This window comes from Thalassolituus sp. UBA3500, assembly GCF_002377545.1.
Lineage (GTDB): Bacteria > Pseudomonadota > Gammaproteobacteria > Pseudomonadales > Oceanobacteraceae > Thalassolituus.
The window spans coordinates 1-46,940 of sequence record NZ_DFQB01000004.1 but is presented as its reverse complement, the minus strand read 5'-3'; the positions used below and the strand labels follow the sequence as shown (position 1 = coordinate 46,940).

At 51.9% G+C, this 46,940-nt stretch carries 37 protein-coding genes, 1 pseudogene and 2 riboswitches; of the genes and pseudogenes, 14 read left to right on the top strand and 24 right to left on the bottom strand.

What is annotated here, in order from left to right; all coding sequences use genetic code 11:
• The coding region (locus B2R29_RS01910) for a tandem-95 repeat protein (RefSeq protein WP_301179539.1) at positions 1 to 3,531 on the top strand (3,531 nt) is incomplete at its 5' end.
• Here the strand turns inward: B2R29_RS01910 and B2R29_RS01905 are convergent.
• Positions 3,512 to 4,270: a sulfite exporter TauE/SafE family protein gene (locus B2R29_RS01905; RefSeq protein WP_301179538.1), complete on the bottom strand. Its 759-nt coding sequence runs from the start codon at positions 4,268 to 4,270 to the stop codon at positions 3,512 to 3,514. The two genes, B2R29_RS01910 and B2R29_RS01905, sit on opposite strands and share 20 nt — an antisense overlap.
• 29 nt (positions 4,271 to 4,299) lie before the next feature.
• On the opposite strand from B2R29_RS01905, the gene B2R29_RS01900 reads away from it, so the two are divergent.
• Complete coding sequence (locus B2R29_RS01900) at positions 4,300 to 4,539, top strand: glutaredoxin family protein (protein ID WP_301179537.1); 240 nt, start codon at positions 4,300 to 4,302, stop codon at positions 4,537 to 4,539.
• On the opposite strand, the gene B2R29_RS01895 is transcribed toward B2R29_RS01900, so the two are convergent.
• Entirely contained in the window at positions 4,514 to 5,185 is a 672-nt protein-coding gene (locus tag B2R29_RS01895) for a riboflavin synthase subunit alpha (protein ID WP_301179536.1), read from the bottom strand. The genes B2R29_RS01900 and B2R29_RS01895 overlap by 26 nt on opposite strands.
• Positions 5,186 to 5,274: 89 nt before the next feature.
• Here B2R29_RS01895 and B2R29_RS01890 point away from each other — a divergent pair, with 89 nt between their 5' ends.
• On the top strand, positions 5,275 to 6,432 hold the full coding sequence (locus tag B2R29_RS01890) for a patatin-like phospholipase family protein (protein WP_301179535.1): 1,158 nt from the start codon (positions 5,275 to 5,277) through the stop codon (positions 6,430 to 6,432).
• Positions 6,432 to 7,127 carry a Sir2 family NAD+-dependent deacetylase gene (cobB, locus tag B2R29_RS01885; RefSeq protein WP_301179534.1) on the top strand — a complete coding sequence of 232 codons (696 nt, stop codon included), beginning with the start codon at positions 6,432 to 6,434 and terminating at the stop codon, positions 7,125 to 7,127. The genes B2R29_RS01890 and cobB overlap by 1 nt, the downstream gene beginning before the upstream one ends.
• Before the next feature lie 75 nt (positions 7,128 to 7,202).
• Here cobB and B2R29_RS01880 read toward each other — a convergent pair whose 3' ends face one another.
• The 3 genes from B2R29_RS01880 to rlmKL all read right to left on the bottom strand — a co-directional run bounded on the left by B2R29_RS01880 (position 7,203) and on the right by rlmKL (position 11,412).
• On the bottom strand, positions 7,203 to 8,426 hold the full coding sequence (locus B2R29_RS01880; protein WP_301179574.1) for an ammonium transporter: 1,224 nt from the start codon (positions 8,424 to 8,426) through the stop codon (positions 7,203 to 7,205).
• 303 nt (positions 8,427 to 8,729) lie between these two features.
• Entirely contained in the window at positions 8,730 to 9,227 is a 498-nt protein-coding gene (locus B2R29_RS01875; protein ID WP_301179533.1) for a pyridoxamine 5'-phosphate oxidase family protein, read from the bottom strand.
• A 34-nt stretch (positions 9,228 to 9,261) separates the two neighbouring features.
• Positions 9,262 to 11,412 carry a bifunctional 23S rRNA (guanine(2069)-N(7))-methyltransferase RlmK/23S rRNA (guanine(2445)-N(2))-methyltransferase RlmL gene (gene rlmKL, locus B2R29_RS01870; RefSeq protein ID WP_301179532.1) on the bottom strand — a complete coding sequence of 717 codons (2,151 nt, stop codon included), beginning with the start codon at positions 11,410 to 11,412 and terminating at the stop codon, positions 9,262 to 9,264.
• 161 nt (positions 11,413 to 11,573) lie between these two features.
• On the opposite strand from rlmKL, the gene rmf reads away from it, so the two are divergent.
• The gene (gene rmf, locus B2R29_RS01865) at positions 11,574 to 11,768 is read left to right on the top strand and encodes a ribosome modulation factor (protein ID WP_068437823.1); all 195 of its coding nucleotides are present in this window, start codon (positions 11,574 to 11,576) and stop codon (positions 11,766 to 11,768) included.
• Between the two features lie 125 nt (positions 11,769 to 11,893).
• Here the strand turns inward: rmf and B2R29_RS01860 are convergent, their stop codons facing one another.
• The 4 genes from B2R29_RS01860 to B2R29_RS01845 form a co-directional block, all read right to left on the bottom strand.
• Positions 11,894 to 12,913 carry a quinone-dependent dihydroorotate dehydrogenase gene (locus B2R29_RS01860; RefSeq protein WP_301179531.1) on the bottom strand — a complete coding sequence of 340 codons (1,020 nt, stop codon included), beginning with the start codon at positions 12,911 to 12,913 and terminating at the stop codon, positions 11,894 to 11,896.
• An 89-nt stretch (positions 12,914 to 13,002) separates the two neighbouring features.
• The gene (locus B2R29_RS01855; RefSeq protein ID WP_245820026.1) at positions 13,003 to 13,227 is read right to left on the bottom strand and encodes a DUF2835 domain-containing protein; all 225 of its coding nucleotides are present in this window, start codon (positions 13,225 to 13,227) and stop codon (positions 13,003 to 13,005) included.
• Positions 13,224 to 14,321 carry a hypothetical protein gene (locus tag B2R29_RS01850; protein ID WP_301179530.1) on the bottom strand — a complete coding sequence of 366 codons (1,098 nt, stop codon included), beginning with the start codon at positions 14,319 to 14,321 and terminating at the stop codon, positions 13,224 to 13,226. The genes B2R29_RS01855 and B2R29_RS01850 overlap by 4 nt, the downstream gene beginning before the upstream one ends.
• A 60-nt stretch (positions 14,322 to 14,381) precedes the next feature.
• On the bottom strand, positions 14,382 to 19,205 hold the full coding sequence (locus B2R29_RS01845) for an NAD-glutamate dehydrogenase (RefSeq protein WP_301179529.1): 4,824 nt from the start codon (positions 19,203 to 19,205) through the stop codon (positions 14,382 to 14,384).
• 233 nt (positions 19,206 to 19,438) lie between these two features.
• On the opposite strand from B2R29_RS01845, the gene B2R29_RS01840 reads away from it, so the two are divergent.
• The 6 genes from B2R29_RS01840 to B2R29_RS01815 are packed head-to-tail and all read left to right on the top strand — an operon-like array spanning position 19,439 to position 26,491.
• A complete protein-coding gene (locus B2R29_RS01840) occupies positions 19,439 to 20,398 on the top strand; it encodes an AAA family ATPase (RefSeq protein ID WP_301179528.1) in 960 nt (319 codons plus the stop codon).
• Positions 20,398 to 21,330, top strand: coding sequence for a DUF58 domain-containing protein (locus tag B2R29_RS01835; protein ID WP_301179527.1), 933 nt, complete (start codon positions 20,398 to 20,400; stop codon positions 21,328 to 21,330). The genes B2R29_RS01840 and B2R29_RS01835 overlap by 1 nt, the downstream gene beginning before the upstream one ends.
• The gene (locus B2R29_RS01830; protein ID WP_301179526.1) at positions 21,327 to 21,845 is read left to right on the top strand and encodes a DUF4381 domain-containing protein; all 519 of its coding nucleotides are present in this window, start codon (positions 21,327 to 21,329) and stop codon (positions 21,843 to 21,845) included. The genes B2R29_RS01835 and B2R29_RS01830 overlap by 4 nt, the downstream gene beginning before the upstream one ends.
• Positions 21,838 to 22,821: a vWA domain-containing protein gene (locus B2R29_RS01825; protein WP_301179525.1), complete on the top strand. Its 984-nt coding sequence runs from the start codon at positions 21,838 to 21,840 to the stop codon at positions 22,819 to 22,821. Before B2R29_RS01830 ends, B2R29_RS01825 begins: the two co-directional genes overlap by 8 nt.
• Positions 22,818 to 24,794, top strand: coding sequence for a vWA domain-containing protein (locus tag B2R29_RS01820; RefSeq protein ID WP_301179524.1), 1,977 nt, complete (start codon positions 22,818 to 22,820; stop codon positions 24,792 to 24,794). Before B2R29_RS01825 ends, B2R29_RS01820 begins: the two co-directional genes overlap by 4 nt.
• Positions 24,788 to 26,491 (top strand): BatD family protein, encoded by a 1,704-nt coding sequence (locus B2R29_RS01815; RefSeq protein WP_301179523.1) that lies wholly within the window; start codon positions 24,788 to 24,790, stop codon positions 26,489 to 26,491. Before B2R29_RS01820 ends, B2R29_RS01815 begins: the two co-directional genes overlap by 7 nt.
• Before the next feature lie 28 nt (positions 26,492 to 26,519).
• On the opposite strand, the gene ligA is transcribed toward B2R29_RS01815, so the two are convergent.
• The 4 genes from ligA to B2R29_RS01795 all read right to left on the bottom strand — a co-directional run bounded on the left by ligA (position 26,520) and on the right by B2R29_RS01795 (position 34,488).
• On the bottom strand, positions 26,520 to 28,598 hold the full coding sequence (ligA, locus tag B2R29_RS01810) for an NAD-dependent DNA ligase LigA (protein WP_301179522.1): 2,079 nt from the start codon (positions 28,596 to 28,598) through the stop codon (positions 26,520 to 26,522).
• On the bottom strand, positions 28,595 to 29,917 hold the full coding sequence (locus tag B2R29_RS01805) for a cell division protein ZipA C-terminal FtsZ-binding domain-containing protein (protein WP_301179521.1): 1,323 nt from the start codon (positions 29,915 to 29,917) through the stop codon (positions 28,595 to 28,597). Before B2R29_RS01805 ends, ligA begins: the two co-directional genes overlap by 4 nt.
• A gap of 266 nt (positions 29,918 to 30,183) precedes the next feature.
• On the bottom strand, positions 30,184 to 33,693 hold the full coding sequence (smc, locus tag B2R29_RS01800; RefSeq protein WP_301179520.1) for a chromosome segregation protein SMC: 3,510 nt from the start codon (positions 33,691 to 33,693) through the stop codon (positions 30,184 to 30,186).
• Positions 33,694 to 33,813: 120 nt separating this feature from the next.
• Positions 33,814 to 34,488, bottom strand: a complete 675-nt coding sequence (locus tag B2R29_RS01795; protein WP_301179519.1) for a GntR family transcriptional regulator — start codon at positions 34,486 to 34,488, stop codon at positions 33,814 to 33,816.
• 175 nt (positions 34,489 to 34,663) lie between these two features.
• Here B2R29_RS01795 and B2R29_RS01790 point away from each other — a divergent pair, with 175 nt between their 5' ends.
• Both B2R29_RS01790 and B2R29_RS01785 read left to right on the top strand, forming a co-directional pair.
• A complete protein-coding gene (locus B2R29_RS01790; RefSeq protein WP_301179518.1) occupies positions 34,664 to 35,812 on the top strand; it encodes an alkane 1-monooxygenase in 1,149 nt (382 codons plus the stop codon).
• A gap of 136 nt (positions 35,813 to 35,948) precedes the next feature.
• Entirely contained in the window at positions 35,949 to 37,142 is a 1,194-nt protein-coding gene (locus tag B2R29_RS01785; protein WP_301179517.1) for a DUF3089 domain-containing protein, read from the top strand.
• A gap of 22 nt (positions 37,143 to 37,164) precedes the next feature.
• Here B2R29_RS01785 and B2R29_RS01780 read toward each other — a convergent pair whose 3' ends face one another.
• The 5 genes from B2R29_RS01780 to B2R29_RS01765 all read right to left on the bottom strand — a co-directional run bounded on the left by B2R29_RS01780 (position 37,165) and on the right by B2R29_RS01765 (position 40,937).
• The gene (locus B2R29_RS01780; RefSeq protein ID WP_301179516.1) at positions 37,165 to 37,935 is read right to left on the bottom strand and encodes a hypothetical protein; all 771 of its coding nucleotides are present in this window, start codon (positions 37,933 to 37,935) and stop codon (positions 37,165 to 37,167) included.
• A gap of 322 nt (positions 37,936 to 38,257) precedes the next feature.
• Positions 38,258 to 39,352 (bottom strand): endonuclease/exonuclease/phosphatase family protein, encoded by a 1,095-nt coding sequence (locus tag B2R29_RS01775; RefSeq protein ID WP_301179515.1) that lies wholly within the window; start codon positions 39,350 to 39,352, stop codon positions 38,258 to 38,260.
• A gap of 129 nt (positions 39,353 to 39,481) precedes the next feature.
• Positions 39,482 to 39,595, bottom strand: coding sequence for a contractile injection system tape measure protein (locus B2R29_RS16905; RefSeq protein WP_414716598.1), 114 nt, complete (start codon positions 39,593 to 39,595; stop codon positions 39,482 to 39,484).
• Between the two features lie 57 nt (positions 39,596 to 39,652).
• The gene (locus B2R29_RS01770; RefSeq protein WP_301179514.1) at positions 39,653 to 40,390 is read right to left on the bottom strand and encodes a dienelactone hydrolase family protein; all 738 of its coding nucleotides are present in this window, start codon (positions 40,388 to 40,390) and stop codon (positions 39,653 to 39,655) included.
• Between the two features lie 85 nt (positions 40,391 to 40,475).
• Positions 40,476 to 40,937, bottom strand: coding sequence for a carboxymuconolactone decarboxylase family protein (locus tag B2R29_RS01765; protein WP_301179513.1), 462 nt, complete (start codon positions 40,935 to 40,937; stop codon positions 40,476 to 40,478).
• 211 nt (positions 40,938 to 41,148) lie between these two features.
• Here B2R29_RS01765 and B2R29_RS01760 point away from each other — a divergent pair, with 211 nt between their 5' ends.
• Positions 41,149 to 41,352: a hypothetical protein gene (locus tag B2R29_RS01760; RefSeq protein WP_301179512.1), complete on the top strand. Its 204-nt coding sequence runs from the start codon at positions 41,149 to 41,151 to the stop codon at positions 41,350 to 41,352.
• A gap of 22 nt (positions 41,353 to 41,374) precedes the next feature.
• On the opposite strand, the gene B2R29_RS01755 is transcribed toward B2R29_RS01760, so the two are convergent.
• From B2R29_RS01755 to B2R29_RS01730, 6 genes and pseudogenes are all read right to left on the bottom strand, one after another.
• A complete protein-coding gene (locus B2R29_RS01755) occupies positions 41,375 to 41,995 on the bottom strand; it encodes a trimeric intracellular cation channel family protein (RefSeq protein WP_301179511.1) in 621 nt (206 codons plus the stop codon).
• A 23-nt stretch (positions 41,996 to 42,018) separates the two neighbouring features.
• A riboswitch (glycine riboswitch) is annotated at positions 42,019 to 42,123 on the bottom strand.
• Position 42,124: 1 nt separating this feature from the next.
• A riboswitch (glycine riboswitch) is annotated at positions 42,125 to 42,216 on the bottom strand.
• A gap of 56 nt (positions 42,217 to 42,272) precedes the next feature.
• Positions 42,273 to 42,698 carry a YqaA family protein gene (locus tag B2R29_RS01750; protein ID WP_301179510.1) on the bottom strand — a complete coding sequence of 142 codons (426 nt, stop codon included), beginning with the start codon at positions 42,696 to 42,698 and terminating at the stop codon, positions 42,273 to 42,275.
• Positions 42,695 to 43,282 carry a gamma-glutamyl-gamma-aminobutyrate hydrolase family protein gene (locus B2R29_RS01745; protein ID WP_301179509.1) on the bottom strand — a complete coding sequence of 196 codons (588 nt, stop codon included), beginning with the start codon at positions 43,280 to 43,282 and terminating at the stop codon, positions 42,695 to 42,697. Before B2R29_RS01745 ends, B2R29_RS01750 begins: the two co-directional genes overlap by 4 nt.
• An 81-nt stretch (positions 43,283 to 43,363) precedes the next feature.
• A complete protein-coding gene (locus tag B2R29_RS01740) occupies positions 43,364 to 45,283 on the bottom strand; it encodes an oleate hydratase (RefSeq protein ID WP_301179508.1) in 1,920 nt (639 codons plus the stop codon).
• Between the two features lie 737 nt (positions 45,284 to 46,020).
• Positions 46,021 to 46,647 (bottom strand): transposase, encoded by a 627-nt coding sequence (locus B2R29_RS01735; RefSeq protein WP_301179507.1) that lies wholly within the window; start codon positions 46,645 to 46,647, stop codon positions 46,021 to 46,023.
• Positions 46,648 to 46,940, bottom strand: a pseudogene (locus B2R29_RS01730) (hypothetical protein); the annotation flags it as partial.

Here is a 46,940-nt window from a genome sequence, read left to right as displayed (position 1 = left end):
GATGACAGTACTCTGCAGGTAGCTCCCGTGAATGTTTCCACCCGCCTTTTTGCGCTTCTGGCGATGACTCTTCCGTCTCTGGCCTCGGCAAGTGTCGTCATCGTCAATAACGACGGCGCCAACGAAGGGTTCAACGATCAGACGGTGGTCGCCGCCGTTGGTGGAAATACCGCAACCACTCTCGGGCAACAGCGCCTCAATGTCTTCCAGCGCGCGGCAGACATCCTCAATAACACGTTTGATATTGCTACCACGGTCAGAGTCGGTTCGTCATTCGACCCGCTTACCTGCAGCTCAAGTTTTGCGACCCTCGGGCAGGCCGGGCCTGCTGCTGTCGAGTTCGACTTTGCAACGCGCAGTATTACGCCCCATGCTCTGTACAACCAGCAGGTGGGCAGTGATGCTGATCCAGGTACGGTCGAGATCAATGCTCAGTTCAACTCATCGATCGATAACAACGACAATTGTCTGTTCAATACCAACTGGTATTACGGCTACGATGCCCCCAGCGGCAACGATAACTCCCTATTATCAGTCGTATTACACGAAATCATGCACGGAATGGGGTTCCTGACCTATCTACAGTCAGACGGATCAAGTGGCGCGGGCTGGAATACCGCCGGGGGATTTGTAGAAGGCTTCGACCCCTACACCTACAAGCTTAAAGACGCATCTACTGGCCAGATGCTGACCGATCAAGCTGCCGGCACCCGCTATAACGTCATGCGCAGTGGTACGAACCTTGTCTGGAGCGGAACTGAGGCCAATGCAGAGTCAGGCAACTACTCATCAGGGATCAATTCAGGTGAGGTACAGATGTACGCGCCAGGATCGTATGAGCCAGGCTCATCTGTTTCTCACTTCGATACCGCAATGACCCCCAATGAACTGATGGAACCTCAGTACACTGAGTTTCTGGATACGGCCGGTCTGGCTGAACAGCTGCTGGTCGACATCGGTTGGAGTTACAACGCTGCGAGTGCTCCCAATAGCCCACCGTCTCTCGGCGTTATTGGCAATCGCTCACTCAGTGAAGACGGCAGCCTGAACGTCGCCCTGTCAGCGACAGACGCAGATGGCGATTCACTGACCTATTCTCTGGGTGCTAACAGTGCGGCACTGGGTGCAAGCGTCAGTGGCACAACATTGAGTATTTCACCAACATCGAACTTCAATGGTTCAGGAACACTGACCATCAACGTCACTGACGGCGAAGACAGCGATTCAGAGACCATTACCGTCACGGTAACCCCTGTCAACGACACGCCAGTGCTTGCTGGAGTCGGCAATCAAACCGTCAACGAGGAGTCCAGCACATCTCTGACTCTGAGCGCTACAGACGTCGACGGAGATTCCCTGACCTACCAGCTTGATAGCGCCACAGCAGCGCTGGGCGTTTCTCTGAGCGGAACGTCTCTCAGTATCGATCCCGCCACAGACTTCACAGGGGCTGGCAGCGTCACGGTCAGCGTCTCGGATGGCAGCCTGAGTGACTCTGAAACCTTCACGGTGACAGTCAACAACATCAATGATGCGCCGGTGCTGTCGGCGGTTTTTGATCTGACAATTCCAGAAGACACTTCAACCACAGTCGCCCTGACGGCAACCGACATCGACGGGGACAGCCTGACGTACAGCATCACCAGCTCCTCAGCCGAACTGAATGCCACTGTTTCTGGCAATACCGTCAGTCTCGCACCTGATTCTGACTACAGTGGCACGGGCAATGTTTCTGTGCAGGTGAGCGACGGCGTACTGACCGACTCAGACACCTTTGCAGTCACCGTATCGGGAACTAACGATGCCCCTGTCCTGGCTTCCGTAGGCGCTCAGAGCCTCAACGAAGACGCGACTCTCAGCTTCAGCCTTTCTGCAACAGACGCTGATGGCGATTCCCTGACCTACTCAATCACCAGTGCCGATACCGAACTGGGAGCCAGCATCTCCGGAAACTCAGTCACGCTGACGCCTACGGCTAACTACTTCGGCAGTGGCAATCTGACGGTGAGCGTGTCCGACGGCAACCTGACAGATTCAGAAACCATTAGCGTTACCGTCAATAACCTCAATGATGCTCCAGCCATTAACAGCATCAGCGATAAAACCCTTGCGTGGGACAGCAGCCGGAATATCAGCCTCAGCGGCTCCGACGTGGATGGCGACAGCCTGACCTTCAGTGCCGTATCAGCTGATACTGGCGTCGCGACCGTCGCGATAAGTGGATCAACGCTGACAGTCACTGCAGCGACCGCCAACTCCGCGACCACAACGATTACGGTCACAGTGTCTGACGGCACCCTCAGCGCCGATACCAGCTTCTCAGTCGAGCTGACAGACCCATCGGCTGTTGCACCGATCACGCTCACACTCGGCGGTGTTTCTCTCAACGACAGTGAGACTTACGATGGCGGTCTGGGAGCAATTGCAGTCACCCCTGCCGGTGGCACAGGTAACTACACAACAGGTGTCTTCTTCGACGGCGTCGACCGCTCTGAACTGATCAGCAACGGCTCGCTCGTCATGCCAGATTCAGGGGCATTTGCGGGTGTCTATACGCTCGACGTCAGTGACGGCAGTGGCAACACAGCGACCTTCTACATTGAGCGCCCGCTTCGCCTGACCGCTTCCGTCGATCCTTTATTGCAAAGCACAGATTCTGCATTGCTTTACATCGAAGGTGCCAGTGCAGCAACCACGATCAGCCTTTCGGGCAGCGGTGGTGTCGACTTCTTAGATACGACCGGCTCACCACTTACCTCGATTAATGCACCGGACGAAAGCAGTGAATTCAACCGCGCAACGGTAGGTCTGTCACTCAGCGCCATCCTCAACGGAACCGTCACAGCGACGGCCAGCAATGTGCCGGATAGCGAACTCAACCTCAATATTGTTGCAAGCCGCACCGTCACCATTTCCGTAACTGACGACAGCGGCCGTCCGGTTGCTGGCGCAGACATCAGTATTGTCGACGACAGACTGGAGGGCTGGGGTCTGGATGCCAATGCAGAGACAGATACCAACGGCATTGCGACCATCGTTGTTCCCGCAACGGCGGTTGATATTGAAATCGACGGCGATGAATTCAGCGCTGAAGAGCTCCAGGTACCGGCCAATACCAACGCGGTTTCTGTGACTCTCGATCCGGCAGCAGTTTCATATACGCTCACCGGTCTGATTCAGGCTCAGGGCTTCAACTTTGACTCGGAACTGCCCGAAGTTCTTATAAACCTCAGTGATGGAAGTCAGGTATTGGCCGACCTGAACGAGCTGAGCAATACGCGTATAGAGTATGAGTGGACATCCACACTTGGCAGCGCCCTGCCCGAGAGCATGACAGTGGACCACAGCGCTCTGCCGCCCGTGACCGTGAATCTCAATCCAGCGGCGAGCGCCGAAACCGTCGACATCACACTGATTACAGAGTCAGATGAAGACTCGTCTACCGGTGCGGGTACTACAAGCGTATGGCTAACACTACTGTTGGCCCTGATCAGTATTCGCAGACGAACCCTCAGCCCCAGAGAAGCTTGATACCGACCAGCAATGTAATGACCTCATACAGTCGCTTAATCAGCAAGTTACCCGACTGTATCGAGGTATGCGCGCCCAGATAGCCGCCGACCAGCGAGCCGGCGATCAACGCAGGTATCCAGTCCCACTTCACTTCAGCAACCGCACCCATAGTGACCGCACCCGTGCCATTCCATCCAAGGCCGACAGCCACCAGCGTCTGAGCGACTGCGAGCTTATATTCCAGGCCAAACCAATAGACCAGCCATAAGGTGACAAATAAACCAGAACCCGCCGATAAAGCGCCATTAGCAAAACCGATAACAAACAACCCCAGCGCGCCGATTAGCAGCCCCACGAAATCACGGTGCTTGTTCTCTGTCGCCAAACCAAGCTCCGGCCGGAACCAGGAGTAAAGAGACAGCATCAGGGTCAGGATACCGAGCGCGATTTCTGCCTGACGACCATCAACATCAAGAATAAACAGTGCGCCCATAATCACACCGGGCGCACCCGCAAGAAAAATAACCAGCAGAATCAGCTTATCGAGATGCCCCTCCCGAAGGTGCCGCACCGTTGCTCCCAGCCCGAGGGCAACGGTCGCAATTTTGTGCGTTGCCAGCGCCAGAGAAAACGGCAGCCCCATAAAAATAAGAATGGGTAATTGAATCAGCCCCGCCCCACCGCCTGCCAGAGCCGAAAACCAGTTAGCGACAACAGCAATAAGAAACAAGACCAAATGTTCGGTATACTCAACCATAGAATTCTCAGTTAAAGGGATACCCCTGAATGACTTACGCCCTCTACTACCACGACTATTGCCCATTTTGTCAGCGTGTACTCATGGCACTGCCGAGCTTCAGTGTCGAAGTAGAAAAGCGCAACGTGATGCAAAACAGTCAGTACCGGAAACAACAGCAGGAAGCCACTGGCCGCACTACCGTCCCCTGCTTGCTGATAGAAGACGGTGACAAACAGGAGTGGATGTACGAGTCAGGCGATATTATCCGTTACCTGAAGTCGCTCTGATCGTCTCCAATAGAGACCCCAACGCATCTGCGGAACCCAACAGACGCTGAACGGTATCAACCACTGCCTGCGTCTGTGGATCAACTTCAACATTGATTTTATCGCCTACCGAGACCAGTCCAAACGTGGTTACATCACGCGTCTCTGGGATCAGGTGGACAGAGAAGCGATCGCGCTCCACCTCCGCGATCGTCAGGCTGCAGCCATTCAGAGCGACATAGCCTTTATCAAGAAGATAAGGAACAAGCGTCGCTGGACGCTCCATCCAGACCACAAGGTTATTCGCCGACTCAATAACCTCGACGACCTTGATCTGCTGCATAATGTGGCCAGACAGCAGATGCCCGCCAATCTCATCACCAAACTTTGCCGCCCGCTCAATGTTCACGATGATCCCCGAACTGAGATCACCAAGGTTAGTGACCTTTAAGGTCTGGCCTATGGCATCGAAGCTGACACGCGCATTTCCAGTGCCATCTTTGTCGATAGATCGGGCTGTCAGACAGGTTCCATTGATCGCCACCGAAGCACCGATTTCAAGACCAGTGGTCAACTCATCAGAGAATTCAAAGATAAAGGTCGCGAAGTCCTCCTTCTTGAGAACATCAGCAACAGCGAGTCGGGTCTGCACAATTCCAGTGAACATTTCGGGCCTCAGGTCATCACAGTGGCGACCATTATGCACTATACTCGTGGCTTATTCATAAAAGTCGAACGACCCTCTGGAAGGTGCTTTTGGAAGTAAAAAAATCAGGGCTGATTCTGTCTGGTGGCGGTGCCCGAGCTGCTTATCAGGTCGGTGTATTAAAAGCTATTCATAAAATTCTCCCGAAAGGCCACTACAATCCGTTCGATGTTATTTCAGGGACGTCCGCCGGCGCGATTAATGGTGTCGCCCTTGCCAGTTACGCGGAAAATTACCGCATAGGTATCAAGCATCTCGAACGTATCTGGATGCATTTCACCCCAGATCATATTTATCGCACTGATTTTCTCGGTGTTTCACACGGCATTCTCAGAATGGCGCGATCCATGGTTATGGGAAAGCGATTTAAAAATGACCCGGTATCGCTGCTGAATAATCAACCTTTACGAGAGCTTCTTGGCGAGGTAATTAAATTCGACCAGATTCAGGGAGCGATTGATAACGGCGCCTTACATGCTATCGCGGTTAACTGCTCGGGTCTCGAAACGGGAGAATCAGTCGCTTTTTTCCAGGGGCATTACAGCATTACCAACTGGAATCGCCACCGCCGGGTTGGCAAACGCACTCGAATCACGCTTGACCATTTGATGGCATCCTCTGCCATTCCCATGATATTCCCAGCGGTGAAACTGCACGGTGAGTATTTTGCTGATGGCGCAGTTCGCCAGCTGGCACCAATCAGCCCAGCCCTTCACCTTGGCGCCGAAAAAGTCATGGTGATTGGTGTGTCTGGTATTGCGCACAAGCGCAAAGATCACGTGAAACCTCCTGCGGCGTATCCGAGCCCGGCTAAAGTCATGGGACATATGTTAAACGCCGCCTTCCTCGACAGCATGGAAACCGACGTCGAACGCTTACGTCGTATTAACCGTACACTGACAAGCATCCCTGAAGACGTTCGCAAAGAAGCCGGCATGGAACTTAAACCGATTGAATTGCTGGAGATTAATCCCAGCCGTTCGATCGACCAGATTGCGGGAGAACACGCCGCCGAAATTCCCAAAGCGCTGAAAATGACATTAGGCGGCAGCGGAAACGCCGGACAGAACGGCTCTGGTATTCTCAGTTATCTGTTGTTTTCTAAGGGATTCTGTAAAGCACTGATTGATCTCGGTTACAGTGATGCAATGCAACGCGCCGACGAGATCCGTGGTTTTTTCTCAGACCATTTTGAGGAAGAAAAGTAATGACAACACCGAAACGTATCGTCGTACTGACTGGCGCAGGAATATCTGCTGAATCGGGCATCAATACGTTTCGGGATAACGGAGGCCTATGGGAAAACCACCGCCTGGAAGATGTAGCGACACCCGAAGCCTTCGCGCGAGACCCCAACCTGGTGCAACGTTTTTACAACGGCCGCCGTGCACAGCTTAATGACGTCAATCCTAACCCGGCTCATATTGCACTTGCCGAGTTTGAACGGAACTTTGCCGGTGATTTTTTACTGGTCACACAAAACGTCGACCATCTGCACCAACAAGCAGGCTCGAAGAATCTCATCCATATGCATGGTGAATTGAAAAAATCCCGCTGCCTGAACACCGGAAGAATTCATAATCAACAGACTGATATTAATGCGACCAGTCTTTGTGAATGCTGTAACACACCCAGCTTGCGACCGCATATTGTCTGGTTCGGCGAAATGCCGTTGGACATGGAAGAAATCTATCAAGCGTTAGAGCAATGCGACCTGTTCATTAGTATTGGTACTTCTGGCAACGTCTACCCTGCAGCCGGATTTGTCGAGGTAGCAAACAGCGTAAATGCCAGAACCGTAGAAATTAACCTGGAACCTTCGCGCGGAGCCGATGCGTTTCAGGAAGCCTTTCACGGCCCGGCGTCGGTCAAAGTCGCTGAGTTTCTGGCGACGATCATCTGATTTCTGCTTCACCGTTTACGTCTGTACAGGCATAAAAAAACCCGCCGAAACGGGTTTTATCAACAGTACGACGGATCAGTCGTTGCTGGTCGAGCCGATCTTGTGGATCGACAAGTCCGCACCATTGAATTCTTCTTCCTCGCTCAGACGGATACCCGATACAGCCTTCACCAGACCGTAGACGATGAAACCACCAATCAGAGCCACTGCGATACCAGCAACAGTACCGATCAGCTGAGACATCAGGCTTACGCCACCCAGACCGCCCATCGCTTCTGTACCAAAGATACCGCAGGCAATACCACCCCAGGCACCACACAGGCCGTGCAGTGGCCATACACCAAGCACATCATCGAACTTAGGAAACTTGTTCTGAGCCAGAGTGAAGACCCAAACAAACAGCGCACCAGCAACACCGCCAACCAGCAGTGCACCGATTGGATGCAATACGTCTGAACCAGCACACACGGCTACCAGGCCTGCCAGAGGGCCATTATGAATAAAGCCTGGGTCATTGCGACCAACAACCATGGCAACAACAACACCACCGACCATCGCCATCAGGCTGTTTACAGCCACCAGCCCCGAAATACCGTCCAGTGTTTGTGCAGACATCACGTTAAAACCGAACCAGCCAACGGTCAGAATCCACGCGCCCATAGCCAACCATGGGATATTTGAAGGAGCAAATGCGGTAACTTTACCGTCACGGTAGCGACCACGTCGCGCACCCAGCAGGAAGACAGCGGCAAAGGCAATCCAGCCACCGACACCGTGCACAACGACAGAACCGGCGAAATCGTGGAAGCCAGCGCCATAGGTTTCTTCTAACCATGCTTGCAGGCTGAAACCAAAGACGGCGTTGCCGTTCCAGATGATGCCCTCAAAGAATGGATATACGAATGCAACCGTCAGTGCTGAAGCAATCAGAATTGGGTAAAACTTCGCACGCTCAGCAATACCACCAGAAATAATGGCTGGAATTGCCGCCGCAAAGGTCAGCAGGAAGAAGAACTTCACCAGCTCATAGCCATTGTTTTCAGTCAGCTCCGCAGCACTGGCGAAGAAGTCCATGCCATAAGCAACCTGATAACCGATAAAGAAGTAGGCAATGGTTGAGATGCCAAAATCAGTAATGATTTTCACCAGGGCATTTACCTGGTTCTTGTGACGTACTGTACCGACCTCAAGAAACGCGAAGCCTGCGTGCATCGCCAGTACCATGATGGCACCCAGCAGAATAAACATTGTGTTCGCGCTGTACATAAGAGTTTCGACAGCGGAGTTGATACCTGTGATATCCACGAGTTGTCCTCTGATAGTTCGTTAAGTTTGTATTTGGCGCGGCGCACTCTAGCGGTGCCCTTTGCGCAACATCAGGGCAAAAGCCCATAAGAATCCTTCGATAGGGGAACGTTTAAGCAGGAGATGTGCCACTTTGTCCACTTTGCGACAATCGGACAATGAAAACGCACAAGGATAGAGCTGGCGTGCGCTAGCGTAATGCAGAAATTCTTATGCGTGAGGCATTATCAAACAGCATCACTCAGATATAGCACCAATATTTACCATAATGGACAGTATTGCACCCTACTAGTGCATTTAATCAGAAGACCACATCCCGTCCATCATCATGGGATAGGCCACAGGCTTAAAATCAGTAAACTCGATATCTCTGACCACCTGAAAATCACTCCAGAGCATCCGTGCTCCCTTCAACCACCGGGTCGAAGCAACGCGTTTATGAATCATCTGGAGCTCTTCAGTCGTAGCTGGCCGTGCCGGGCCAGCTTTGCCGTAGAGTCGAACACCGGGTTCCGCGGCAAAACGCCCGGTTATCAGCGACTTGAGCCAGAACCAACGCCCTACATTTACTGCCGACACGCAGACGTTCGGGTTCGAGTCTATGTTCTCACCCAGTGACACTGCGTAGTGGTCGAAAAAGAAGCCCGTCTGATCATCACGAAGAAATACCGTGCCGACAGGTGTAATATGCGGAGTACCGTCAGGGCAGACCGTCGCAATGGAGCAATGCACGGCTGAGGCCTGCGACTGCTCTAACGTCCGTTTGATTTGTGGCCAGTTCGATTTTAATGACAACCTTTACCTTCCCTGGTTAAGCCAAACTTAAAGTTTAATCGCGGTGCGAGATTTCAAAACACACATGAATATTCTGGCGACGTTCGAAATCCTTAGGAATCGACTTGCCCGTCACATCCCGGATACTGAACTCCGACAGCGCATCACGATCGAGGCTGAACTTACGCAGATTATTTGAGAATATCAGCGTGCCACCGGGCGCTAACCGGTCCATCGCCATGCGAATAAGATCCACATGGTCACGCTGGATATCCAGCACACCTTCCATACGCTTCGAGTTTGAAAAGGTTGGCGGGTCCATAAAGATAAGATCGTATTCGCCCGTGTCATCTTTCAGCCACTGCAGACAGTCGGCCTGAATAAAGCTGTGCTCGTCAGGATTCAGTTCATTAGCACGGAAGTTATCACGGCCCCAGTTCAGATAGGTGCGCGACATATCGACACTGGTGGTCTGTGCGCCGGCAGCCGCGGCATGCAGAGACGCCGTTGCGGTATAACAGAACAGGTTAAGGAAACGCTTACCCGCCGCCTGTTTTGCAATATGCAGGCGCGTCGGGCGGTGATCAAGGAACAGACCGGTATCGAGATAGTCGCGAAGGTTCACCAGCACATTCACCTGCCCTTCACGGACGGTCATGGTGTGCTTTTCATCGCTCTGCTTCTCGTACTGACGTTTACCACTCTGACGCTCACGGCGCTTGAGTACAATCTGCTCCGCAGGCACGCCAGTGACCTCAGGTAAGGCTGCAAGAACATCCAGCAGACGCTTTTCAGCGACCTGAGGGTCAATCGACTTCGGCGGTACGTATTCCTGCACGTGAAGCCAGTCTTCGTAACGATCAACGGCCACCGCGTATTCCGGAATATCGGCATCGTATATGCGATAACAATGAATATTCTCACGGTTTGCCCATTTACCGAGATTCTTCATGTTCTTTTTCAGACGATTCGCAAAGGCTTCTACCGGGCCGCGTATCGCACTCGGCTGCGGACGTGATGAGCGTTCGTCGGCCGCCCCGAAAACCAACAATTTGGTTTCGATTTTGCCGTTCATAAACTTATATTGTTTATCGAGAGGGCGACGAATAGCGCGGGCGAGGTCCGTATTGCCGGTGAAAATAGCAACACGCCACTCAGGTAATTTCATGGTGGCATCATGCAATTGCTGATACAGAGGCGCTAGCTGAGGTAATTCGCTCAGGCGCTCACCGTAAGGCGGGTTGGAGATCACCATACCGCCCTGATGTATTACCTCTTTCTGAACGCGCAGGTCATTGATATCACGACGCTCAAGATGCACTTTGCCCGCCAGTCCTGATCGCTCCAGGTTCTTGTTGGCCGCATTCAGCTGCTCAGAATCAATATCAAAGCCATACAAACGGTTCTTCAACCCATTGATGCCGTCAGTACGACGCTGGCGCGCTTCATCCACCAGCTTCATCCAGAGCTTACGTTCGTGGCTCTTCCAGCGATCAAACCCCCAGCCCTGCCGGTTAAGACCCGGTGCTACGTCCGCGGCCATGAGGCCGGCTTCAATCAGTAAAGTGCCCGAGCCGCACATAGGGTCAACAAGGGTCTTGCCCTCTTTTGCCAGCTCAGGCCAGCCGGCACGGATCAGCAGGGCCGCGGCCAGATTTTCTTTCAGCGGCGCCTTGCCCGGCTGTAGGCGATAGCCCCGACGATGCAGGCTGTCCCCGGAGACATTCAGAAACAGCGACAGACGCCCTTTGCGCAACTGGGCTTCGATACGAATATCACCCGACTTATCGACCGATGGTCGCACGCCCGTCTGCTCACGGAAGACATCGACCACCGCATCTTTGATGCGCTGCGCACCAAACTGAGTGTTATTGATAAACCGACTGCTGCCGTGAAAATCGATACGGAACGTCGCTTCAACGGGAAATAAAGAGGGCCAGTCGACCGTCTTCGCCATTTTGAACATTTCATCGGCGCTTTCTACCTGACATTCCAACAATGGAAGCAGCAAGCGGCTGGCGAGACGTGACCATAAACACACCCGATAGGCGGCCTCCAGATCACCGTGCCAATAGACGCCAATATGGCTCTCTTTATCAACACTTCCGCCTAAGTGTCTGATTTCATCGGCCAGTAATGCTTCGGTGCCCTTTGCACAGACAGCCAGCCAATTGGTATTTGGATCGTTATATTCTACGTCACTCATACATTCATACACTCAGGGTAATAGCGAAAAGGCGCTAAAACCTTATCACTTAGAAGAAATAATTCATTAACATTCACCGTGTTGTCACGGTACAACTGTACGTGGTCCGCCGATTTTTCTGTGGCTAACCGATGTTTTAATAACAGCGAGGAAGCAACTCTATGAAAAGACAGAAACGCGACATGCAGGAAAGAGCCTTTGCACGTGGCTACCGGGCAGGCGTAGAACGCCGCTCCAAAGATCTGGCCCCCGCAGGCCCTACACACGACGACTGGATGGCTGGTTGGCGATCCGGACGCGAAGACAACTGGGATGGTTATACCGGCGTTTCTGGTATTCATCGAATGGCGGTGTAATTACCCGCCACTGAAGAATTTTACTCCACTCCTGACGAGTTTCGTCAGACTCACGTCTCCCTCACCCGGGGAGCTTGGCCCGGCTATGCCGGGCTTTTTATATGCTACTAACTAATCCGCGTCGGTCAGGCTTTGCTGAGAGAACGCACGCACTCGCCAATCAACTCTGGGCCACGATAAATAAAGCCAGAATACACCTGAACCAGAGAGGCGCCTGCACGTACTTTATCAACTGCATCTTCACCTTCGAGAATGCCGCCAACACCAATAACAGGCATACGATCACCCAATACGCCGCACAGTCGCTCAATGGTCATGGTTGAAAGATCAGTGACTGGCGCGCCGGATAAACCACCTGCCTCAGCGCCATGTTTTGAACCTTCAACGCCTTCACGAGACAAGGTGGTGTTAGTCGCAATAACGCCGTCAATTTCACAATCGAGAAGCGTCTGCGCCACGGTATCAATTTCTTCGTCTTCCATATCGGGCGCAATCTTCACAAAGATTGGCTTGTAACCATGCTCTTTCGCAAGTTCTGCCTGACGCGCCTTCAGCGGCATCAGAAGATCACGTAGAGCATCGCCGTACTGCAAAGTGCGAAGCCCGGGTGTGTTTGGTGAGGAGATATTGACCGTAATGTACGTCGCGTGCTGGTAAACCTTCTCAAGGCAGATCAAATAATCTGATGTGGCGTCTTCCACTGCGGTATCGAAGTTTTTACCGATGTTAATGCCCAGCACGCCTTTGAACTTCGCTTTCTTAACCTGCTCAACCAGGTGATCAACACCTTTATTGTTGAAGCCCATACGGTTGATGATGGCGCGCTCTTCAGGCAGACGGAAGAGACGCGGCTTCGGGTTACCAGGCTGAGGACGCTGCGTAATAGTGCCAATCTCAATAAAACCAAACCCCAGACGTGCAAAGGCGTCAATGTAATCACCATTTTTATCCAGCCCGGCGGCCAGGCCAACCGGATTCGGGAAGGTAACTCCAGCAACGGTGACCGGCTGATCCGGTACCTTTTTAGCCAATAAGCCAAGTACGCCGAGCTTTTCCGCTCTGCCCAGCATCTTCAGCCCCAGATCATGGGATGTTTCTCCATCCATCATAAACAGGAAATGTCGGGCGAGGCTGTACCAACTCATAGTAATCTCTCAATACATCAGGGTGACAATAGATTTGCGCGCATTATAGGGACTAATGCGGCCGCTGTAGATCCCTCTCGGCTAAAAAGTCAGCCGACGCGCTCAATTCCCTCGAATTTGCCCTGCTGATTAAACAGGATGGCAAAGCGCCCGCGCACTCCATCGCGAGTAACTACGCGCTGCAGTACCCCCGCAGGGAACCGAACCTTTCTACCGTCCGTTGAGTACGCAAGCACTGTCCGGGCATCCCCCTGATAATAGCGAAGATATTCATCGCTACTGATATTCAGGTCGACGATGATTCGTTGCATCATGGTGCGACTCCCTGCCGATCCCCCGCAACGGCCCGTTGCTCACGCTTCACATCCTGACGGATACGCCATTTCTCAAGCCACTCACGAACGCCTTTTATCCAGGAAATGCGGCTTTCGGTCATGAGTTCAGGGTGGCGCTGAGTCAGGATAACTTCAGGCTGAAGATAGTCTGGTAAAACGGCAAGTCCATGCTGGTTAAAAAGCACAGGTGCCAGTTCACCGTAACGCCTCCATGGCAGCAGCGTTGGATTACACACAGGCCCGGTATTCAGTACTTTCTCGAGCAGGCCCAGCGTGCGCATCATTGAGCAGTTAACACTTTCGTTCCAGGCAGGGTCTATGTACTCACGCCAGTCGAATTTTGCCGCGACGACCCATTTTTCATCCTCACAGGCAACATAAGGCGGAAGTGCTCGTTCCAGCAAAGGATCTGGATGCTCCGACAGAATCCGGTTCCAGAATCTCAGGCCGTTGAAGTTGGCCACCAGATCGGCAAACGAATACACCCCGGTCGTTTCTGCACCAAAATAAACAGATTCGGTCCATTCACCAAACAGAAAGGCATGCTTCAGTGGCAGCGTCATCCGCTCAGTTTCACGAAAATAACTGAATCCCTCGGTAAAAAAGTGCCCGAACTTATCCGTGCCGACAAAGTGCTCGCCCACACGAACAACCGACGCTACCCGCTCTGAAAGAACGAGTGTCGGTGAATGCGGCCAGGTAAAATCGCGATAGATGGAATCAGGCAGGGTCATGCGAATGCGATCTAAATCCGGGTGCTGCTCAGCAAAGGATTCGACCTGACCTACAATTGGCCGGGCCAGCAATACGCGAAAAGAGTCGTACAAGCGATCTACATCACAACGCGACTGCTTAGGCACACGCTGTACTTTGCGTGGTTTTAAATGCGGAGCATTTCGATTGGCGCGTTTCAGGGCGCGGTCTATTCGCTGTGCCACCTCGTCGTTGAGCGGCGAGCGGCTGTCTGCCATATCCACAGCAGGCAGCTGGCTGAAGTGATCAACCTCCGCTGCGCTCAGAGTAGACGGAATAAGTGTCGACAGCAGAAAGAATGAAATAAGTAGTCTGATCAAAACCCGATACACGCCGGTGAAAAACGCAGTTTTACACCGGCGCAGGCATCAGATCAAATCTCAGGCGTGACGACTTGCCTGAGCAAGGTCCAGAAGCTCCCTCAGAGCGACGGCGATCATCGGGAAGCTGGTCTGTTCGATGCTCTTAAGATCTTCAAGCATACGCCCCCAGCGCTCGACGAGAATATCCTGCTCTTTCTCCCAGTGTTCAATTGCAACATCAAGGTCGGTTTCGTCAGAGTGCCCCTTGAGAATGCCCACAGTGAGCGAACGCTGCTGCCAGTCAAGATCATCACGGAAGCTTTCACGTGCCATCGCTTCCCAGTGATTACTGGTCGGCAAATCATTGATCTGACGTAAGAACCAGTTCAGTGACAGGTGGTCGCCAACGCCAAAGTAAGCTTGAGTCACACGCTCAACCGGGCAATCAGACTGAGACGCAGCTTCGATGATCCCGAGAGAGGAGTACAGCTCACCGGCACCTGCCGTAAATGCAGCGAGGTCTTCGGGTACACCCTGCTCTTTCCGTTGGTCAAACTCCTGCTGCCATCGCTTGAGAGCATCACCTTTCAGAGTCGAGCTAAGGTTGTGAGCTATGTGTTGCACAGCAGTCCCGAAGCGATCGACTTCGCTGGCGATATCTACCGCAACACGACGATTGCGCAGGAACCAGCGCGTCGCGCGTCGTACCAGGCGCATCAGCTCAGCCATCATGTTTTCCTGAACCGCTGTTGGCACCTTGTAGTCGAGCGCGCTGATCTCGCGCCAATGGTCATGCAGGGAGAAAGTATCCCGAGCTGTCACATAGGCCCGGGCGATATCGACGATCGAGGCACCAGTAGAGTCTCCCAGGCGATTCACAAAGGTAATGCCCATGTGATTAATCATGTCATTGGCCAGCTGAGTCGCAATAATCTCTTTACGTAGCCGGTGATTATTAATGGCTTCAGAGAATTTCTTATTCAACGCCGCTGGGAATGCCGTCGATAGAATCTTCGAAATATAGTCATCTGACGTAATTTTCGAGGCGTTTAAACGCTCTTTCATATCCGCTTTGGTATACGAAATCAGAACGGCCAGTTCAGGCTTTGTCAGCCCCGTATTATCGTTGCGGCGATCCTGTAATTCTTCTTCATCCGGCAAAAATTCGAGTGAGCGATTCAGCTTACCCTGCTGCTCATAGTCTTTCATCAGACGGATGTATTCGTCGAGACGCTCTCGGCAATCACGGTAGGCAAGTGCGATTGCCTGGGTCTGGTGATAATTGTTATTCAGAACCAGATCCGCAACCGGGTCGGTTTGCTCCAGGAAGACCTGATTACGCTGTTTACGGGTGAGATCACCATTATCCATGATCTCGTTGAGCATAATCTTAATATTTACTTCATGGTCAGAGCAGTCAACGCCACCCGCGTTGTCGATAAAGTCTGTATACGACGCGCCGCCATTAAGACCAAACTCAATACGGCCAAGTTGAGTGACACCGAGGTTCCCGCCCTCACCGATAACTTTCGCACGGACATCTTTCCCGTTAATTCTGAGTGCATCATTGGCCTTGTCACCAACGTCAGAATCCAGCTCGGACGATGCTTTGATATAGGTGCCAATACCACCGTTCCAGATCAGATCAACTTCGGCCTTAAGAGCTGCTTTAATCAACTCATTCGGCGCAAGCTTGCTCTCACTGATGCCGAAACGTTTCTTCATTTCTGGGGTAATGTCGATACTTTTTGCCGAACGCAAGAATATACCGCCACCTTTAGAAATTAATGACTTGTCATAGTCTTCCCAGCTTGATCGTGGCAGTTCAAACAGCCGCTTACGCTCTTTAAAGCTGGAAGCAGAATCAGGCTCAGGATCGATAAAGATATGCATGTGGTTGAAGGCTGCGACCAGCTGAATATGCTCAGACAGCAACATGCCATTGCCAAATACGTCGCCCGCCATATCCCCGATGCCCACGACAGTAAAATCATCTGTCTGAACATTGATACCGCGCTCACGGAAGTGACGCTGCACCGATACCCAGGCTCCGCGTGCGGTGATGCCCATCTTCTTATGGTCATAACCTACCGAACCGCCGGACGCAAAACCATCGCCCATCCAGAAGCCGCGATTCACAGCAATTTCGTTAGCGATATCTGAAAACGTAGCGGTGCCCTTATCTGCAGCAACGACGAGATACGGATCAGGCTCATCGTGGCGAACAACTGACTCTGGTGGCACTATTTCACCTTCAATCAGGTTGTCGGTGACATCAAGAAGCGCACTGATAAAGGTCTGATAACAGGCAATACCTTCAGCGATAAAGGCATCGCGTCCACCCTCGGTTGGCGGACACTTGGATACAAAGCCCCCCTTGGCTCCCACAGGGACAATGACCGCGTTCTTAACTTGCTGAGCTTTTACCAGCCCGAGAACTTCGGTACGGAAATCATCCACACGATCGGACCAGCGCAGACCGCCGCGTGCGACCTTACCACCGCGCAAGTGAACACCTTCAATGCGCGGAGAATATACGAAAATCTCGAACATCGGACGTGGCAGAGGAATGTCGGTAATTTCCGATGGTTTAATCTTAAATGACAGATAACTCTTCGGTTTACCCTCGGCATCCGGCTGAAAGTAGTTAGTACGCAACGTTGCTTTGATCAGCTCGATATAACGACGGATAGCTCGATCTTCATTCAGTTGATCAACGCTGTCGAGCGCCTCATGGATCTGACCTTCGACCTCAGCGACTGCTTTGCTACGCTCGTCAGAAGACTGATCGCTAAGGCCGAAGCGTGCATGAAAGAGATTCACGATCTGAGCACTGATCGGAATATAACGGCTCAGCGTGTCGGCAATATAATTCTCAGAAATACCGAAGCGAATCTGCTTCATGTACCTTGCATAGGCTCTTAGTAGAGCAATATCTTTCCAACCTAATCTGGCACCCAGTACCAGCCGGTTGAACGAATCGTTCTCTGCGCGACCATCCCAGATAGCGCGAAATGCCTCCTGGAAGACCTGTTTTACCTCAGCAATATTGATGCTGTCAGACAGGGTATATTTCAGTGAGAAATTATGAATCCAGACACGACGACCGTCACTGCAGACAATCTCGTATGGATGCTCGCCCATCACTCGCAGACCGAAGTTTTCCAGCACTGGAATAATGTCAGAGAGCGGAAGAATGGTATCTGGATTAAACAGCTTAAACCTGAGCTCGTTCTGGCCTCCTTCAAGTTCCCGGTAAAAAGACATACCGAGTTGACCTTCAGAAGCAGACTTAAGGGTATCCATGTATTGGATATCGGCCACAGCGGTGCGGGCAGAAAAATCTTCACGGTAGCCCGCTGGAAATGCTGAACGATATTCGTGATAAAGAATATTTCCACGTTCCTCGCCCACCTGCTCAACCAGAGCCGCGTGCAAGTCATCAGTCCAGGAACGGACGACCTGGCGGATTTTATTGGCGACCACAGCCTCATCGTAGCTGAGCTCTTTTTCGGGATTCAGGCGCACAATAAAGTGCGTTCTTGCCAGAACCGACTCAGAGAAGTAGGTATTAAATTCAATGTCCAGCGGGCTGAACTCCTGAGTCAGAATATCTTCCATTTTCTGACGCAGTTCTGTGTTGTAAACATCTCGCGGTGTATAAGCAATACACGAGAGGAACTTGCTGTATGTGTCTTTGCGCAGATACACACGCGTCTGACGCCGTTCCTGAATATTCAAGACACTGTTGGCCGTTTTATACAGCTGCTCAACATCCGACTGAAACAGCTCATCGCGGGGATACACTTCAAGGATGCGATCCAGCTCTTTGGCACTGTGACTTGCGCGTTCGAAACCAGCTTTCTCACGAATCGCTGTGAGTTTACGGCGGATAATCGGAATGTTGTTCGGCGTCTCGATATAGACAATTGAGGTGAACAAGCCCATAAAACGCATGCCACCGATCACGTTTCCGTGCTTATCAAAACGCTTCACAACAACATAATCAGGGTAAGCAGGACGATGTATGCGACTGCGGTTTCCTGACTTCATAAAATTAATCAGCGACGGTCCGGTAATAAATTCACGGATCTCAGGTTCCAGTTCTTTTAGCTGAACACGTGAACGTGTGGTATCAATATTACGGAAGATTCCCAGATCATGAGTAGGGTCGCGATCCACAACTTTGCCAGACTTCGCATCACTGACCGTGAACTCATCGTACGCCAGAAAAGTGAAGTGGTTAGAGGCCATCCAATCAACAAACTCGGCTGCCTCGGTGCAGGCCTCTTTATCATTAACCGTACATGCATCGCGTAGTTCCTGAGCCGTCTTTTTCGCTTTTTCAAGCATCTCAGGGAAGTCGCGTACGCAGCGCTGTACTTCTCGCAGAACCTCTTCAATCTCTTGCGCGAGGTCGGCCATCAACTGCTCATCAGAATGATGGTCTACCTCAATGTATATAATAGCTTCTGACGTCTTGCCTTTACCCGGCTTGTGCCACTGCCCTGTCGATTTGAACTGGCCTTTCTCATCACGGCCGGCATGCAGTACGCAATAGTGGATAGCATGAAGTGACATCTGGCGGGCGTTAAGCTGCATCCGCACCGAATCAACCAGAAATGGCATGTCATCGAAGACAATTTCAATGACTGTATGAAGAGACTGCCAACCGTGGTTTTCATGATCTGGGTTGAATACACGAACCTTTGGCTCTCCTTCAGCGCGGAGCTGGATAAACTGCCAGCAGGACAGCGTGGCTCCGTACAGATCTTCTACAGATCGGCTGAGTACCTCATCTGAGGGCGCACCTGAGTAGTAAAGGTCTGCGAACCGCGTTAACTGAGACGCCAGAGAAGACTCATTCCGTTCGTTGATCAGAGCGTGTAAAGGTGTAAGCATTGCAGTCACTCGCCACAGGGTTCCAGTAATAGTTATGTCTAAAGCTTAGACTATCTGTCAGCTTTGCCACTTGAGCGTACGCAAGGAATGTTTACGCTACTTTACCGACATGCAGATAACTTTATTAACAAGGCGTGATCAGAGCGTTGACCGCCACAGCGGAATCTCTAAAATCCTTGTCACTCTGGAAATTCAGAGGCCAACACACCGATAAGAATCAGGACTGGATTCAAATGAGCTTACAAAACGGATTCCAACAACTCCGTGACAATCTACAGAAAACCATCATTGGCCAGCCTCAGCTCGTTGAGAGGCTGCTCCTGACATTATTAGCCGATGGACACTTATTGGTTGAAGGCGCACCTGGCCTTGCGAAAACGAAAGCGATTAACGCCCTCGCCGATCGTATGGAGGGGGAATTCAAACGTGTTCAGTTTACGCCAGACCTCTTACCCGGTGACATCACGGGGACAGAAATCTACCGCCCTGAGACACAAAGCTTCGATTTTCAGGCAGGCCCTATTTTTCACAACCTGATTCTCGCTGATGAAATCAACCGTGCGCCCGCCAAGGTTCAGAGCGCGTTACTGGAAGCCATGGCTGAGCGTCAGGTCACTGTCGGTGGTGTTACCCGCGAGCTGCCAGAAGTGTTCATGGTGATGGCCACTCAGAACCCGATTGAGCAGGAAGGCACCTACCCTCTGCCGGAAGCCCAGCTCGACCGCTTTCTGATGCATGTAAAAATTGACTACCCGGATGCCAGCGCTGAACAGTCGATTCTGCGCCTGGCACGCGGTGAAGCCCTCGCACATAAAGACTACGACGGCAGCAAACTAACCGAGAAGCACCTGATCGCGGCCCGCAGCCAGGTCTTACAGATGCACATGAGCGAAGCCGTTGAAGAGTATCTGGTGCAACTTATTATCGCGACCCGCGAGCCAGGAAAATACGGTGATGATCTCGCACGCTGGGTCGAGTTTGGTGCCAGCCCACGAGGCACGATTGCTCTTGACCGTTGTGCTCGCGCTTATGCCTGGCTGGAGGGGCGCGATTATGTCAGTCCTGACGATGTACGGGCAGTAGCACATGATGTCCTGCGTCATCGCATTCTGCTCAGCTTCGAAGCTGAAGCCAGCGGCCTGACCACAGACACCGTCATCAACGAACTGCTGTCCCGAGTACCTGTAGCCTGATGGTCCGTCGCGAGTTTTCAGATGGGACAGTCATCAACCCGACCCGTCTTGCGGGGTTGCGGGTGTTGTCCAACCTTCTGCCCCTGCATCGTCAGAAAAAGATTCTCAATGAGCAGTCGGGAGGCCACTCTTCGAAGCTTCGCGGCCGCGGAATCGACTTTGCTGAAGTGCGAGGATACCAGCCGGGAGACGATATCCGCTCGATGGACTGGCGCGTGACGGCGCGCACAGGCGAGCCTCACATCAAAGTATTCCGCGAAGAACGCGAACGACCAGTGCTGCTCGTCACTGACCTGCGCAGTACGATGAACTTCGGTACCCGCAGAGCACTCAAGCGAGTCGTCGCCGCGGATATCTCGGCATTACTCGCCTGGTCGGCAGCCATGCAGGGAGACCGCGTCGGTGGCCTGATATTTAACGACGTTAATGAATTTGACCTGCGTCCACACACGGGTCGGAAAACATTAATGGCTTATCTTCATCGACTGGCCGAAATGCCAGTAACAGAAGCCGTAGCGGCTCAACCGAGAATGCTCGATATCTGTCGCCACCTGGCACGGGTTGCCCGCCCAGGGTCAGCCGTCTATATCGTTTCTGACTGGCGCGGGTTCGATAAGGAGTGTGAACGAGCGCTCTACAGTGTCTCCCGCCATTGCGACCTGATTGCCATTCGGGTGACTGACCCGCTTGAAATACAGAAGCCCGCCGGAGACTACGTGCTGACGGATGGCAAGCAACGCTCGCGGCTCAATATCAGCAGCCGCGACAGCGCCGAACAGCTGAGTGCATGGCAGGCGTGGACTGCCGAGCTTAAGCAATCTCTTCTGCACCTGAAAACACCACTTATCGACGTTCAGACGCACCAGGACCCTCTGGATTGCCTGCGTAAGGGGATGGGCTTCACTGTCGATCTGTCCGGAGCGCACGTATGAATCCAGCAGCTCTGCCATTAGAAGATATTATTGAACCCGCCGCGGTAGGCATATTCCCGCTGGCATGGGGTTGGTGGGTGAGTGCAGCCGCTGTGATTGCTCTTACTGCTACACTGATGTGGTTATTTATCCGCTGGAATCGTCATCGCGGCACGCTTGCGCTCACCCTGCCGCTTCTTGATCAGGCAAAGGCAGAATATGCAGATAATCAGGACTCAACCCGCTACTGCCAGAATCTGAACAAAACACTTAAACGATATCTGAAGGCTTGCGACGAGAGCAGCAATTTATCACTCAGCGGTGAGGAATGGACGGCCTATCTTGTCAGGATAAACCCGAGGGCGACACTATCAATGAAAACAACGGATGCGCTGGCTAACGGTTCGTACCGACAACAGCCCGACCTGGCCGCAGAGTTAATCGATAGTGAACTGCGCCAGTGGTTAAAACGCACATCGCCAGAACGTGTACGCAAAGCCGTCTCAGACGCCGCAGGGAAATCACCCAATGTTTGAGTTTCAGTTCCCATGGGCGTTTGCACTCCTTGTACTGCCCCTGATTGCACGTTATCTACTTCCCGCCAGAGTTCAGGAAGATGCGGCGCTTAAGGTTCCTGATCTTAGCCAATGGAACAGCGTATCAGGCACTGCCTCTGATGATTCAACCCGTGCTCGTCAATGGCTTTTGCCCGCTATAGCCTGGCTGGCTCTCGTTTGTGCACTGGCTCGCCCTGTCTGGTTAGGCGAGCCCATACGCTTGCCTGCAGAAGGCCGGGACCTGATGCTCGCAGTCGATATTTCAGGAAGTATGGATACCGCCGACATGGAACTGAATGACCGCCCGGTAAACCGCCTCGAAATTGTTAAACACGTGCTGAATGACTTTATCAGCCAACGCGAAGGCGACCGTCTGGGCCTGATACTGTTCGGCTCAAACGCCTACCTGCAAGCACCATTGACCTTCGACCGTGAAACCGTCCGTACCTTTATGAACGAAGCTGCTCTTGGTCTGGCAGGAAAACAAACCGCCATTGGCGATGCCATCACCCTCGCGGCAAAACGTATGCGTGAGAACCCGTCAGACAGCCAGGTAATTGTGCTTCTGACTGATGGGGAAAATACCGCTGGTAAAGTCGAGCCGGTCAGAGCCGCCGAGCTGGCGTCCGAATTGGGTATTAAAATTTACACCATTGGTCTGGGCGCCGAGAGTATGCAGGTACCCAGTTTCTTTGGCAGTCGTACCATCAATCCTTCGCGTGAATTAAACGAGGGCGAGTTGCAAAGTATCGCCGACCTGACGTCAGCGCGCTTCTTCCGCGCCCGTAATACCGAAGAACTCAGCCAGATTTACGACTTGATCGACGAACTCGAGCCGACTGAGCGGGAAAATAAAACCTACCGACCTGAATCTGGTCTATTTCAATGGCCACTGCTGGTCGCCCTCCTGCTTGGCTGGGCTCAGCTCATGCTTGTCAGGCGAGGTCTGTCATGAGTGAATTCCTGAATAACATTCACTTTATGCGTCCTATCTGGCTGGTGCTGCTGATTCCGGCGGTCGTTATGACCGTATGGCTGGCGCAGCGGACACTGCGAAAAGGACGCTGGGATCAGTTAATTGATCCGGCTCTTCAATCGCACATGCTCGACCGTACGCCGGGCAAATCATCGATACTGGGCGTCATCGCTATCTCTGTCGCTTCAGCCATCGCCATTGTCGCCGTGTCTGGCCCCAGTTGGCAGCGCAAAGCGGTTCCTGTGATCAGCAATCCGGATGCTCTGGTGCTGCTCATCGATATGTCGCTTTCGATGAACGCCACAGATGTCGCACCGGACCGTGCAACACGGACAATTCGCAAAGCCACCGATATTGTAAGAGGACGGGAAGACGGCATCACTGCAGTCATCGCCTACTCGGGAGAAGCCCACACCGTCGTACCATTCACCGACGATAAAGCGACGGTAGAGCATCTGCTGACCTCCCTGTCGCCCGAAATAATGCCAAAGTTGGGTAGCCGGCCCGATAAGGCACTGGCTCAGGCAAGAACACTGATGACGGATGCCGGCGTTAACGAAGCGACAGCACTGTTAATCACCGACGGTATTCAGAACAAAGACGTTGAGCGCATTGCGCTGGCACTTAGTGATTCCGTAAAACTTGGCGTGATCGCTGTCGGAACCGCCGAAGGTGCTCCGGTACCTATAGGCGATCAGGGGTTTCTGAAAAAGGGCGATGGTACGATCGTTCTGCCAAAGCTCGATACGGCACCTATGCAGGCACTTTACGAAGCCACTGGCAGTCGTTGGCGAACCATGAGCTACAACGACAGTGACTGGCGCAGCCTTACCAGCAGTTTTCCTGGCAGCAACGATGCGAACGCTCAGGAAACAACGTTTGAAACCTGGCAGGATGCCGGATACTGGCTGGCCTTTGTGTTGATTCCAATTGCCGTTGTGGGTTTTCGTCGTGGTGTATTGTTCAGTGTTGTATTGATCTTGCCACTGCTACCCGAAACCGCCCATGCTAATCCCTGGCAAACGGACAATCAGCAGGCCGCAGAGCTTATGGCGAATGACCCCGCAAAAGCTGCCGAATTATTTAATGATCCTGAGTGGAAAGCAGCGGCGCATTATCGCGCTGGAAATTACGAAGCGGCAGAAGAAGCGTTCGCACGAAGTAATTCTGCTGAAGCCAGGTACAACCTCGGCAATGCCCGTGCACAACAAGGCAAGCTTGAACAGGCCGCCGAAGCCTACCGGGACGCGCTGGAGTTAAACCCTGAACTGGCACAAGCGCAGAAAAACCTTGAACTGGTTGAAGAAGCACTAAAGCAGCAAGAGCAATCTTCGTCTGATTCTGAAGACGGTTCTGAGAATTCTGATGACAACTCTCAGAACGACCAGCAACAGGACAAATCGCAAAATAATGGCGACAACAGCTCACAGAGCAATTCACAGAGCAACTCATCAGAATCGCAGAATTCAGACCAGAATCAGAATAATCAAAGCGACAGCAACTCTTCGGAAAACTCAGAGGGTTCTGCAGGCCAGAACTCTGACAGCCAGAATTCAGAATCCGGGGAGGACTCTGAACAGCAGTCTGCCGATGATGCCTATGCTGAAGAGATGGCTGAAGAGCAAGCACAAGCTGAGCAACAGACCGGAAAGCAAGAACAGCAGCAAGCTAAAGCTCAGCAGCCAGAGAACGATAAGTCCGGAGACCGCAGCCTGAGCGACCAGCAGGATTCACAAAACGGTGATGAAGGTCAGGCCCAGAAGCAAACAGCCGCAGAGCAACAAAACAGTGAAGAAAATGGAGAGTTCAGCCATCTGTCCCGCGAGCAGCAAGCGGCGATGGAATCCGTGCTGAACGAAGTCGAAGATAACCCGGGTCTGCTGATGCAACGTAAGTTTTTATATCAGTACCGCCAGAGTGCAGATCAGACGGAAGAGGACGTTTTATGGTAATCCGTTGGATTATTACCGCCGCGCTACTAGTCACCAGCCAACTGGTGTTGGCCGCTGAATTTATCTCAAGCGTTGATCGTAAACAGATTGGCCGCTCAGATCCCGTGACTCTGCAACTGCAGCACGTAGACACTCAGGGTGGTTTTCTGAATCTGTTATCCACCGACATGCCAGACCTGTCGGCACTGGAACGCGACTGGAACATAGTTGGTCGGCCGCGCATCAGCAAAGAAAGCTCAAACGTTAATGGCAAGAGTACTTCAACAACCCGCTGGGAAGTCGAATTGCTACCCCGCCGCACTGGCGAAGTATTAATTCCAGCGCTGTCATATAAGGGCGAATACAGCGATCCTATCCGTATTAATGTTGAAGACACCGCGACGACCGAGCCTGAAAAATCTGAACATTTCTTCTTCGAGGTTGAAGTCAGCAGCGGCACGCATTACGTGCAGGAGCAACTGCTCTATATTGAGCGTATGTACTACACCGTCAATCACGACGATGCTTCATTGTCTGAATTCGAAGTAGCCAATGCCCGCGTTCAACCTCTGATGGACCCGAAGAAACACATTACAGTGGTTGATGGTCAGCGAATTGGTGTGTACGAAAGGCGCTACGCTATTTTTCCAGAGTCCTCTGGCACATTAGTGATTCCGGGGCAGCGCTTTACCGCGCGTGTGACAGACCGCTATAACCGCTTCCGTGGTTCTGCTGAAACCATTGTCAGTAAACCGATTGAGTTAACCATTAATCCGATTCCTGACAGCTACCCACAAGCGCCCTGGATTCCGGCCAGTCGCTTTGTTCTCGAAGAAGCATTCAGCACCCCGCCCACCGAGTGGCAAACGGGAGAACCGGTCACCCGCACCTTTACCCTTAAAGCCACAGGCCTTAGTTCCGGTCAGGTTCCGCCTGTACCTATGGCTGAAGTTCAAGGACTTCGCTATTACCCAGACCAGACTCAGGACGACAGTTCTATTTCTGAGCAAGGCATAGTAACCACCATTACCCAAAGCGTTGCACTGGTGCCTGGGGCTCCGGGGGAGCTCGTCCTGCCAGAGGTCAGTATCCCGTGGTGGAATACCTTAGAGAACCGGGTCGAGTACGCAACCTTGCCAGAACACGTCATCACGGTGACGCCAGCGAGCACGACGGCCCCGACGGTGCAAACGCCACCCGGCGTCACTGAGAACCCAGGACCATCTGCCTCAAACGAAGCCACCGCAGACTCTACGTTATGGAAAATGGCACTGGGGATTTCGGTTATTCTGAACGGATTATTGCTCGCAGGTGTTGCCTGGCTGATGCTGCGTCAACCTCGAACGACAGTGGTAACAACGTCTGCGGAAAAAAAGGCAGCAAAAGAAAACGCGGATAAAAAGCAGAAAGAAGACGAGCACTATTATTGGCGTGAACTTAAAAAGTCAGCCCGTGAGAATAACGCCCAGGCAATCCGGGACAATATTATTCTTTGGGCATCGGCGGCATCGGGGCGACCTATGACGTCGCTGGCACAGGCTGAAGTCTGGCTGAATGATGTACGCCTGAGTGCCGCACTGGCAGAGCTGGACGCCACTCTCTATAGCGCAGATAAGAACAGTGCCTTTAATGGCAGCAGTATTACCCTGCTGATAGAAAAGGCTCTGAAAGACAATACAGCAAAGAAAAGTGACAACGCACTCCCCGAACTTTACTAAGACCGGTGAGGCGTTTCCTGGAGCAGTCCTAGTGACTGCTCAATTCGTTCAATAACTCTTTAAACGCGGCCTCGTCGTAGACCTTAACCTCAAGCTTCTGCGCTTTAGCGAGTTTTGAACCTGCTTTATCACCAGCCACGAGAAAATCTGTTTTTGCTGATACACTGCCGGTTACTTTCGCACCCAATCCCTCCAGTGCTTCTTTGGCATCATCGCGCGTCATGTCTGACAGCGTGCCGGTAATAACCGCAGTTTTACCACTCAAAGGGGCATCTTCAGCACTGCTCACTGGTTCTTTTTCTTCCCAGTAAATACCGGCTTTCTGCAGTTGCTCTATGACTGTCCGGTTGTGCTCTTCAGCAAAGAAATTAACAATATGTGCAGCAACAATATCGCCGATATCATCGACTGCGATCAGCTGCTCATGTGTGGCCGCCATAATGCGATCCAGAAAGCCAAAATAACCGGCAAGATTATTGGCAGTCACCACGCCCACCTCGCGAATACCGAGCGCATAAATAAAACGGGCAAGCGTGGTTTGTTTAGACTTCTCCAGTGCATTCAATACATTTTGAGCACTTTTTTCTGCCATACGCTCAAGGCCAGCAATCTCATCGACGGAAAGATGAAACAGATCATCAAGGGTATCAATTAAACCTGCCTCGACCATCTGCTCGATAAGTTTATCGCCCAACCCTTCAACGTCCATCGCTTTGCGTGATGCGAAGTGCTTAATCGCTTCCTTACGTTGGGCCGAACACACCAGGCCGCCAGTACAGCGAGCGACAGCCTCACCTTCAACTTTCTCGACATGCGATTCGCACACAGGGCAAGCATCCGGCATTTCTATATCAATCACGGTATCCGGGCGGCGTTCTTCAACCACCGACACGACCTGAGGGATGACATCTCCGGCACGTCGGATAATCACAGTGTCGCCGATTTTTACGCCCAGCCGGGCTATTTCATCCATGTTGTGGAGCGTTGCATTACTGACCGTCACACCCGCCACATGCACAGGTTTTAAGCGCGCTACAGGCGTTAAGGCACCGGTACGGCCAACCTGAAAATCAACACCCAATAATTCTGTTAATTCTTCTACCGCCGGAAATTTATAAGCAATGGCCCAGCGTGGAGCACGCGCCACAAAACCCAGCTTATTCTGCAACGCCAGAGAGTTTACTTTAAAAACCGTGCCGTCTATTTCGTATCCGAGGCTCAGGCGTTTTTCACCAAGGCCTGCAAAGAATTTCTCAGCGTTTTCACGGCCTGTCACAACGCGCATTTCTTCATTGATGCGCAAGCCCCACTGTTGAATCTGCTCCAGCGTCGCACTGTGGGTTTCAGGCAGCGTGTATTCTTCACTGACAACCCCAAGACTGTAGGCACAAAACTCCAGAGGTCTCTTTGCAGTAATGCTGGAATCCAGCTGCCGCAGCGAACCCGCCGCCGCATTCCGTGGGTTCGCAAAAACTTTCTCACCCTGCTCACGGGCTCGTTCGTTATAGGCCTCAAAACCACCCTTTGGCATATAGACTTCGCCGCGAATCTCAATGCGCTCGGGCACATCATCACCGATTAAACGCAGAGGAATATTTTTAATCGTGCGAACATTCTGGGTGACATCTTCACCTGTTTCGCCGTCGCCACGCGTCGCTGCACGCTCCAGCAAACCATCGATATACAACAGACTGATTGCCAGACCATCCAGCTTCGGCTCACAGGCATACTCGATTTCTTCACTGCTCTTCAGACGATCACGAACGCGCTGATCGAACGCCGCAAACTCCTCTGCATTCATGGCGTTGTCCAATGACAGCATAGGCCGTTCGTGCTGAACTTCAGTGAAGCCCGACAACGGCGCACCACCAACCCGCTGAGTCGGAGAATCAGAAGTAACCAATTCCGGATGCTCGTTTTCCAGCGCCTGTAGCTCGCGCATCAAACGATCGTATTCAGCATCGGGCAGCGATGGCTCATCGAGCACGTAGTAAAGGTAGTTATGGTGATTTATCTGATCGCGTAATTCCTGAATGTTATCTTCAGGTACGGAAGAAGAAGAGGCGCCGGATGAAGGCGCCTCTGAAAACATATCTTGCTGGCTCATACTCGTTTTTTCGCAGCCAGCCGTTGCTGGCGTTCATATTCCAATATCTGCTGACGCTCATGTTCCATCGTCTGAGTCGTCATCGCGCTGTGTGACTCGTCAAGCACATCAGCATTGAGGTTACGGGAAACCACCATCGCCATCTCAGACATGGCTTCGTAGGCCTCCAGAGGCCGCTTGGCGCCCGGCAAACTCATAAAGAAGCTCAGCCCTATAAAGCTCTGATCGGCCATATGGGAAGGATCAAACGTGCCCGGATTACGCACCTGCGCCACCGAGAATTGAATACGCCCCTGACCATCCGCTTCTTCAAAACGGTGGAAAATATCTTTCTCGCCATAGCGCAGGTCGCAGCTGTTGAACAGAAACAGAAGGTCACTGCCATTGAACCCACCTTCTTCGCGAGCAATGGTATGAATAACCAATACCAGCTCTGGATCAGGTCGGCTGGCCAGTACCTCAGCATTAGCACCGGCATAATTGACTGGCTGCGAGATCACCGTTTCTTCCGGCATATTCTCGACTTCCTCATCGAGGTGCGGATCATCGATGTGCTCCGGATCTTCCAGTTCTGTGTAGTAAGCCTTGTCGTCACTGTCAGCAGAAGAAGATTCGGGCGAGCCTGAATCAGAAGTGTCTGGCGTTGCCACTTGCTCCTGAGCCCCTGTCTCCTGATAAGCTTCAGGCATAACATCGGCAGTTGTCGGTGCTCTGTCAGCCTTTACCTCGGGCTGTGATATCTCTGAAGATATGACACGCGCAGGGGAAACAATGCCTTCTTCGAAACTGCGTTCATCACCCAATTCTTCAACGTCGAGCAACACGGGAACTTTTTCATTCAGATCGACCGGCTTAACCGTCGGGATAATATCTACTCGCGGTGGCGCGGCTGGCTGGGCAGGTTGCGACGATACTTGTGAGGGCTCATCTAAGGGACTTTCATCTTCTGAGTCCGCAAGTGCACTGCCTATTTTAAGATCATCTGTCTGGGGGGCATCTGCTTTATCGCTGTCACCAAACGACGGCTCCCGACGTTCCGCAACAGGCGCTTCCGCCGCAGCAGCTGCAGTAACTGACGCTGTCGACGCAGTACCGTTTTCGAGCGGACGATCATCAACAGCCGCGTTACTGACAACGCGCACGCTGCCCGGCAACTCAGGGTTATAATCTTCATCATCCAGCTCATCCATGCCCGGCTGAATATCCAGCCGTAATGCTTCAGCACGAGCCCGCTTCATGCGGCGGAATCCATCGATCATGATAGCGGCGATAGCCAGAAGGCCTATCAGGATCAATACTGTGCGCCAGCTCCACTCCATACGTTCCTCAATAATTCTTTCTATGTTCTAACAAATGTTGTCTGTCGATGTCTCAGACAGGCCGCTGTACTGGCCTGTGTAGGGTATTACACCACGAGCAGCCATAAAGGCAAACTACCCTTTTGAGTTTCATCGCAAGTCTGTTTAATTTGTACTCTGAGCACAGAAAGGATCGTCGGTTCCCTGACGCCTGGTGTTATCTGGCTAGCGATTTATACCGAACTGCGGTTTTTCTGACGGCATTCATATTGTGCTGCTATTGAAGCTCAACCGTTCTCAACCATAACGGCAGCTTCTTCAACATCCACCGACACCAGCCGTGAGACGCCCGGTTCATGCATGGTAACCCCCATCAACTGGTCAGCCATCTCCATCGCAATCTTGTTGTGTGTAATGTAAATGAACTGAACCTTCTCTGACATGGCTTTTACCAGACGCGCATAACGGCCGACATTGGCGTCATCCAGAGGAGCGTCCACTTCATCAAGCATACAGAACGGCGCAGGATTGAGCTGGAAGATAGAGAACACCAGCGCGATCGCCGTCAGTGCTTTCTCACCACCCGATAATAAATGAATCGTACTGTTCTTCTTACCCGGAGGCCTGGCCATGATAGCGACGCCCGTCGTGAGCAGATCATCGGTCGTCAGTTCGAGGCTGGCATGACCGCCGCCAAAGACTTTCGGAAACAGGTCAGCCAGACCGGCATTCATCCGATCGAAGGTTTCCTGGAAGCGATTGCGGGTTTCGGCATCGATTTTACGAATAGCCCCTTCAAGCGTATCCAGTGCTTTTTCGAGGTCGTCATTCTGAGAATCAAGGTAGACCTTGCGCTCGGACTGCAGTTTGTACTCTTCAATCGCCGCGAGGTTGATCGCACCAAGCCGCTGAATACGCTCACCAATACGCGTCAGCTCATTGGCCCACTGCTCTTCATTGGCTACCTCAGGCAGGCTATCGAGAACATCCGCCATGCTGAGTTTGTCTTCACGCAACTGATCCACCAGCCCATTACGGCGAATATCGAGCGCCTGGCACTCCATCCGAATCTGCTCGAGTTTGTTGCGCTCTGCCAGTGCCTGCTGCTCTGCCTCTGAACGCTCCTGCTCCAGCTGGCGCAACCGGGTATCGGCCTGTTCAAGCGCATGACGCGCTTCTGTCATGACGTCTTCTGCCTGCAGCTTTTCTTCCTGCAGAGCTTCCATCTCGGCGCGCAGAAGCTCAAGGTCGGCACTGTGGTCGCGGTTCTGGTTGGCATTGATCTGGTCACGACGCTCTTTCAGCTTCTGCATGGCTTCAGCCAGGCGACTGATTGCGTGACGCGTACTTTCATCGCGACTGTTGAGTGCCTGAAGCTGTAACTGCAACTGGTGTAACCGATCTTTTTGCTGACCCGCCGCCATGCGCGCCTGACTCAATCGCTGTTCTACGTCACTACGTATCTGCTGCAGGCGTTCACGCTCGTCGGTGTCTTCGTCTACCGCACTCATAGCCTCTTGCCATTCGAGGCGCAGTTCAGCCAGCGCTTCAGACTCAAGCGTCCGCGTTTCCTCAGTTTCGCTCAGAGACTGCTCGAGTTTTTCAGTGCGTAAACGAAGCTGTTCGGCTTTGGCTTGCTGACCCGACAGCGACGCTTTTTGTTCCATTAACTTGCGGGAGATCGTCTGCCATTCCTGCTGAGCATTATCTCTCTGCTGTTCTAGAGAACGCTGTCTCAGCAGTACACTCTCAAGGTCGGCTTCCCACTCTTCGACTGAAATATCCAGTTCATCGGCTTCGGCATCAATAAGTTCAAGCTCCTGCTGACGAGCAAGAATGCCACCTTCGTTGTCCTGATCCCGAGCTACCCTCAACCAAGCGGGCCCCAGCCAGATACCATCGGGAGTAATCACTGATTCGTCTTGCGCCAGGTCGGGCCGCATTGCCATGGCTTCGGGCAGTGTCTCAGCGGTACGGACTTTCCCCATCAGAGAACTGAGATCCTGATTGGTCGTCAGTTTATCAAGCAATAAGCCACCACTTTCGACATCTGAGCTGCTTGCACTGGATTCCCACAACGTCAGCGTGCCATCGGTAAACCCAGCCAACCAAGACTCAGCGGCATTCACATCATCAACAACGACCGCCTGAAGATAATCACCGAGTACCGTCTCAACCGCCGTTTCCCAACCTTCGGCAACCGTTAGCTGCTGAGCCAGACGCGACTTACGCGCCAACTGGTGGCTCTCAAGCCAGTGGGCGACGCCTTCTCTGCTCTGACCTAAAGCCGCTTTCTGCAATGCTTCCAATGTCGCTTTGCGCCCCAACATCTGTTGCAGACGCTGTCGCCCTTCTTCTAATTCTTTGCGCCGACGTTCGCTGTCCTCACGAACGTCTTCAAGCTGCCCACGAATTTCTTCCAGACGCGCCTGCTGTTCTTCTGCCTGCAATTCAGCTTCGCTGACCTCTTCCTGCAACAGGGCAAAGTCACCGAGGTCAGGATCAGACGTCAGCTGTTCCCGCTCTTGTTTTAATCGCTCAATCTGTTGCTCTAATCTGAGCACTTGCTGCTCTGTGGCCTGAATACGGCTCTGGGCCACATCAGCACGCCGGGTCGGCTCGCTGGCTCGCTGTGTAAACGTATCCCACTGCGACTGCCACTGACGCTGAGCTTCTTCGGCGTCCAGAAGCTCAGCAGCATGCTCTTCTTCGGCCGCCTGTAGCATCTCCAGCTCTGGTTCTAGCATCAGGCGCTGTTCGGCGAGTTCTTCCTGCTGAAGTTGATCCTGTTCCAGCTGACGCTGAGTATCGAGAATATTCTTTTCAACTTCGGCGAGATCACTGTCGAGCTGCAAGGCCAGTTGCGACTGGTGTTCTATTTTTTGTTCCTGGCGGGCAATACGGTTACCCACTTCATAGTACTTACCCTGTGCCGTATTGAAGGCGTCGGTACGCGCCTGATGGTCGAGACGCAACTCTTCAATACCTGCGTCAGCTGTACGCTGCTTAGCCATGTGCGACTCGAACTGAACCTCATGCTCGCGAATCACCTTTTCACGCTGTTCATATTCTTCGTTCAACGCGGTCCAGCGAATGGCAAGAAGCTCCGCTTTTTTCTGGCGCTCCTCAGCCTTCAGTACTTTGTATTTTTCGGCTGCCTGAGCCTGTCGCTGCAGATGTGCAAGCTGGCGCTCTAACTCATCACGAATATCGCTGAGTCGCTCCAGGTTCTCCTGAGTACGCCGCATGCGGTTTTCGGTTTCACGACGACGGTCTTTGTATTTCGAGATACCCGCGGCTTCTTCGACGTAAACACGCAATTCTTCAGGCTTCGCTTCGATTAAGCGCGAGATCATGCCCTGCTCAATAATCGCGTATGAACGTGGCCCGAGGCCGGTGCCCAGAAAGATATCGGTAATGTCTTTGCGCCGGCACTTGGTGCCATTCAGATAGTAAGTGGACTGACCGTCGCGGGTGACCTGACGGCGCACGCTGATTTCTGTGAACTGGGCGTGTTCGCCTTTCAAGGTGCCATCGCTGTTATCAAACACCAGATCAACGCTGGCTTTACTGACCGGTTTACGTTCGGCCGAGCCGTTAAAGATCACGTCCGTCATGGCGTCGCCACGCAGATACTTGGCCGAGCTTTCCCCCATCACCCAACGCACAGCATCAATCGTGTTCGATTTGCCACAACCGTTCGGCCCGACAATCCCCGTCAGGTTGGTGTTGAATGGCACAGACGTCGGATCAACGAAAGATTTAAAACCGGATAGTCGGATCGCTTTCAGGCGCATAACAGGGAGGGACGTCCTTTTAACTGTACCGGGGCCAGGCCGCCGGGAGCCGCAATGAAGACTTTGATATTATCACAGTTCACCTGCGACAAAAGCCGCGAAAATGCGACACAACTTCGCTCAGTCGAGGGCAGGCATCGGGTTCTCGGCCATGGCATCAAGAACCAACTGACGCTGGTAGAGGCTGAATTCACGAAACACCGGGGGCAACTCAGCAACCTTACGCGCAAGAATAAGTTCAACAACTTTGGCAAAAAAAGCAATGCTGCGGTCTAATCCCTCTTGCGAAAAACGAATCGATAATGAATAGGTACGCTGGATCGCTGGTTGAAGATCACTCAGTAACGTCGAGAGGTATGGATTATTAATCACCTCACACGCGGCCCGCATCAGATCGAAGCCGGCCAGCATAAACAGAAATTTGTCCTTCTTAAGCTCAGGCGACTGTAGCTTCATGGCTTGATTTAACAGGGGCATTTTATTCTCTTCAGTCCACTGAAGAGCAACCTGTGTGGCCAGCAGAGTAAGCAGGGCTTCGTATATATCGTAAAGGCCGTTTACGCGCTCGGCGGTCAGCTCAGCAACCATGGCACCACGGCGTGGCTGGATAGTCACCAGATGCCGCGACTCCAGCAGCAACAGGGCCTCGCGAACCGAACCACGGCTTACATGCAACTCCTCGACAACGCGCGCTTCCTGGATACGCTCACCAGAAATAAGCTCTCCTTTAATGATGCGCTCAGCCAGATGGGCCGCTATTTTTTCTGCAAGACTTTCGTGGGCTACAAAACTCATAACTATACTGAAATCAGTGAGATGCGCGGCATAGTACCACATTGAGCCAAACCACATGGATATTGGCTGACTTCTGTCTTTTCCGAACCTGTAACCTGTTCAGATTCGTGTTAGATTGTAGGACAATATAACAATCAAACAACAAAACAAATTATAATCCTGTTATGGAGGCCGTATGACTCAGGCAACAGCACAGACTATCAGCGCTAACGATTGGCGCATGCAACTCAAGAAGTACGGTTATCTGATCGTTTTGATTCCAGCTGTGCTCTTCCCGCTCGCCCTGTTGGGCTGGGAATCAACCGGCAGCCAGCACGACGCATGGTGGTATTTCCCGATTTTCGTTGTGTTTGGCATTATCCCACTGCTCGATCACCTGATTGGTAAAGACCCGTTCAACCCGAACGAAGAAGACGATGTGCCTCGCATGTCGCTGGAGAAATGGTATCCATTCCTGACCATCCTGACCCTCCCGGTTATGGCGGTCACGATAGCTTACGGGGCTTCGCTGTTCGCAAGTACTGAAGTTGGCCTGTTCGGCAAGATTGGTATGGTCATCTCAATGGGTGTGATCACAGGTATCGTCTGCATCAACGTTGGTCACGAGCTGATTCACAAAGACAGCACACTTGAGCAATGGACTGGCGGTCTGCTGCTGGCACTGGTCACCTATGCGGGCTTCAAAGTCGAGCACATCCGTGGCCATCACGTGCATGTTTCTACTCCTGAAGACGCATCTTCGTCACGTTATAACCAGACGCTGTATCAGTTTCTGCCTCACGCGTATTTCCACAACTTCATGAATGCCTGGAGCCTCGAAGCGAAAAAACTGAAGCGCAAAAATCTGCCAGCACTGCACTGGAAGAATGAACTGATCTGGTGGTACGGCATTTCATTGGCAACCATGATCGGCTTTGGTCTGGTATGGGGCTGGATGGGTGCGCTGTTCTTTATCGCGCAGAGCTTCTTCGCGTTCACACTGCTGGAGATCGTGAACTACATCGAACACTACGGCCTGCACCGTCGTAAGCTGGAAAACGGCCGCTATGAGCGCACTACCCCAGCACACTCGTGGAACAGTAACTTCCTGCTGACCAACCTCTTCCTGGTTCAACTGCAGCGTCACTCAGATCACCACGCGAATCCGAAGCGTCGTTATCAGGTGCTGCGCCACTTTGACGAAAGCCCGCAGCTGCCGAGCGGCTATGCAGGCATGGTGGTTCTGGCGGTTATTCCACCACTGTGGTTCAAAGTCATGAATCCACGTGTTGAAGCCTACTATAAAGGCGAAGAACATCAGCTGACTGCTAATCAGCAGGGCTAACAACGCTTTAACCCCCTTGGGGAGCCTCCGGGCTCCCCTTTTTTATACCCGCACCTTTGTGAGCCACTGAGTAACAGGCCGCGACAGACGCCACAGAATCTGTAAAATCCTTCAAAAAAATAATAAAGGATTCATCATGGCCTTCTATCGCCTAGCCATCGCCGCCTTGCTTCTCACCAGCTTTCACAGCTCCAATGCCGCTGAAACCCCGGATTATTCAGACTCCGACAATTGGCTATGCCACCCAGAACAGAGTGACCGGGACAATGTCTGCTTACGCGATCAGGCAGTGATCAGTGTCGCCGCCAATGGCAGCAGTTCAGTAACCCCCGGCTATATTGAGCAGATCCCTGCGGTCGATTGCTTCTACGCCTACCCCACCGCCTCTATGGATGTCACCGCCAACAGCAATATGACGCCCGACGCTCAGGAAAAAGACACCACGACCATACAGTTCGGACGCTATGCTGAAGTCTGCCGAACGTTTGCTCCGGTATACCGTCAGCGCACCCTCACCTACCTCGGTATTGGCGCGCTCGGTGATGGCCTGGTGTCTGAAGAGAACATGGCCAAAGCAAACGAAACGGCCTACCAGGACGTCCGCAATGCGTTCGAGCATTACCTGAACAACGACAGCAATGGACGTGGCTTTATTCTGATTGGCCACTCACAAGGGGCGCGTCTGCTTGCGCGTTTAGTGGAAGAAGAGATTGAAAATAATGAAGTACTCAGCCAGCGACTCGTTTCAGCCCACCTCATAGGTACCAGTATTTCTGTTCCTGTGGGTGAGCAAGTAGGAGGTACTTTCCAACGCACGCCACTGTGCACATCGGCTAATCAATCGGGCTGCGTCGTCGCTTACTCGGCATTCCGCAAAGGCGACCCCGAACTGGCAAATCCGCGCTTTGGTGTCGCATCTGAACCCGGTTATGAAGCGGCATGTACACACCCTGGGGCATTGGCAGGTGGTGCAGAAACACTTCAGGCCCGACTCCCGTTTGATCAGCCTTACGCATTTGATGTACTTCTTAAATTAAAAGGCTCCAGCGGCCCGTACAAAAGTTGGTGGAAAAGCCTGGGAGCAAAACGCCAGGCTGACTATTACGCCGTGCCGGGGCAATTTTCGGGTGAATGTGTAAGGAACAACAACGGCGCTCACTATCTTGAAGTCACCATCGACAGCGACCCAGGCGACCCGAGAGCCGATGACTATCGCGGAGAGCTGATCGTAGTAAAGGGCTGGGGGTTACACCTGATGGACGTGAACCTTGCTCAGGGCGATCTGATCCGTCTCGCGGGAGATCAGATCAACGCATGGATTCAGCGCTGAAAGGCTGGCGCCCGGATTACATTCACCTCTCAGCCTGCACCAGAGCGGGTACGCTGTCATCCCCCATCTGCCAATCCAGATAAGGCTGGTCCACCATGGCGAGGCCCAAAATCGTGCGATCCATATTGGCCGATACCTCAGTGATGAACTGATCAATCGGCCCTTTTTTCGCTTGGTGTGAAATAACCGCGTGCACATCGTAAACTTTGTAAAGCTGACGCTTAATCCCCATCAACCCCAGTTCAAACAACACGGGGTCAGCACCGGAGTCAGCGAAGATAAAACCATCAATACGCCCGCTGTCTACTTTACGCAGAGACCCTTCAATTGAGTGATCCTCACTAATCGGAAAAGGAAACAAGTCAGCATGTCCACCGTAAGTTGCCAGTCGATAGTTCTGAAGGTTGTCGATATCAAGAGTCACTTCACTGCGTGTGTAGAGCACGAAATTGATCGTGAACAGAGTAGAAGACGAGTAACCAAAAGGTAATGCAGTACCTGTGGCTTTACGGTCTTTAATCAGAGGAAAATGAAAATCTGCCTCACCGGACGCTGCCATCATCAGAGAACGTTTGAAGGGGAAGCGCTCAATCGTAATCTGCCGCCCAGATTCTTCACTCCATTGACGGACTACTTCTACGAGCGGATGTTCGGGCCCTTGTCCTGGCGCATCTCCCATATAAGGCACAACGACCTTGAGGGCACGCGAATCATCAGCATTTCCTTGGTCAGTATCCGCATATGCTGATGAATAGCACAAGATCAAGAACAGATAGAGTAAAGCTTTTTTCATCGTTGATTCTCTTATCAGTGTACCAATCCGGTACTGATTGAATCCCTGACATGATGATTTAAGGTTAGTCGCTGAACGCAACCTCCTCAATATAAATGCGCAAAAAGTCTCAGCGCATTGTCAGAATGTGACCGGCATCGCCGGGAACAGAGGATGAACGTACATCAGACTCATCAAACAGTAGAAGAAGCTGTCATTTTCCGATTCATGAATGAGTTGAACCCGCTATGAATGCTTAAAGGCCCGAGCGGTTTGTGTTCTGAAATACTGGACTGGTGGCGCGACAATATCGACAGCCGCTACCGTTTCAAGCGTTGGCATCCTACTGGGCACCTGAGCTCCGTGGATTCGGTACGTCCTGCTTCTCAACATCCTCTTCGGTAACGGCTTCCTCAGCTCGTTCCCTGTCTTCCTGATCTGCCGATTCACTGACCTGCCCTTTTCCTTTCTGAGGCGTGTAATTTAGTGCGGTATACAAGGAAAAGTGATCGGAGCCAATATGAGGTAAACGCTCAAGCTGACTCAAAGTAAAGTGATGGCTATGAAAAACGTGATCCAACGGCCAGCGCAGAAACGGGAAATCGGCATGGAAAGTATTAAATGCTCCGCGGCCGATCCGGGGGTCAAGCAATCCACTGATGTGACGAAACAGACGCGTTGTAGGCGACCATGCGACATCATTCAGGTCGCCGGTAACAATTAATGGTTCACCGGAGTCTGCGATGCTGCGAGCAAGAATTGCCAGTTCGGCGTCGCGTGGTGATGACACCTCACTCTCTGTCGGGCTAGGTGGCTCAGGGTGCATAAAATGCATACGCACTTCGACGCCTGAACGGAGGGTCACGCAGGCATGCATCGACGGAATATCATCTTTCACCAGGTATTCAATCGCACTGTCACTGAGCGGTAAGCGGGAATACAGGTGCATACCGTACAGGTTATCGAGCGGACACTTGAGCGTATGCGGCATCTCATCTTCGAGCACGTCTAGCTGCTGTTCCCACCACTTGTCGGATTCCAACGTCACCAGAATGTCTGGCTTATAGTCACGCACCAGAGAAATCAATTTCGCAGAGTCATGGTTAGGTGTCAGCACATTCGCCGTGATTATGCTCACCTGATTATCCAAACCCTGAATTGTGGTTTTACGCACCTCCTTTTTCCACAGAGGCGTGTACGGCAAAACCCATTTGAGCTGCCAACCTAAGGAAGTAGCAACCATCACGACACACGCCCAGTAAAGACTGTCACCGGAGTTACCGAATAACAGCAGAAGTAAGAGAACGACCACACCAAACGCTGCAATCTGGATACGTGGAAAATCCAGGCCTCTGACGATCCAGTGGGTGAAGCGGGTTTCAGGAAGCACAGTCGTGATAGCGACCAGCAGAGATGCAATGACTAAAACGAAAAACATGACGATGGCTCTGATTTAAGATCCAGTCACTATACCCTGCCTTTCTGGGTGGGAGAATGTCTGAGGACCAACAACAGCGACAACCTCGTTATATCCAGGCAATACAAGCAAGCTCAAATAGCTTGCTTCTCATGTGGGCCAGGTAACATATAAAGGTTTATTCATCCATGGCAGTTTGACGGCAGAATAAGGTAGCGGACAACGCTCCAGTAATACATCATAAGGTCGCTCTTCAACGATCAAACTCTAGCATTCATAGCCCACCAAAGTACTGGCGTAGCTTTCATTTCTCAATAGCGTCTAGATGAGCTTACTCTTAAGCCATTGGCGTATATCCTCAACCACTTCATCTTGGTGACTTACTTCCTGCTCATCGTTAAACGTATGATCGAGATTCTCGTAGGGTATGAAATCGATATTATCTTTCTGAACTTTTCGGAGAGACTCAATCATCTCGTTCACTTCATCTGGCGAAACGGAGGTATCCAGCCCTCCCTGAATCACTAATAAAGGCGTATTCACCGCTTTGAGAACATTCAGCTGGTCTATCGACAACATTTGATGCCACCAGCGATACCCGTGACCACTGACCTCCAGGTCTGATGGTTCACTACTCAGAACATGATTTGAAAACCCCAGAAACCCTTGAGCGGCCTTTGCTGCTTCCTCGCTGCTGGCCGCCCCCGTTCTGATACTATGCAAAACATCGTCAATAAACATTCGGCCACCGCCGTTAAAAGCAACCGTCGCATCAATAGTATTGAGTTCCGCCGCCAGCAAATTCGCCACGAGTGCTCCTTCACTACCTCCCAAAACAATTAATCTCGGGTAGGCGAAATCACTAGGAAGAAAGCGAATACCCGCCAGCTCCGCCCCTGGAGCCATTACAATATCCTCAGATATCTTCTTCGTTGGTAGCATGATGACACCTTCTGGCAGAACTTGATTGCCGATAATCAGTTCGCCAGAAAGATTAAAAATGACACCACTACCTGCATCGGAATACAGCGGCTTCCTAAGTGGAGCAGGCTGAATCACAGAAGCTGACCATATCCCCTGCACACGAGCGGATAGCTGCCCAGAAGGCCTGAACAGCCGAAAGTCTAGAGGTTGTCTGAATGATCTACTGTGGTTTATAGCTACCCACCTCTGGCTTGAAAGTTTTGGCAATTCGGTTCCAACTATTGATGGCATTCACCGCAATAGTTAAATCGACAACAGCTTGCTCGCCCAGCTCATCAATAACCTCTTGATAGATATCATCGCTAACAGGCTTGCCAAACGTCAGGTGCTCAGCCCATTCCAATGCCGCGCGCTCTATTTGAGAATAGAACGGCATGTCCCGCCAGGCATTTAAGCCAAGAATACGCTCGCTGGCTTCGCCCTGACTGAGAGCGTCCTTACTGTGCATATCAATACAGAAGGCACATTGATTGATTTGTGATACCCGCAGTTTAACCAATTCCCAAACGGGTATTGTTAACGTTTCTGAATTACTGAATTGGCCTCTCAGATAGGACTCCTGATTCATCAGGATTTCCATACCTTTGGCGGCCAGGGCGAAGTAGTTTGCGCGTAAAGTCATCTCTCATCTCCTCTTGGGTTGTTGGAGCTACGATAAGATATGACTCAGTGCGGGTATTGAATAAATTCGACACTCATAAAGATACCAATGGGAATCTTCTCTTTATCCTGGCCCACACCTCACTAACGCAGGGAGTGCAGTTTATTCTCCAGCGCCGACCACATCTGTTTTACACTCTGACGCCATTGGTCAACCCCGGACTTCCACGAGTGTGCCCTCTTCTTCAGGCAGTGGCGGCAAGACCATCGGTGTCGTTATCATGCGCGGAGCATTCCGCTCAGCGAAAAGACTGGTGCACCCTCAGGATTTCATTGCCGAGGTGAATCTCGACAAAGTCTCGCCACCCATGCCTGACTGGCTGACACCATGGTCACAAAGCTGCGACGGCCTGAGCCAGCAACTACGGGAAGAGTAAATGATTGCTTTAGCTGGCAGGACTAATCCTGCCAGCGCTCAGGGCTGTATGAAAATACCGGCAGGGATAACTGCCATCGGATAGCGATTAAACGCAATGCCAGGCCACAGCTGAACGCAGCCAGCAAGGTGAGGTCATGATCAAACCCGGCGTCGTGCAGCGTCAGGTACAGCCCTGCAACCAGAAGAGAAACACTCGCGTACAATTCTTTCTGCAACACCTGTGGAGTCTGATTGCAGAGAATATCGCGCAGAATCCCACCAAAAATACCGGTAATGACACCCGACATAATGACCACCGGCAGATCGTAATCCAGAGCCAGCGCAACATTACAGCCAATGATGGTGAAAGCCACCAGCCCCATAGCATCGAGAATCAGAAACAGTTGCTGCAAGCGGTGCATAAAACGCGCGACCACCATGGTTATTAAACCGGCGGTAATCGTCAGATAGATGTAGGAAGGATGTTGGGTCCAGTTAACCGGGAAGTTACCCAGCAACATATCCCGCACAGTACCGCCGCCAAGTGCGGTAATAAAAGCAATCAACACCACGCCAAACATATCCATCTGACGTTTGCCGGCGGCAAGTGCCCCTGACATGGCTTCAGCGGTAATAGCAATAAGATAGACAGTCGTAAGCACACAGAGCTCCAGTGAAAGTCTGTGCCCCTCCCCCTGTCCCCGGTACCTGAGAGTTTGACCGGACACATCGGTATGGCCGGCTTGCTCCTTCGGTGGGTGCCTGAGCACCGCTCTCCAGATGGCAAATGTTTCTGAGTCGCAGTCCTGGGTACCTGAGCGTTTATGGGAGTTTGCGCCTTCGGTGGCCAGCATCTACGCTGGCTCTCTCCTGCGAGGCCAACATTGTAGACAATTGCCATAAGAAACGAAACCAAAGGCTTAGCACGATCGCAGCCGCTTACGCAGTCCATACAGTAAGGTAGGCAACCACGATATAACGCAGCGCTTTGCCAACCCCGACTAGCAAGATGAACCAGGCAAAGCGGACTTTCATGACACCTGCGATTAACGTCAATGCATCGCCACCAATAGGCAACCAGGCGAACAACAGCGACCATTGGCCATAACGTTGATACCACGACTGCGCTTTATCGATTTGCTTGTCCGAAAAGTAGAACCAACGTTTGTGCTTAAACTGCAATATAAACAAGCCCAAGACCCAGTTGACTACCGCACCCAAAGTGTTACCGATCGTCGCTACGGTCACCAACCAGACTGGGTCGCCTCCCTCACGCAGCAATGCATAGAGCAACACCTCTGAGTAAAACGGCAAGATAGTCGCCGCCAGAAACGATGAAGCAAATAACGCAAAGTACGCCGTCATTGTTTGGCTTCGTTTGTGAGGTTTTCGCTATCCATCAGATTGCCGTCAGTATTTTTCTTTGCGTGAGAAAGTAGCCAACGAAAAATGGCAAGCTGACTGGGCAAATAAAAAAGATATTCCGGATGCCACTGCACTCCAAGAATAGGAATATCTTCTGTGCTTTCGATGGCTTGCACTATATTGTCACGATCCCGCGCCACGATTTTTAAGCCCTCGCCCGGTTCATTAACCGCCTGATGGTGCAAACTGTTGACCCAGAGCTTAGAACTCGTAACTCCGGCTCGACCAGACATTTTTTCCAGAGTCGATCCTGGCGTTAAGCTCACACACTTTGTTGGCATCAGGCTCGGGCGGTTGTGGGTGAGCTTACGCATGTCAGTGATATCCTGATGAAGCGATCCACCCAAAACCACATTAATTAACTGAGAACCACGACAAATCCCTAGCAAAGGAATGCTATTGGCCAATGCCTTATTAATCCATTGCATCTCCAGTTTGTCGCGCTCGGGGTCCGTTTTAATTTTGGCTTCAATATCTCCGCCATAGTGTTCTGGCCCGATGTCATTACCGCCGCCAATAATCATGTGCGGCTACTGGACACCCACTTTAATAAGAAGAAAGTACTACGGTGGGTGTCCTATTAGGGTAGGGTAATTCATACCTCACTAACGCAAGGAATGCACTTTATCCTCCAGCTCCGACCACTTCTGTTTTACATTCTGAAGCCATTGATCAAGCTCAGATTTCCACGAGTGAGCATGCTCTTCTTCAGGCAAAGGTGGGAGGATATGAGCAAAATACGTGTTGTCCAATAACCGGTGAAGAATACGTTCTCCCGGAAAAGGTTTTCCGTTATTAAGTGCTCTGGCACCTTTCAGAAGATGACGGATGTCATACTGCGTCGGGCTGATATCAGCAACACGCTTGGGGATCCCCAGCAACTGATAAACGCCAATTCGTGCTGTTCGCACCGAGCTCTCCATCGTAAAAACGACGTCATTGTTCGTCTCTACAAATTGACCAACCAACGCCAGATTACGACAACCATCAGGAACGACGCGTGGACGATCTCCCGCAGCGCGAGGCATGAACTCTGCTGTGATGTATGGCATAAAAGCCGTCCGCACCTTAGTAGACGCCTCAATATCCTGTAACTCATCTTTCAACCCAAGATGATAGCTAAGCTCCTGCAGAATGTCGCGACCGGTACATTCGCGCATCGGTTTACTGACGAAATCACCCGGTACATCAATACGCAGAGCATATACCCAAGCCACTAACACATCTTCTGGTTGGTCACGAAAGTGCGGCTGTCGATTAAGTGTGACGCTCATAACCCAGGCAGAATCGGTAAAGGTGATAATGCCGCCTGTTACAGTACGGCCTGAATATGGGTCATTTACTGAGAGTTCGGCGAATTTCTCTGTCAAAACTGATGGAGAGCAAGTCAGTGTTGCCGAAATCCACGCAGAGCGATCCGTATCACCGACGAACTTATCAGGCTGACCAAATCGCGGCGACCGACGTGCCAGGTTCTGCCACAGCTCCCAGTCGCTTCCTGGCCCAGGCTCATGAACTCCCCGAGCGGAGCGTGCAACCGTATCCATATCACCATAACCCGATCCTTCAGTCATTGATCCGGTCAAAGCAAACACCAGGTCATCATCAGCGACCTCGATACGCTCACCATCTCCATACAACAGGCCGGTAACCGTCAGCTCTTCACCTACCTCACTGAACTCAAGATCACGGATTCGTTCCTGCGTAACAAACTGGACGCCTTTTGCTTTCAGCATAGTTACCAATGGCAGAACAAAGCTCTCGTACTGATTGTATTTAGGGAATACCAGCGCGGACATGTCGTTCAAACCATCAATTGCATCCAGAAAACGATGCATATAGAGCTTCATCTCCAGCAGGCTATGCCAATTCTGAAAGGCAAACATGGAGCGCCAGAAGAACCAGAAGTTCGTCTCAAGAAAGCTCTCTGAGAAATATTGTTCAATGGTGAGATCATTGAGATCTTCTTTACGTTTCAGAAGAAGCTTCAATAACTCCCATTGGTGCTTCTTGCTCAAACCAAAATCACTGAAATCGCGAATCGTGCCGCACTGATGCATCAAGCGCGCTCGAGAATAATTTGGATCAGCATCGTTCAACAGACGGTATTCGTCTAACACGCTGAAACCTTCTGGTAATTCCAGCGCCGGCACCTCCTGAAACATGTCCCAGAAGTTGTCATAATTCCAATTCATTTCACGACCGCCGCGGATAAGATAACCCTCTGCAGCATTACCCGCACCATCCAGTGAACCACCTTCTTTAGGCAAGCTCTCATAGACAGTAATATTAGCAGCGGGCATGTGCCCATCGCGGATCAGGTAAAACGCCGCCGCCATACCTGCAATACCACTACCGATAATATGCGCCCGGCGTTTCTCAACACCGGCGGTTGGTAAAGGCCGGAAACGCATGTAAGGACCCGTCATATCCGGAGGGGGAAGAGTATTACTGGCTGAATTGCTCCAATACCCGGAGGTGGCATCTGCCTCGGTGGTAGCGTTGCGGGGTGTTGAACCTGTCATCTTACTCTGCACCTGCAATAGTGATTTCTCATGCAAGATAGCATGCAGGATGGAATGCTTTATTGACTTCAGTCAGTCGATTGGCCCACTGAGACACATATGTGTTCCGTGAGAGTTACCTCACTTTCACAGCTACTCGCTCTGATATTGCATACCAAGCAGGATGGAGCACTCTGAACTGCCGGATGCATAAATGCTTGAGCAAAGAAAACCCTCCTCTGCGAAGTAACTCAGCAACTCATCCCGTGCAGCTTCATACTCACTCAAGGTAGCTCCCTGACTCTATGTATCGCCTGTAAATCCAACTGCTCCTGTGACTTCACACTCACTGCTGGAATATTCGGTCTGACCGCCGCTTCGGCAATGGCCTGGGCATCCCTTTGATCGTTTTTATGCATCTGAACAAACGGTTTTACGTACGCTGGATGTATCATCCTTTACAGCATGCCCCAAAGATTGAAACTGTCTCGCCCACCAATGTGCGCCAGAGCAGGCTTCTATCGCCACAAGAGCGTTCGGTTGCTGGCGAATGTAATCTAGAGTTCCGGCTACTGGACACCCACTTTAATAAGAATTTAAATGGCAGCTCCCAAATGCGACACGGCATTAGCTCCAACATCATAGATTTTACAAACGGAGTAATGCGTCACTGAGAATCAGCTGGATTTATACCCCTCAATGCACGGAAAAAGCCAGCATCCACTGGCTTGCTCACAAACGAAAGTTATACCGAGAGGTTATCCAAACAGCCTAAGACAATCACTCAAACCTGGAGGTCGTTGATAGTTCAACACATCACAGGCACTGCGCAGCCGTTGTTCATTTCCTGCGAACGTCTTAAAGCACTGCTCAAACTCAGACGCCATTGTCAGCCACTGCGAATCATCAATTCCAAGCCTGGTAAGAATATCCTCAGCGTTCTGAGAAATCGCTCCACGCTTGTCGTCTCTGAGAATACGACCTGTCCAATCAACCAGCTCCAAATAATCCGTCAGACGCATCTGAATCCCCTTCGGTGAATTATGGCGCGGGTTCCCTACAAAAGGATGCAGTTCCTCAACCTGTTCATTCGGGTGATTTGCCTGTGCCATAGCTTTAGCTCTCTCTGCACGCTTCTTGATGGACGTATGCTCCGACTGTTCCGGTGTGTCTGCCATCCCAGCGCGCACCGGATTAAGATCAACATAGGCCATGCAAGCCGCCAGCGCGGCATCATCCAATAAAGCTTGAGATTTAAAACGGCCTTCCCAGAATCTTCCTGAACACTGATCTTCCTGATTCGCTTCACGGGCAATCGCTTCGTTCAGAATCCGCATAAACCAGCTGATATCGCATAAGCGTGAGCGCCACTCTTCTATAATCATCTACAAGCGTGCACGCTGAGCAGAATCCAGTGACTCTCCTTTCAGAAACTTCTGCGAAAATAGATTGCCCTTGAACAGAGAATGCCAACGCTCAACCACCTCTATATCAGTCCATTCATCAGCCTGCTTTTTGTCGATATGCAGGACGACATGATAGTGGTTACTCATGATCGCATAGGCTGCGATATCGATAGCAAACGTCTGTGGCAGAATGAGTAACTTCTCTTCGAGCCAGCCCCGGCGGTGTTCATAGCTCTGACCTGTCGTTGTGGTAGTGTTCAGAATTCTGTGTC

What these genes read in the sequence shown, in the direction of transcription:
- B2R29_RS01835 (WP_301179527.1), top strand. Translation starts at nt 20,398, where the DNA reads ATGGTCCGTCGCGAGTTTTCAGATGGGACAGTCATCAACCCGACCCGT.
- B2R29_RS01895 (WP_301179536.1), bottom strand. Translation starts at nt 5,185, where the DNA reads ATGTTCACTGGAATTGTGCAGACCCGACTCGCTGTTGCTGATGTTCTC.
- B2R29_RS01745 (WP_301179509.1), bottom strand. Translation starts at nt 43,282, where the DNA reads ATGATTATTGGCGGCGGTAATGACATCGGGCCAGAACACTATGGCGGA.
- smc (WP_301179520.1), bottom strand. Translation starts at nt 33,693, where the DNA reads ATGCGCCTGAAAGCGATCCGACTATCCGGTTTTAAATCTTTCGTTGAT.
- B2R29_RS01735 (WP_301179507.1), bottom strand. Translation starts at nt 46,647, where the DNA reads ATGATTATAGAAGAGTGGCGCTCACGCTTATGCGATATCAGCTGGTTT.
- B2R29_RS01805 (WP_301179521.1), bottom strand. Translation starts at nt 29,917, where the DNA reads ATGGAGTGGAGCTGGCGCACAGTATTGATCCTGATAGGCCTTCTGGCT.
- cobB (WP_301179534.1), top strand. Translation starts at nt 6,432, where the DNA reads ATGACAACACCGAAACGTATCGTCGTACTGACTGGCGCAGGAATATCT.
- ligA (WP_301179522.1), bottom strand. Translation starts at nt 28,598, where the DNA reads ATGAGCCAGCAAGATATGTTTTCAGAGGCGCCTTCATCCGGCGCCTCT.
- B2R29_RS01855 (WP_245820026.1), bottom strand. Translation starts at nt 13,227, where the DNA reads ATGATGCAACGAATCATCGTCGACCTGAATATCAGTAGCGATGAATAT.
- B2R29_RS01845 (WP_301179529.1), bottom strand. Translation starts at nt 19,205, where the DNA reads ATGCTTACACCTTTACACGCTCTGATCAACGAACGGAATGAGTCTTCT.
- B2R29_RS01830 (WP_301179526.1), top strand. Translation starts at nt 21,327, where the DNA reads ATGAATCCAGCAGCTCTGCCATTAGAAGATATTATTGAACCCGCCGCG.
- B2R29_RS01790 (WP_301179518.1), top strand. Translation starts at nt 34,664, where the DNA reads ATGACTCAGGCAACAGCACAGACTATCAGCGCTAACGATTGGCGCATG.
- rmf (WP_068437823.1), top strand. Translation starts at nt 11,574, where the DNA reads ATGAAAAGACAGAAACGCGACATGCAGGAAAGAGCCTTTGCACGTGGC.
- B2R29_RS01775 (WP_301179515.1), bottom strand. Translation starts at nt 39,352, where the DNA reads ATGTTTTTCGTTTTAGTCATTGCATCTCTGCTGGTCGCTATCACGACT.
- B2R29_RS01785 (WP_301179517.1), top strand. Translation starts at nt 35,949, where the DNA reads ATGGCCTTCTATCGCCTAGCCATCGCCGCCTTGCTTCTCACCAGCTTT.
- B2R29_RS01740 (WP_301179508.1), bottom strand. Translation starts at nt 45,283, where the DNA reads ATGACAGGTTCAACACCCCGCAACGCTACCACCGAGGCAGATGCCACC.
- rlmKL (WP_301179532.1), bottom strand. Translation starts at nt 11,412, where the DNA reads ATGAGTGACGTAGAATATAACGATCCAAATACCAATTGGCTGGCTGTC.
- B2R29_RS01820 (WP_301179524.1), top strand. Translation starts at nt 22,818, where the DNA reads ATGAGTGAATTCCTGAATAACATTCACTTTATGCGTCCTATCTGGCTG.
- B2R29_RS01750 (WP_301179510.1), bottom strand. Translation starts at nt 42,698, where the DNA reads ATGACGGCGTACTTTGCGTTATTTGCTTCATCGTTTCTGGCGGCGACT.
- B2R29_RS01780 (WP_301179516.1), bottom strand. Translation starts at nt 37,935, where the DNA reads ATGAAAAAAGCTTTACTCTATCTGTTCTTGATCTTGTGCTATTCATCA.
- B2R29_RS01815 (WP_301179523.1), top strand. Translation starts at nt 24,788, where the DNA reads ATGGTAATCCGTTGGATTATTACCGCCGCGCTACTAGTCACCAGCCAA.
- B2R29_RS01765 (WP_301179513.1), bottom strand. Translation starts at nt 40,937, where the DNA reads ATGACTTTACGCGCAAACTACTTCGCCCTGGCCGCCAAAGGTATGGAA.
- B2R29_RS01905 (WP_301179538.1), bottom strand. Translation starts at nt 4,270, where the DNA reads ATGGTTGAGTATACCGAACATTTGGTCTTGTTTCTTATTGCTGTTGTC.
- B2R29_RS01840 (WP_301179528.1), top strand. Translation starts at nt 19,439, where the DNA reads ATGAGCTTACAAAACGGATTCCAACAACTCCGTGACAATCTACAGAAA.
- B2R29_RS01860 (WP_301179531.1), bottom strand. Translation starts at nt 12,913, where the DNA reads ATGAGTTGGTACAGCCTCGCCCGACATTTCCTGTTTATGATGGATGGA.
- B2R29_RS01825 (WP_301179525.1), top strand. Translation starts at nt 21,838, where the DNA reads ATGTTTGAGTTTCAGTTCCCATGGGCGTTTGCACTCCTTGTACTGCCC.
- B2R29_RS01795 (WP_301179519.1), bottom strand. Translation starts at nt 34,488, where the DNA reads ATGAGTTTTGTAGCCCACGAAAGTCTTGCAGAAAAAATAGCGGCCCAT.
- B2R29_RS01900 (WP_301179537.1), top strand. Translation starts at nt 4,300, where the DNA reads ATGACTTACGCCCTCTACTACCACGACTATTGCCCATTTTGTCAGCGT.